This is a genomic window from Caminibacter pacificus (assembly GCF_003752135.1).
Taxonomy (GTDB): Bacteria; Campylobacterota; Campylobacteria; order Campylobacterales; family Nautiliaceae; genus Caminibacter; species Caminibacter pacificus.
The window spans coordinates 1-57,155 of sequence record NZ_RJVK01000003.1 but is presented as its reverse complement, the minus strand read 5'-3'; the positions used below and the strand labels follow the sequence as shown (position 1 = coordinate 57,155).

The following is a 57,155-nucleotide window of genomic DNA, read 5'->3' as shown; positions in this document are numbered from 1 at the left end:
TCGATAATTTTAATAAAACCTATAAACTTCACTCTCGGAATTTTTTCGTATTCTTTGTTTTTGATAAATCTTAAAGAGATAGGCGATATTTTCGTTCTCTTCGAAATTTCCTCAATCGAATACTGTTCGAATATATTAGCACTCATTTGTAATCCTATCTATTAAAATTCCAGCCGCAACCGATACGTTTAGCGAATCGAACTCTCTTTTCATTTCGATCGTTAGAATTTCATCAAGTTTTTCTTTTACTCTTTTGCTCAAACCTTCACCTTCATTTCCCATAATAAGCGCTATCTTTTCTTTTTTCGAAGGTTTGCACTTTCCTCCCAAATCCGCACCTATTAAATGGTATTTTTTTGTTTTTAGGATATTTAAAAGTTCCAAAATGTTTTTAAAAGGTAAAATTTTCATATCCAAAGCCGCACCCGAACTTGTTCGGATTACTCTGTCCCATTTTAGTTCTTTTATTCCGGTTATAATCAATAAATCGATTCCAAGGGCATAGGCGGTTCTTGTGATTGCGCCTATATTACCCATATCGGTTACGTTTTCGAGTACTAATATTTTATCACCGGTTATATCCCATTCTTGAGGGGTAAAATCTATTTTTGCAAAAAAGCCTTGATGATTTCCGTTTTTGCTAAGTTTTTGAGCCGTTTTGTTATCTATAAATTTTACTTTGAATTTATTAAATTTTTTCAGTTCGTTTTTGCTTAGCTTTTTTGCAATTAAAATTTCTTTAACAATATCAGGGTGTTTTTGAATAATATATTCGACTATTCTTTTTCCGTAAACTATCATATCAGTATTTTATCAAAAAAGTGTTATTGATTGATTAATTCTTTGTAGATTTCTTTTGCACTTTTTTCGGAAATTTTTGCAAGGAGTTTGCTTTTTTCTTTCGGAGGTATAGGCAAAGCCGAAATTTCATCATACGAGAGCTCTAAAGTTTTCTTATTTTCGCCTTTATCTATCACTACGACCCATTCGCCTTTGGTGTTTTTAAGTTCAATATCTTTGGCTTTTCCTTTGATGTAGGTTTCGTGGATTTTTGTCAGTTCTTTTGCGAGGAAAATTTCTCTATCAGGGATTAATTCTTTTAATTCGTTTAAGAGTTTTTCGATTCTATGAGGAGATTCGTAAAGAATCGCTATTTTATTTGAATTTATAATTTCTTTTAGTTTTTCATTTCTTTCGTTACCTTTGTGCGGCAAAAAAGCATGAAAACAAAACTCTCCTTCAAATCCGCTTGCGACAAACGCGGTCAGTGCCGCATTCGCTCCAGGGATTACCGTATATGGAATATCGTGTTTTTGGCAAAATTTTACGAGCTTGCTTCCCGGGTCGCTTATTGCAGGCATTCCGGCATCGCTAACATAAACGACTTCTTTTGATTTTAACGTTTGAGGGTCTATTTTTGATAAAACTTTATCTTCATTATGAGAGTGCATTGATATAAATTCTTTGTTTAGGGGAATATTTAGTAAGTTTAGGAGTTTTTTTGTGACTCTTGTATCTTCGCAGAAGATAATTTCAGCATTTTGCAGGGCTAAAAGAGCCCTTTTTGATATGTCGTCTAAATTGCCAATTGGTGTGGGTGTGAATGTAACCAATTACGCAAGACCGTATTTTTTCTTAAATTTATCTACTTTTCCGCCTCTATCGATAGTTCTTTCTTTTCCTGTGTAGAATGGATGACATTGGTCGCATACTTCAATTCTTAATTCAGGTTTAGTTGATAAAATAGTAAAAGTATGACCGCAAGTACAACTTACTTTGCATTCAACATATTCAGGATGGATACCTTTTTTCATATTAATCCTTTTTGTGATTTGGTGTGGAATTTTACAAGTCTAAGCTTAAAGTTTGCTTAAATTAAGTAACTTTTAAGAAAAAAGCGAGAGTATAAAGTGGCAGACACTAAAATATCTATTATAAAAAGCAAGAGATTAAGACTCTCTCGGAGCTCTTGGTCTTGCTTCGTTAACTCTTAATCTTCTACCTAAAAATTCTTTACCGTCAAGTTCTTCAATAGCAGTTTCTGCACCGCTTTCCATTTCAACAAATCCGAAACCTTTGCTTCTTCCTGTTTCTCTGTCATTGATGATTTTTACCGATAGAACTTCTCCGTATTCAGCGAAGATTGGTTTTAAGTCTTCCGCAGTAGCGTCGTAGTTGATGTTTCCTACATAAATTGTTTTCATTGTGATTCCTAAAAAATTAAATTTGCATTGACATTATAGCCGTATATTTTATAAAAAGCAAATAAAATGTTAAAATTTCCGAAAAAAAGGATTGGTATGAGCGTAAAAGAGCACTATTATGAGTTTAGAAACGCCTTAACAAAGGGAGATACTCAAAAAGCGGAAGAAGAATTCGAAAAAGCGTTTAACGAAGCTTTTATAATGTATCAACATAAACTAACGAATAACGAAAAATTCGATTTGAAAAACGACGAAGAGCTTTTTGCAGTTGTGACGTTATTTGATAATATGGTCGGAATGTGGAGAGAAGGGATGTTTGAAGAGGCTATTCCTTTTGCCGAAAGTATGGTCGATTTGGTCGATTCTCCAAAAATCAAAGAGATGTTTAAAGGTTTTTCTTTAGGTATGCAATCCGGAATAGATTTGGATACTTTTATGAGAGAATATGTCGATTTAAGCAAAATTGATGAGGAATATCCTCAGTTTTTATGTAATTTCAAAGAAAAGATAAAAGAGCTGATTAAATAGAGGTTCTTAGATTGGTTTCTACTTTTAAGGTAAACCCAAAAGGCGTTTTTATTTGTAAAATCGCTCTTTTATTTCCCGGATTTTTTGAGATTTCGTTATAGATTTTCATCAAATCCTCTTCGTAATTTTCTGAAATTTCTCTTTGTATTATCGTAATTTCGTCTTTTACCGCGGCTTTTTCGTTTGCCGCTTCTTCCAAACTCATAACTTTTCTACACGTTACTCTTAAAAACTCTCCGACTTTATCTACCGCAGCTTTTATCGCCAAAGGCTCGTCAAGGTTGTATTCTTGGAGTTTGTTTAAGTCTCTTTCGAAAATCATAATATCTATTTTGCCGTGATAATCCATAAGATTCGCTATTGCGAATTTGTTTCCTTTTTTGGAGATTCTTACTTTCATTCCCTCTATTTTTCCGACAAAAAGAGCTTCTTGTCCGATAATTTCTTCAACTTCGCTTGAGAGGTTGTAGTTTAGTTTTTCTATTTTTTCTTTGTAAGGGTCAAGAGGATGAGCGGAGACGTAAAATCCTAACGTTTCGTATTCGCCCTCAAGCAATGTTTTCGTATCGAATTCAGGCATATCGTGAATTTCTAATTTTTCTCGATAATCATCACTTTCATCCGCCATATCAGCAAATAAAGAGTGCTCGTGGTTGATTGCGTTTTTTTTGTCTTCTACGCGTTTTTTGAATTCTAATATATTTTCCACGTTTTGAAGCATCGCTTTTCTCGATAATCCGAAACAATCCATAGCTCCGGATTTTATGAGTTGTTCTAATACTTTTTTGTTTACTTTTGAAGTATCTACTCTTAAAATAAAATCTTCCAAATCTTTAAAAGGTCTGTTTGCTACGATACTCTCTATTGCTTTGCTACCGACTCCTTTAATCGCGCTAAGTCCGAAAAGTATCTTTTCACCCATAGGAGTGAATTCAGCGTTTGATTTATTAACGTCAGGCGGAAGTACTTCTATTCCCAAGGATTTGGCTTCGTCTATATATTTTGCGATTTTGTCGGTATTGTCGGCCTCGTATGTAAGCAAGGCGCTTAAAAATTCGGTAGGGTAGTATTTTTTTAGCCATGCCGTTTGATATGTAATCATTGCATAAGCCGCCGAGTGGGATTTATTGAATCCGTATCCGGCGAATTTCTCGATTAAGTTAAAGAGTGCTTTTGCGTTTTCATACGAAAAGCCTTGTTTTTGGGCTCTTTGAGCGAATTCTTCTGCGTATTTCGCCATCAAATCGGCTTTTTTCTTACCCATAGCCCGTCTTATGATATCCGCTTCACCAAGAGAGAATCCCCCGATTGCCTGAACTATCTGCATTACCTGTTCTTGATAAACGATAACCCCGTAAGTCGGCTCCAAAATAGGTTTTAGCACTTCTTCGAATTCGTCGTAGAAATAACTGATAGGTTTTCTTCCGTGTTTTCTTTCGATGTAGTCATCAAGCATTCCGGCATCCATAGGTCCCGGGCGGTAGAGTGCGAGCATCGCAATTACGTCTTCGAAGGTTGATGGTTTTAATCTTTTTGCCAAATCCTGCATTCCGTCCGATTCTATTTGGAATAGACCTAATGTTTTTCCGCTTTGGATAAGCTCGAAAACTTTAGGGTCGCTGAGTGATAAGTCGTCGATATTAACGTCTTCGTTTTTATTTAGTTTTATGTTTTTTACGGCTTTGTCTATAACCGTTAGCGTTTTTAATCCCAAAAAGTCGAATTTAATCAAATCGACCGGTTCAAGGTAGTTTAGAGAATATTGAGTTGTGTGGAATTCGTCGTGCTCGTCTTGTTTGTATAGAGGGGATTTGTTCCAGAGTTTTTCATCGCTTATTACGACTCCGGCTGCGTGTTTTCCTGTGTTTCTTTTTAGTCCTTCAAGCGATTCGCCGAATGAATAGAGTCTGTTATAAAGAGGGTCTTCTTGTGTGATTTCTACGATTTTCGGTTCCAATTCTTTTGCTTTTTGTAGAGTAATTCCGAGTTGGTCGGGGATAAGTTTTACGAATCTGTCGGCTTCTGAGTAGTCGATACCGAATATTCTCGCTACGTCTCTTAAAACACCTTTTGCAAGCAAAGAACCGAATGTCACCACTTGCGCTACGTTTTCGCTTCCGTATTTTTCTTTTACGTATTCTATCACCTCATCACGTCTGTCCTGACAAAAATCGACGTCGATATCGGGCATACTCACCCTCTCGGGATTCAAAAATCTCTCAAAAAGTAGTCCGTATTTTATAGGGTCGATATTAGTAATTTCTAAAGCATACGCCACCAAACTCCCGGCAGCACTTCCCCGTCCCGGACCTACCGGGATTTTGTTTCCGTCTCCTCTTAGGTGGCGGCTCGGGTCTTTTGCGTAGTTGATAAAATCCCAAACTATAAGCATATATCCCGGGAATTTCATTTTTTTAATGATATTTATTTCGTGCTCGAGTCTTTTTTTGTAAGTTTCGTGTTCGGATTTCGGGATTTTTTGGAGTCTTTTGTTTAATCCTTCCCAGCATTTGTATTCGAAATATTCTACGTCGCTTTCTATATCAAGACCCTCTTTTTGCGCGTACTCTTTTGTAAATTTAAATGTCGGAGGAGTAGGATTTCCAAGAGGAATTTCAAGGTCTATACTTTCAAAAAGCTTTTTGTTGTTTTCAAGTGCCTTAGGAATGTCGCTAAAAAGGTTTTCGTATTCTTCGGGAGATTTTAGATAATATTCTCCTATGTCGAAATCTCTGTGAACGTCGTCGAATTGTTTGTTGCTCTCAATACATTCAAGGGCGTCTTTGTAGATATAATCGAGTTTTTCGAGATAATAGATATTACTCGAAGCGATTAGGGGAATGTCGCACTCTTCGCTTATTTCTATCAGGTCTTTTTCGATGAGGGATTCTTTAAAACTGTCGCGTCTTATTTCGAGATATAAGTCGTTGATTTTTTCTTTTAAAAATAGTGCCGAATATTTGGCTTGGGCTTTTCCTTTGGCTCCTTTTAGAATGTTTTCTTCGTTTAGAATATTAAGATGAAACCCGACTAAACTCTCCGTCATAGGAAGCACTACCGCCACGCCTTCTTGGTGATTGACAAGCTCTTCAAAAGGTACTATAGCTTGGTGGCCTTTTTGGTGATAAAGATAACTTATAGAGCTTAGATACATAAGGTTTTTATAGCCTTGGTAGTTTTTGGCAATTAATACCATTCTATGAAGATTACCCTCGATATCTACCAAAACGTCCGTGCCTATAATAGGTTTTATTTCGTTTTTTTTGCACGTTTCATAAAATTCGATGGCGCTGAACATATTGTCAAGTTCGCTGATTCCAAGCGTCTTGTAGCCGAGCTCTTTTGCTTTATTGACTAAATCTTTTATTTTTAAAGAAGAGTGAAGCAGTGAATAGTCGCTATGAATATGAAAAGGAACCAAATCCAACCCTTTTTGTTGAAATTTTACTATAATTTCATAATTAAAAGAGAAAGTTTTTTAAATTAACGGAGGTATTAATGAAATTTATCGGAACTCGCGGAACGGATGAGAAGAAGAGTTTTAGTGAGGTGATTTTAAACCCGGCAGCCCCGAACGGAGGGCTTTTCGTACCTGAAAAATTGCCTAAAATTGATGAAAGATTTATTATCAGATATTATGACGACAGAGATGAGACGACATATAGACATATTGCAAGAGGTATTTTAAAGCTTTTTAAAATCGATATCGATAAAGATCTTATAGAAGAGGCTTTGTATACTTATCTTAGAAATTTTGACGATCCTGAAGTGGTACCGGTTGTAAAAGTTAAAAGAGATTTAAGCGTTGCGGAGCTTTGGCACGGACCTACGAGGGCTTTTAAAGATATGGCGCTGCAACCTTTCGGGGTTATTTTATCTGACCTTGCTAAAAAAAGAGATGAAAATTATTTGATTATGGCGGCAACTTCGGGAGATACCGGTCCGGCTACCCTAAAAACGTTTGAAAATAGAGAAAATATAAAAGTAGTATGTATTTATCCTCATGAAGGGACAAGTGAAGTACAAAAACTTCAAATGGTAACTACTGATGCTAAAAACGAAAAAGTTTTAGGTATTTTAGGAGACTTTGACGATGCTCAAACCACTCTGAAAGCTCTTTTGAAAGATGAAGATTTTAGAAAAACTCTTGATGAAGAGGGTATTAAGCTCTCAGCTGCAAACAGCGTGAACTTCGGAAGAATTATTTTCCAAATCATATATCATTTTTGGAGTTATCTAAAGCTTCTTGAAAACGGCGAAGTGTTGTTGGGACAAAAATTCGACGTTATTATTCCAAGTGGAAATTTCGGAAACGCTCTTGGAGCTTATTATGCTAAAAGAATGGGGCTTCCTATAGATAAAATCGTTATCGCCTCAAATAAAAATAACGTACTTTACGAACTTATCAAATTCGGAAGATATGATTTGAGAGATAAAAAACTGATAAAAACCATTTCACCGGCTATGGATATTTTAAAATCAAGTAACGTAGAGAGAATGATTTTTGATAAATTCGGTGAAGAGAGAACAAAAGAGCTTATGACTTCACTTGAAGAAAACGGATATTTCGAACTTACAAAAGAGGAATTGGCGAAAATCCAAGAAGATTTCGACGCTGATTTTGCAACTGACGGAGAATGTGAAGAAATTATCAGAAGATATGCAAATAAGGAAAACTATTTAATGGACCCTCATACTGCTACGGCGATAAAAGCTTATGAATATCTAAAAGAAAAAGGAAAACTTAATAATTACGTAGTGGCATATTCTACGGCCGAGTGGACTAAATTCGCACCGAGTATCTATTATGCTCTCACAGGTGAAGACGTAAATAGAGAAATTGCCGAACTTGAAGAGCAAACGATATCCGATAAAGACGCAATCGCTTATATCGAAACACATTATGACGTAAAAGCTCCGGATATGATAAGAGAGCTTTTTGAAAAAGATATCGTAAACGAAAATATTATTAACAAAAACGCAATTAAAGACGAAATAATCAAATTTATTAAAAGCTAAGTTTTGATAACCGTTATCGGAATTTATATTTTTATCGTAATAGGATTTTTTGCAAAAAAAATTTTTAAAGAAGAGATTGAGGGAAAAACATTAGTTATTCTCTCCACCTATTTTCTTCAACCTTTCTTGACCCTTTGGGGTATTATGCTTGTGCCTTTGAATTTCGATTTGATAATTTCTCCCGTTGTTTATTTGGGTGCTGTTTTTATTTCCTTGATATTTACCGCACTTTTAGCCTTTTTGTTTTTGAAAGATAAAAAAGAAAAAATTATAGCTTCTTTAACTCCTCTTATCGGAAATACCGGAAATTTGGGAATTCCTTTGTCATATGCTCTTTTTGGAGATATAGGAGCGAGTATCGCTACTATGGTAAATTTGGCAAATATCTTTTTTATCTATTCTTTCGGGATTTTTTTCTTTGCAAAAGGTGAATACTCTTTTAAAGACGCTTTTAAAAAAATAGTCAAAATTCCTGTTATGTGGTTTGGGATTTTGGCGTTAATTTTAAATATCGGCGGGGTTAGATTTCCTGCGGATATTATGAAAATATTGCAAATGGGAGCTTTTGCTTCTATTGTGGTTCAACTTTTGATTTTCGGTATTTACGTGGCTGAGATTAAAGCTAAAGAAGTTAGCTTTAAATTAAGTTTAGTGACTACTATTAATAAATTTTTAGTTTTTCCTTTAATTTCATTTATTCTGTTAAAGTTCTGTCATTTAAAGCCGATATTTCACCAGGCCGTTTTGCTTGAAGTGCTGACGCCTTTGGCGGTGACGAATGTAAATTTAGCGGCGTTATTTAACTTATATCCGCAAAAAGTTGCGTATTTGGTTATTTTGACGTCAATTTTATTTATAGGGGTGATTATGATATTTTTATAAGGAGGGATTATGAAAAAAGGTATGCTTGTCTCTTTGGTTTTGTTCTTGATTTTTACGGGATGTGAAAAAACTAAAGAGATAAGTATAGCCGCTAACGAGTGGATAGGGTATGCTCCTATTTTTTATGCAAACGAAAAAGGGTGGCTAAAAAAAGACAAAATCAGGGTAATAAGAACAGTTTCTCTTGCGGAGAGCGTAAAACTTTACGAGAGCGGTCTTGTAAACGGTCTTGCCGCTACGCAATATGAATATTTTCAAATAAAAAAAGAAGTAAAACCTATTATTTTGCTTGATAAATCATACGGCGGCGATATGATTTTATCCAATAGAAGCATTGAAGAGCTTAAAAAAGCTAAAAAAATAGACGTATATCTTGAAATGGGGTCCGTTAATTATCTGCTTTTACAATATTTCGCAAAAAAATATAACATTCCTCTAACTAAAATGAATTTTCATAGTAACGATCAAGAACAATTATCTCAGCAATCTTTCGATATGAAAAAAAATATTTTGATAGTTACATACTCTCCTTATGACAAGCTTTTTATTAAAAAAGGTTTTAAAGTTATAGATTCTACACGTAACGACAAAGATTTATTGGTTATTGATGCGATATTTATTCATAAACATTGCGAGAATAGGCAAAGATTTAAAAACTTTAAAAAACAAATAGACATGGCTGTGGAGGTTATTAAAAAAAATCCGAAATCGGCTTATGAAGTTATAAAAAATTATTTTCCGGATTATTCGTACGAAGATTTTAAAAAGGCTCTTGGGAAAATAAAATGGATTAATAATCCCGATAAAGATTTACTTTTGAGGCTTAAAAAAATAGGTTTTGATACCAAGGATTTGATTGATGAGAATTAAGACGTTTATTTTTTTACTTAATTTAGGTATTGTAGGTATTTTGAGCCTTTTTATATATTTTATTTATACCGAACAACAAAGTAAAACCGTTGCGGTTATAATCGAAAATATAAAAAAAGACCTTCAAGATAGCAGTTATATAGCTTCAAAAATATTAAATAAAAATAATGACGTATATTTTTTAAGGCCGGTACTTGATAGAAAAGTTGCGAAAAACGATCTTATTAGAGGATTCGTATTAGCTGATGGAAATAAAAAACTTTTCGTTTCGGGTGATGTCGATTTGAAAGTACCTGAAAATAATGTCAAAAAAAATATTAACGATATAACATTAAAAGATTTACTTGAAAAAAAAGCGTTTGTAATACCGATAAAGTTTTATAAACAAAACAAGCAAAAGGTTTATGACCTTTACGTATTTTTAAATAAAGACAAATTAAAAAGTATGTTTGTTGATTTGAAAGTAAAATATTTGGTTTTTTATTTTATGATTATAAGTGCAATATTTTTTATTTTGAACTATATGGTTCAATATTATTTGATAAATCCTCTTTTGAGATTGAAACTTTATGCTGAAAAAAAAGATTTCGAGCCGAAATTTATTCCTATAAAAGAGATAAACGATATAAAAAACGCATTAACTCAAAGTTTTAAAGAGCTTGATACTATTATCAACAATCTTTACAAAAGCTCTATTACGGATTTTTTAACGGGACTTGGGAATAAAAAATTATTACTTAAAGAGGTTGAAAAGAGAATAAAAAAAGGTCAAAAATTTTGTTTGTTGTTTTTGGATTTGGATAACTTCAAAGAAATTAACGATTTTTACGGACATAGTGTCGGAGATGCGTTAATTATAGAAGTCGCAAACGAATTGAAGAATTTTGTAAAGTCGGATGAAGTTATAACGAGAATAGGCGGGGATGAGTTTATTTTGCTTTTGAATGACTGCGATACTATCGAGTTAAATAAAAGATTAAACGAGCTTTTAAAAAGGCTTGATAAAAAATGGATTATAAGAAACTACGAACTTTCCACTTCCGCAAGTGTGGGTGTGGCTATTTATCCTCATGACGGAAAAAGCTTTGATGAGTTACTTAAAAACGCGGATATTGCCATGTATGAAGCAAAACATAGAGGTAGAAATAAATATGTAATTTTTAATACTGACGTTAAAGAGAAAATAAGTAAAGAATATACGATAAAAACAATGCTTCAAAAAGCTATAGAAAATGAAGAATTCGAGCTTTTTTATCAGCCCAAACTCGATAGAAATAAAAGAGTGGTGGGTTGTGAGGCTCTTATTAGGTGGATTAAAGACGGAAAAGTAGTGCCTCCGGGAGAGTTTATACCGGTAGCGGAGAAAAGCGGTCTTATTTATGAAATAGGTAAATGGGTTATAGAAGAATCTGCAAAAAGAGTGCAAGAGTGGGAGAGTGATGAGATTTTAAAAGAGATATCTTTGGCTTTTAACGTCTCGGTTGTGCAGATGAGAAGAGAAGGTTTTTTGAATGATGTAAGAAATATTATTTCAAAAATAAAACCTAACGTTTCTAATTTGGAAATAGAAATTACCGAATCCGTATTTATCGAAAACAAACAAAGAGCGCTTCATCTTTTAGAGCTTTTGAAAAGAATGGGCTTTAAAATAAATCTTGACGATTTCGGTACGGGGTATTCTTCTATTTCCGTTTTAAAAGAGTTTAAAATAGATATTTTAAAAATAGATAAATCGTTTGTTGATGAGGTGTTGAGTAAAGAAGGAAGAGTTTATGTAAAAACGATAATCGATATGTCTAAAAATCTAAATCTTTTAACCGTTGCGGAGGGAGTTGAATATCAAGAGCAGTTTGAAGTTTTAAAAGAGCTGGGAGTCGATTATTTTCAAGGGTATCTTTTTGCTAAGCCTTTAAAAAAAGAGGAATTTGAAGAGTTCGTAAAAAAACTAAATACCTCTAAGTTTTAAACTTAAAATTCCGAAATATTCGTGAATTGCCGCATAGCTTTTAAGAAAACTTCCGGCATTCGGCAGAAAATCCCAATAATCGTAATTATAATCTCTTAAAAAATCTACAGGTTTCGGTACTACTTCGAATCCGAAATGTTTATAGAGCATTATCGCTCTTTTCATATGATAAGCGCTGGTGATGAGATATATTTTTTTCTTCCATCCTTTTTCTTCAAAAAGCTCGCTTGCAGTTTCGGCGTTTTGGTAAGTGTTTAGGGAAGGTTTTGGAAAATAATAAGTGATTTTAAAATTAAATCGTTTTTCAAAAAGTCTTAAATCATCTAAGAATGCTTTCATCTCTTTTTTCGCTCCGCAAAAGATTAAAGGGGTGTTTGTCTCTTTTGAAATCATAAAAGCGTAAACTTCTCTTTTAAAAGCGTGAGGTGAAAATTTGAAAATATCTTTGAAATTAAATCCTCCGCCGAGTAGAATTGTATATTTCGCGTCATTTTCGTGTTGTATTATTGTAATATCATTTTCAAGAGGCGTTAGAAGTAAATTTGCGATAGGTTTTGTCGATATTAAATATAATAAAACGGCACTAAAAATTGCTATTTTTCTAACTTTTTTACTAAGTACGGCAATAATTATAAAAATTGTGATGAAGAGTCCCGGCGGTAATAAAAACCCTGTAAAAAGTTTTGAAACCAAATTAAACATAAAAAACCTTTTTTATGAAATTATATCAAGGAGAGAGGATGAAAAAATTATTTTTGATTTTGTTGGCTAAGATAGTTTTTGCTCAAACACTTATCATATATAGCGGTATTACGATGAAATATCCGATTAAAGAGATGGCGGCTAAGTTTGAGAAGATGTATCCGGGACTTAAAGTTAAAACGCTTTTTGGTAAAAGCGGTGCTCTTTATAAAAAAATGACGGCAATGAAAAAATGCGATATCTATTTTCCGGGGAGTGTTAAATTTATAAACAAAAATCCGAAAATATTTTTAGAAACCGCAAAAATAGGTGAAAACACACTTGTTATTATTGTAAAAAAAGGAAATCCTAAAAAGATTAAAAGTTTAGATTCTTTAATAAATCCGGAAATAAGTGTCGTAATAGGTTCTCCTAATTCTTCGGTCGGAGTTAAAACTAAAGAGGTTTTAAGCAAAAAAGGTAAAAGATTTTATGAAATTTTATCGAATAAGGCAATTGTGGCGTATACTTCCAATGAAATCGTTGCTAATGTAATAAGCAATGCCGATAGCGGGCTTAATTGGAAAGGTGTCGTTTTTTGGAAAAATTATAAACAATATGTTGATATAATTCCGATAGATAAAAAATACTCTCCTTCAAGCGACCTTGTAATGGGAGTGACTCAATTTGCGCCGAATATGATTATGGCGAAAAGATTTTTGAAATTTGCAAAATCGTATGAAGGACAAAAAATAATGAGGAAATGGGGATTTTAGGTGAATGTAGTTATAACGGGTGCAAGTAGAGGTATAGGATATGAGCTTCTTCAAAGATACCTTAAGAAAGGCTATAAAGTTTATGCAATAGCAAGAAATGTTCAAAATCTAAAAAATATACCAAATGTCGAGGCGATTTCTCTTGACCTTGCCGATTTGGATGAAGTTTTGAGAGTTTCTAAGTATCTAAGCGATAAAAAAATTGATGTCGTTATTTGTAATGCCGCAATTTCTTTGCCTCATTCTCCCTCATTTACTCCGTTTGAAGATTTTAAAAAGACTATCGATATCAATTTTTTAAGCATTCACGCACTTTTGAGTGAAATAGTACCTAATATGAAAAGCGGAAAAATCGTTTTAATTTCTTCTCTTGCTTCACTTGTTGGAGCGCCGACTTCCATGCCTTATAGTGCAAGCAAAAGAGCTCTTAATTCTTACGCCGAATCTCTAAGAAACCTCTTAGCTCCGAATATCAAGGTAATAAATATACTTCCCGGGTTTATAAAAACGGATATGACGGCAAAAAACGATTTTTATATGCCATTTTTAATGGATTTGAAAAGCGGTGTGGATAGAATTGAGTATGCGATAGAAAAAAACAAAAAAGAGTACGCCTTTCCTAAACGTTTTTATTACTTTATTAAACTTTTTAATCTCTTACCTTTAAGTTTAAAAGACAAACTATTGCAAAAAGTGGCAAAATAAGATATATTTAGTCAAAAAAGGGCATTAATGACGTCTGTTTGCACTTATTGCGGGGTGGGGTGTGAAATAGAGGCTATTGTTGAGAATAACCGAGTTACGAAAATAAAGCCGGTAAAAAACGGAATTTCAAGCGGCGGTGAGTTGTGCATAAAAGGCAGATACGGATTTGAGTTTTTAAATAACAGATTAAAAGAGCATTTGATAAGTTATGAATTTATCAAAAAAAACGCAGAAAAAATGCCTTTTGAATTGCAAGTGAGACTTGCGAATTTATATGAGTGGGACGAAAGATTTTATAAAGCTCCTTTAAATTTGGCTTTGGATATTGCGGCATGGAAATTAAAATATATTATTGAAAAACACTCCCCTAAATCTATAGCCGCAATAGGAGGTGCGAGAACCAATATCGAGAGTGCTTGGCTTTTTCAGCATTTTGCAAGAAATATTTTAAAAACTCCTCATGTCGATAACTGCGCAAGAGTTTGCCACTCTCCAAGTCTCTCAGGGCTTAAGATGAGTATAGGTGAGGGGGCGAGCAGTGTAGATTTCGATTCGATTTTCGATGCCGAGACGATTTTTGTAATAGGCTCCAATACCACCGAAGCTCACCCGATGGTTGCAAGCAGAATCATAAAAGCAAAAAAAAGAGGCGCAAAACTGATTGTCGTTGACGTTAGAGAAATTCCTCTTATGAAATTTGCCGATATTTCGGTAATTTTGCCGTTTGAATCCAATCTTTTGTTTTTAAACGCTATTGCAAAAGAGATGATTGAGAGGGATTTGATAGATAAAGATTTTATCAACAAAAGATGTGTGAAATTTGACGAATATAAAGAGTTGATGTTAAATGACAAATACGATAAACGTTTTTTTGAAAAATTAAAAGGTTTTGAGAAGATAAAAGAGCAAATCGAAGAAATTGCAAAACTAATAACAAAAAAAACGATATTTGCCTGGGGGCTTGGAGTTACGGAACATATAGACGGAACCGAAGCTGTAAATGCGATAAGCAATCTTGCCATGATGAGCGGAAATTTTGCAAAAGGTGCGGGGGTATTGCCTCTTAGAGGTCAAAACAACGTTCAGGGTGCTTGTGATGTGGGGTGTTTGCCATACTTTTTACCGGATTATATACGACCTGATGAAGAGCATATCGGGCTTATGACACCTGATGTGATAGATGAGATTTTAAATGGCAATATAAAAGCGATTATTAATATGGGCGAGGATATTTTACATATACATCCGAATCAAAACAAAATTCATAAAGCTTTTGAGGAGCTTGAGTTTTTAATGGTTATGGAAGTGATGCCAAATGAGATAACGAAAAGAGCCGATATCGTTTTTGCGGTAAAAAGCGCTTATGAAAAAAGCGGTGTTTATGTAAATGCCGAAAGAAGACTTCATTTAAGTACTCCTCTTGTAAAAAGCTCTCTTCCGGATGATTGGGAGGTTGTTAAAGAACTTGCAAATAGATTCGGAAGCACTTTAAAATACGAAAAAAGTGAAGATGTATTTGAGGATTGTAAAAAAGAAGTGGGGCGTTTTAGGGGTGCGAGTTATGAGAGATTGAAACAAAAGCCTCTTCAATGGCCAATAAAAGAAGACGGAAGCGATTCGCCCGTACTTCATCTTGAGAAATTCTCAACAAGTGACGGAAAAGGACATTTTCATTACCACAAATATCATTTAAGAGGCGAAGTAGAGGATATATTGAAAGGAAAAAAACGCTGGTGGTTAAATACCGGAAGGGCACTTCCTCAATATAACAACTCCGCTCAAACAAAACCGAGTGAAAAACTAACTTCAAAATATGACGACGATATACTTCTTGTAAACGAGATTCATAAAAACGAAATTTCCCAAAAAGTGAAATTAAGGTCAAAATACGGGGAAAGTGCCGAGCTTAAGGTAAAATTTACAGACAAAGTAAGACCATACACACTTTATACTACTTTTCATTTTGCAAAAAACAAAATCAACTATCTATTCGGAGACGAAGCGGACCACAAAGTAAAAACAGCAAGGTTTAAAGCTGTGGAAGTGGAGATTATAAACCTTTAACTTCTTTGGTTTCATTTTTTTTCCGGTAGTAATTTCATAAACCTACCATTTCACTAATTCATCATATAAAAAAATTAACCACCCTCAACAAGAGAGCAAATTTCGACCATTACAAAAAATCTAAAAAGCCCAGACCTTTTCAAGCTTGAGTGCTTTTTTTTAACGCTTTTTTTCCATTGAAATTCGCAATTGTTTCGGGTTGTTTAATTTTACAAATCTTTAATTTTACTGATTCACAAACTCAAAATTTCACTATTTCATCATAGTTATCATATCTTTTCCCCATCTCTTCCTCTTCTTTACCTATTTCATCACTTTAGCGTTTATGAATAAGAAAATATTACTTTACATAATCAATTATCTTGACAATAACCGTATAAAGTTGTATAATTTCATCGTAACTAAAACAAAAGGAGGGGAAAATGGCAGATAAAAAAAGAATGGAAGAAAACAAAGAAGTTACAAAAAAAGTTGAAAACGCTCAAGACAATTATGTAGATGAAAGAGTGAAAAAAGTAACTCAAGAAGCTGTAGATGCAATCAATATGGTTGCAAAAGTAATCGAGCTTTTAGACAAAAAAGAAAAAGACAAAGCGCTTGAAGAAATCGCAAACGTTCTTGGAAAACTTGAAGTATTAATCGCAAGAGACCCGAATTTACAAGTGGTACCTGTTGATGTTAAACAAAGTATCGTAGATTTTCCTGGCACAGTTGATGACGTTGAAGCTGCAAAAGCGGAAGTTGTAGCGCTTATTAAAGCGAGCGAAGTACAAGCGGCAAGAGATATTATGCTAAATCTTGCAAGCGAGCTTGATATTTACGTAACTGCATTACCGATAGGTACGTATCCTGTAGTTATGAAAGCTATTATTCCGTTAATCGAACAAGAAAAATTCGAAGAAGCGAAAAAACTTTTGGTAGAAGCGCTTGAAACGTTAGTAATTGAAAAAATAGTAATTCCGTTACCTATTCTAAGAGCTGAGCAAGCTATTATTAGAGCAAATGAGCTTGCAAACAAAGAAAATCCGAATAAAGATGAATTAAAAGAGCTTTTAGCTTATGCAAAAGAGCAATTGGAACTTGGTGAAGCTTTAGGATACGGAAAAGTTGAAATCGATTACAAAGACTTGTATGTTGAAATTTCTAAACTTGAAAAAATTCTTGAAGGTGAAGAATCTACAAAAGATATTTTCGAAACACTTAAAGAAAAACTTTCAGGAATTATGGCTAAATTCAATAAACCTAAAGCACCTACTCAAATGCCAAAAGCGGAAGATAAAAAAGAGGAGTCTAAATAAGGCTCCTATTTTACTCCGTGAGTATGTAAAAAATCTTTTCTGCTTATCAGATTCTCCAAAATAGCAAATAAAATCATAAAGTTAATAAAACTCGTACCTCCGTGACTAAGCAAAGGCAAAGGTACTCCCACAACCGGGCCTAAATTCATTGTCATTGCTATATTTATGTATGAATAGACAAAAATCATAAGAGCGACTCCGGCAAACATTACTTTTGCAAAATAGTCGTCTTTTAGTTTTTCCGCGACGTTTAGCAAATGAAGTATCAAAACGAAATACAAAAATATTATTCCAATAGCCCCTAAAAATCCGAATCTTTCCACCAAATATGCAAAAATAAAATCACTACTTGCGATAGGCAGGAATTTTAGTTGGGTTTGGGTGGCTTCGTTTTTGCTTTTTCCGCTAAAACCTCCGCTTCCGATGGCAATCATCGATTGTTTTACGTGATAGCTCGGATGAGTTAGGAAATTTTCGATTCTCTTTTTTTGATAGTCTTTTAGTAGATATTTGTATGCCACGGGAGCAAAAAGTACGCCTCCTATAATCAACGTAATCCATATTTTTTTATCCACTCCAACAATAAATAAAACCCCGAATCCGATAATTAATAAAATTAAAGCGGTACCTAAATCAGGCTCTTTTGCGATTAATAAAAACGGGATTATAATATAAATACTTAGTCTTAAAAATTCTTTAAGCGTATATGTGGGTCGCGGAGGATAGCGATATATGAGGTATCCGAGCATTAAAAGCAGGGTAGTTTTCATAAATTCCGAAGGTTGAATGGTAAGGTTGATAATAGGTATTTTAAGCCACCGCTGTGCTCCTAAAATTTTAATTCCGACCAAATCCACCAATAATAAAAGAATGATATTAATCCAATAAACTATCGGAATTACCCAAAGAAGTTTCCGAATAGGTATGAAATACACCGCAATAAATACCACAATACCTATTGAGATATAAATCAGCTCTTTTATAAAAAGTTTATGAGAAATTTCATTAACAAGATATAAACTTACAAAAATAAAAGGAAGGAGAAGGAGAATTAATAAAAAATCGAATTTCCTCAACTACACGGCTCCTTTGTATAATGCTCAAACATCTCGTCAAGTTTGTGAGATAGTTTTTTAGAATTATCTTCAACTTTTTTGAATATGTCAATAATTTCGTCTTTTCTTTTAATGCAACTTTTATCTTTTGTACATTCAAGAGCCGCATTTGTAAAGTTGTGAATATTTTTGTGGATAACGTCTTTGATTTCTTTGTATTCTTTAAGACAACCGATTCTGTGTATTGTTTCTTCGCTTCTGAGCCATTTTCCGAATTCACATTCGTTGTCTTTTGTTTGAGGAATCTCTTTTTCTTCCACAACCGCTTCGAATGCGTTGAGTTTATAAACAAGATGAGATAGTTTTGCAAGGTCGATAAGCATTCTTGTAAGAGCAAAATCGACATTCTTTTTGTTTTCTAATGATTTGTCTCTAAATCCGATAATCATTTCGTTTACGCTATCAACATCTTCTCTGCTTGTAGTTGCCATTGAAGTGATTTTTTCGGAGTTGGCTTGAATGTCGCTTGTTTCTTGTTGTAATGTTTTAATGGTAATTGAAATTTCGCTTGTAGCTTTTTGGGTTCTTTCGGCAAGTTTTCTAATTTCATCCGCAACTACCGCAAATCCTCTTCCGTGTTCTCCCGCTCTTGCCGCTTCGATAGCCGCATTTAAAGCAAGTAGGTTTGTTTGGTCCGCGATATCTGTGATTAGCTCAACGATTTTACCGATTTCTTCGGCTCTTTGTGAGAGCATATTAATCGCTTCGTTTGTATGAGCGATAAAGTCGATAAGCTCGTTAAGTACGATAGATAGGTTTTCGATTTTTTGAGCCGATTCATCCGCACCTTCGAAAATTTCGGTAGAAAGTTCGTCGATTTTCATCATAAATTCTCTAAGTTTTTCGTCAAAAGATTTTTTAATTTCTTGAATTTCGGTTTTTGTTCCGCCGCCGAGGTCGTTAAGTGTAATAAATAGTTCGCTTCTTGCTTGTTCTTTCAAAGCCGTTGAAATTGCTTGAATCGCTTCGTTTACGATTTCTACCGTAGCTCTGAATCTACCTTTGTATCCTTGAGGAGATATATCTCTATAATCGATTCCTTGTTTTGCGGCGCTGATTGATTCTTTTATGTCTCTTTCAAACGCTTCAAGTTGGTCAAGCAGGTTATTAACATCCCACGCTAAAGAGTTTAAAGGGTCGTTCGGGTCGATATTTGTAATTCTTTTGTTAAAATCCCCCTCACTCGCTCTTTCGATCGTTTTTGAGATTTTTTTAATTAAAGAGCTTTTTGTAGAAGATGTGGTTTGGCTCTTTTGAAAAAATAGAGCAGCAGAGGCTAAAATACCTAAAACTCCGAGTCCTAAGGTTACGAAATCTCCTTTAAATCCGCCGTATCCCGCTACTATCAAAAAGAGCAGGGCCGTGATTGTTCCTATGATTTTAGAGTTCATTGATAATTCCTTTTTGAATTTTTATCATGAGTTCGTTGAATGTTAAGCCTTTTGAGTTTAGTAAATCTTCTACGGCTTTAAGTGAAGCTTGCATTCCTCCGCTCTCTTCGATTCTTTTGAGTTCTTGATAAAGAGGCTCTATTATGTTTTTGAATCCTTCTCTTGGTTTACGTCTGACGGAATAGTATCCCACCTTTTGACCGGAAGCGTCAAAAGTAGGAGAGATGTTTGCAAATACCCAATAATAACCGCCGTCTTTTCTTAGATTTTTAACAAATCCGAACCACTCTTTGTTTTCTTGTTGGATATGGTCGTAAAGTACTTTAAAAGCGCATTTAGGCATATCCGGATGTCGTAGGATATTGTGAGGTTTTCCTAAGAGTTCGGCTTCCGTGTAGCCGCTCATTTGGATGAATATTTCGTTTCCGTAGAGGATTTTACTTTTTAAATCCGTTTTGGAGACGATAAAATCCTCTTCTTTTAGGATAATCTCCTTTTGGGTTGGTGTGACCTTAACTCTTGCCATCGTTTCTCCTTAACTTTTATGCCGTCGATTCCAAGAGGAGCTATTTTTTCAATTTCGTCAAGCGAATCGGCCAAGTAGATAATTTTCGTATCCAATAAATATTCTTCAGCTACCTCTTGAAACTTTTTGGCATTTTCTACTATATCGGTAAAAACGTATTTAGCATTAAGGCTTGAGACGAAAATTAACTCTTTAATCGAAGAAATTATTACTCCGTAAGGTAAGTCGTTACGATGGCAAAAGCTATAAACCTCTAAAGACGAATCACAATATTCGAAGATTAAAGTAGCGTTACTTGGGGAGTTTTTGATGTCTTCTATCGTTTTTGCAAAATAAAACGTTTCGTTATGAAAAGGAGCTTCAAGAATTAGCATAGCAATCCTTGCAGATGTTTTTTCCGTCAACTTTTTTTATTTCGTTTTTAGGATAAAAGGTTTTGCATTTATCGCACATTACCAAATCTTCACTCTCTTCTTTTTGTTTTTCTTCAACCGCAGGTTTTTTTATAAAAAAGAAATAAATCGCACCCGCAATAATCAAAAAAAGTATTAATTTTCCCATATCAGTCCTTTATGAAGATGTAGTTTCTTTTGTCTTTGCTTATGATTGATGCTTTTATGCCGTTTAGTTCGTCTAAGACGTTCGAGCCTTTATAAAGAAGTAACGTTGAGTTTTCTTTTAGATAAGGTTTTGCTATTTTTAAAATTTCAGGGGTTGGCATAACGGCTCTGCTCGTTATCAAATCCACAGGTTCTATATCGGCGTTTTCGAGTCTTTTTGGTACGACGGTTACGTTTTTTAAGCCCAAAATCGTTTTTAGGTAGTTTAGGAAGCTGTATCTTTTTTTTAGAGGTTCTACCAAATACCATTTGGTATCGGGCATGGCAATTGCCAAAATAAGTCCCGGAAATCCTGCGCCGGTGCCTATATCTATCGCTGTTTTGGCATCTTTTATTTTCTCAAGCGGATAAAGGCTGTCTTGAATCTGAGCTTCAATCTCTTCTTTTGTCGTGTAGTTGGTTAGTTTGTGGGTTTTGTTCCATTTTAAAAGTTCGTTTGTGAATTTTTCAAGTTTTTCTTGCATTTTCAGCCTTTACAGATATTGTCTTCTATCATTAAATATTCGTCTTTGCTCATTATACCCGCAACCGATAAAAAAGGTAGCATAATTCTAAAAAATGCTTTTGGCATTTCTAAAATTATAGGATTTTTTCCGTATCTTTGAAAAACTGCTAAGAAGAGTTTTTTCATACTTATCACTTCTTCGCCGCAAAGTTCGAATTCTCCTTTTAAATCGTCTTTGATTACTCTATCGATAAAAGCTGTCAGTTTTTCGATAGTAATAGGTTGAACTTTCATTTTCGGAGCGAAGATTAGAGGCATATTTTTGAATTTTTCGAGTTCTTCGTATAATTTTTGCCCCTCTCCTAAAATTATCGAAGGTTTAATTATTGCGTAGTTTTTTACGTTTTGTTTTATTAGCTCTTCTGCGAGGGCTTTTGTGTGTTTATAGCCGGAAGGGTGATTTTTTTTGCTACCTAAAGCCGAAATGTGGATTAGTTTTTTATCTTTTACTTTAGGGATGAGATTTTTTACGAACTCTACGTGAGATTCTTCATAAGTGTGTTTGTTTTCTTTTAGGATTCCTACGGTATTTATTACGATATCTGCGTTTTCTATATTATTTGTTAAGTTGTTTTTGAAATGATTTTTTAAATACGACCCTAAAAAACCATCCGATGTAATATATATTTTTTTCATTTTTTTTCCTATTTTATAATTTGTGACCCAATTTCTCTTTTTTCGTTTTTAGGTAGTTTTCGTTGAATTTATTCGGTGTCACTTTTATAGGTATTCTCTCAACAACTTCGATATTTTTTAATGAAAAAAGTTTTCTCGGGTTGTTTGTTAGGAGTTTTATTTTTTTAATACCGAAATGATTCAGGATTTTTTCCACAATCGAAAAATCTCTCAAATCGGCTTCGAATCCCAACTGATGATTGGCTTCTACGGTATCTAAGCCTTTGTCTTGAAGAGCGTATGCGTTTACTTTGTTAAAAAGTCCGATGCCTCTTCCTTCTTGTCTTAGATATATTACCATACCACCCTTTTCGTTTATGGCTTTTAAGGCGAAATCGAGCTGCTCTCCGCAGTCGCATTTTAAGCTTCCAAGAGCATCACCCGTTAGACATTCGCTGTGGATTCTCACAAGCGGGATTTCGGGCATATTTTCGGTGAAAATCACCAAGTGCTCTTTATCTCCTTCTTTAAAAGATTGAATTTTAAAAATTCCGTGTTTCGTAGGAAGAGTCGCAATTTCGGATATTTTCAAAAATTCTCCTTTTTTTGCTAAAATTATACCTTAATTATAAATAAAGGATTTAAAGTGAGACATTTTTTATGGCTTATTGATTATACCAAAGAAGAGATAAAAGAGATTATCGATCTTGGTTTTGAGATAAAAAAAGAGACGAAACTCGGTATTTTCAAGCCATATATGAAATATAAACAGCTTGCTATGATTTTCGAAAAGAGCTCTACAAGAACGAGAGTTTCTTTTGAAGTGGGAATTAATCAATTAGGCGGTAACGGAATATTTTTAAGTAGTCGCGATATACAATTAGGACGCGGTGAACCTCTTAAGGATACCGCAAGAGTGATTAGTAGAATGGTAGATATGGTTATGATAAGAACTTTCGGGCAAGATAGACTCGAAGAGTTTGCAAAATATAGTAAAGTCCCTGTTATTAACGGCCTGACAGACCTTTGTCATCCCGTACAATTGTTAGCCGATTTGATGACTATGATAGAGTTTGGTAAATTCGATTTTGAAAATCCTTCAAATACTACCGTGGCATATGTGGGCGATGGTAATAATATGGCGAATTCTTGGGCGATTCTTGCAAGTAAGCTCGGGTTTAATCTAAGAATCGCCACTCCAAAAGGCTATGAAATAGACGAAAACATAAAACAGAAAGCTTTGGAGTTTGCTAAAAAAAGCGGTGCTAAATTAGAATTTTTATACGACCCTAAAGCCGCTGTAAAAGATGCGGATGTGGTAACGACCGATACTTGGGTTAGTATGGGGCAAGAAGAAGAAAAAGAAAAAAGAATCAAAGATTTTAGAGGTTTTGAGGTTGATAGCGAACTTATGAAATTGGCAAAAAGCGATGCTATTTTCTTACATTGTCTGCCGGCTTACAGAGGATATGAGGTGAGTGAAGAAGTTTTCGAATCACATGCGGATGAGATTTTCCAAGAAGCGGAAAACAGACTTCATGCACAAAAAGGTTTAATGGTATGGCTAAACAAATAGCTGAAAAAATCAAATCCAATACTATCGTTCAATGTAAAGATATGGAGATAATCCAAGGAGATATCGACTCTCCTCTTTGGGTTATGATAACTCCCGATGAAAAACTAAAAGTCGTTTTGGATGTAGATGAATATATCGACTTAATGGATAGTATGAAACAGATTATGAAAGAAAATTTCGAATTAAAACTTGAAAAAGCGATTTTAAGCGAATTTCCTATAGATTATGACGACGTAAAAGCGGTAGTTTTGGAAGAGATGAAAAACGACGATGAAAAATCGATTTATGAAATAGTTCAAAAAGTAAAGACCGAACATCCTAACCTTTTTTACAATCTAAACTTGGATAAATTATTCTAAACGAAAAAATTTTTCCTTTTTTTACTTTTTTCTATTGACAATAATGAAGAGTTTTAATATAATTTTGTTGTATAAAAAATTAGGAGGTGCCATATGGCATGCGAAAAAGACACAAAAGAATTAGCACAAGCTGAAAACAAAACACAAGAAACTAAGGAGGTAAATATGGAAGAAATCAAAACTCAAGAAGGTGTATTAGTATTAAAACAAATGCCTGAATTCAAAATGGAAGCATATGACGCGGCAACAGGACACTATACTGAAGTTAGCAGCGATGATTATAAAGGAAAATGGACTGTAGTATGTTTCTATCCGGCGGACTTTACATTCGTATGTCCTACTGAAATTGCGGCAATGAACGCAGCGTTACCATTATTAAAAGAACTTGGTGTGGAAGTACTTGCAGTATCAACTGACACAAAATTCTCACACAAAAGATTCGTTGAAACTGAGCCTTTACTAAAAGATTTAAAACTTACAATCGCAGCTGACCCGACTGGTGAAGTTACAAGAAAATTCGGTGTAATGATCGAAGGTGCGGGACTTGCTCTAAGAGGTAGATTCTTAATCAACCCTGACGGACAAGTTGTAGCGCAAGAAGTACAAGCTCCACCTGTAGGTAGAAGCGTAAAAGAATTCGTAAGACAAATTATCGCGCATCAACATGCATACAAAACTGGTGAAGTTTGTCCTGCAAACTGGAAACCTGGTAAAAAAACATTACCTGTTAATACAGATATCGAACCTATGACAGGAAACGTTGGTGCTTACGTAACACTTAACGACCTTATCGACGAAAACGACGTTAAAGAAATGGAAGAAATGGTTAAGGCTTTCAAAAACTCTTAATCTTTCTTCTTTTTTTTCTTTACAATGTCTAAATTTTTGGATATTGTAAAGAAAAAAACTGAAAGGCCGACATGAAAAATTATAAAATCCTCCTTGAAAATAGTGACTTAAAAACGACACCTCAAAGACTCGCTATTTTAAAAGAGCTCGATTCAAAAGGTCACGCAAGTATAGAAGAGATATATGAAGATATTAAAGAGATGTTTCCAAGTATTTCTCTTGCTACGATTTATAAAAATATCAATGCTTTAAAAGAAGAAAAAATTATCAGTGAAATTTGTCTTCATCAAAAGCCTAAATTCGAAATTACAAAAGATCCTCACGCTCATTTTATTTGTAAAAAATGCGGTAAAGTAGTAGATATCCCTATGGATGAGTTATTAAGACCGGAAATGAACGAAAAATATTCCGATAGCGAAAAAGAATTATATATCTACGGAATTTGTGAAGAATGCAAGGATGGTAATAGTTAATCTTATCGTCGATTTCGAGCTTCCTTTTGTCTTCTCTTTAAAAGAACGTCGTAAAATTGTCAATTCTATAAAAGATAAATTAAAAAAATTCAATGTTAGCGTACTTGATATTTCCGGAGAATATCCCAAAGAAGCAAGTATTGCAATAGCCTTTTTGGCTCACAACGAAAAGCAAGCCGCAGAAATACAAAGAACTATCGAGGAGTTTTTGTATAAAAACTTCCCCGAAATAGAGTTTTTCTTTGATAGCGAAATAATCTAAACTTCAACGACCCTTATCATATTTGTAGTACCTTCTTTTCCGACGATACTACCCATTGTGATAATCACTTTGTCTTTTTCTTTTAAGATATTTAATTTTTTTGCGATTTCTATAAATTTATGAATAAGTTTTTCAGGGTCTTTGATTTTCGGCATTTCAAAAATCTCTTCAACTCCCCATACTACTTTTAATTTTCTGCTTGTGTCTCTGCTGTGAGTTACCGCAAAAATCGGAGATTTAGGTCTGTATTTTGCGATTGATTTGACTGTAGTACCGCTACTTGTGAATGAAATAATCGCTTTTGGCTCGATTCCTTTACAAAGGTCGGCGACACTTGCAGCGATTGCGTCTTTGTCTTCTATTTCGTATTTTTTATAATAAGGATAAATGCTTTGAATTTCTTGAATGATTTTTACTAAAACTTCTACCGCTTTAATAGGATATTTACCTACGGTAGTTTCGTCACTAAGCATAACGGCATCCGTTCCGTCCATAACGGCATTTGCTACGTCGCTAACTTCCGCACGCGTCGGAAACGGAGAATTTACCATAGATAGTAGCATTTGAGTCGCCGTAATTACCGGTTTTTTGAGCTTATTGGCACGGCGTATTATTTTTTTCTGAATTACGGGTACTTTTTCTATTCCTACTTCAATACCCAAATCGCCTCTTGCCACCATTACCCCGTCAGCAGCTTCTAAAATTTCGTCAAGATTTTCAACCGCTTGTTTCGTTTCGATTTTTGCTATTACCCACGGCATATGTTTAGGGTGTGCGTTTTTAAGAATCTCTTTTGCTTTTAAGATATCCTCTTTTCTATTAACAAACGAAATAGCTACGATATCGACTTCGTTTTTAGCACCGAATGCCAAATCTTTTTCGTCTTTTGGTGTAATTGCCGATATTTTTAGGTTCGAGTGAGGAAAATTTACTCCTTTCCTGCTTGATAACACTCCGTCGTTTTTAACTTCCAAAACAAGATAATCGGGAGTTTTTTCAATTACTTTGGTTCTTATTGAGCCGTCGGCGAAAAATACGTATTCCCCTTCGTTTACGTGGTCAATGATTTCAGGGTAGCTGATAGTAAGGTCATATGCGCTTTTAGGGTTTTTTTTGACAAGTCTTATTTTATCGCCTCTTTTTAATTCCAAAATTCCGTTTATTTCACCGATTCTGATTTTCGGACCGCTTATATCTTGAAGAATAGCCGTTTTTGAGTTTAGTTTTTTAGCCGCTTCTCTTATTTTTTTGATAGAAGCTTTGTGCGTTTTATGGTCTGCGTGAGAGAAATTGAGCCTAAAAACGTCCACTCCGGCTTTTATCATATCTTCAATCTTATCGATACTGCTCGGTCCTAAAGTTGCTACGATTTTTGCCTTTTTCATTCAATTCCTTTCATTTGAAGTTGTTCTTTTATCTCTTTTAAAAGCATTGCAGGGTTTTTGATAGGGTAATGTATGTTTTTGATGATGTCTTGAGCTTTTACGCCTTTTATTTCTATGTTTTTTAATCTCTCAATCAATTCGTCTGCGTCGGTAATAGGGTAGTGCATTCCTTTTATGTTTTTAAGTACCAAATAAGCCCATGGTGCGTCGCATTGGGATACGGCTTCTTGAGAAATCATACGGCAGTACTCCATAACCGTTTGAGAATCTTCTCCTTCTTTTACCAATTTATATGCAAGTTTTGCTATTCCGCCTGCCGTATGGACTTTTAGTTGTTTTTTTTCTTCGCTTGTCAGCTCGTCGATATGTTCTATTTTATAAAGTGCTGCGTTCGGGTCGGCTCTTAGGATTTGTCTGATTGTATTTCTTGTAAGGCCTACAAACTGAGCTATCTCATCTTCCGTTTTTAAATACTCTTCTCTTAACACTATTACAAAAGCGGCTCTTGCGATACTCGGAAGCCATGTTAGCGTTCTATATTCGGCGAGTTTATTTAAACCGCCTAAAAGGTCTATCGATTTAAAAAAGACTCTTTCGGCTAAATATTTGATTTCGTTATCGTTTGTTTTTATCTCAAGTATCATGATTCACCTCCTATAGGGTTTCCTATTTTTACGATTCCCGTGTCAGTTATTTCTAAAGTTCTCACTTTTGTATCATGACCGCTCATTCTACACCCGTCTATTCTAAAAAGCCTGATTATTTCACCTATCGGTTTTTTGTACATTTTGGCTTTGTAGCTTGAATCTATCACTTCTTTGCTAAGTACTATCGTTCCGTCTACTATATGCCCGACGGCATAACCTCCGGCCGCTTCGCTGCTTAGTAAATCGTGACCGCTTCTTTTTTGCGATACCAAAATAGAAGTTTGGTACCATTTTTTTAAGAAATTATAAATCATTCTAACAATCGTTCTTGCCATCATTTCTTTATTTTCGAAAAATCCGGTAATGGAGTCAATTACTACGTCTTTTATGTCGTATTCTTTGATGGCGTAAGCTAAGGTATTTAAGAATGTCGGTATTTCGTCTCTTAGTTTATAGTGACTTGTGGCGTCTATAAAGATGATGTTTTCATCGATTACCTTTGCATCGACTCCCATAGCCGCAGCTCTTAGTTTCATACTTGCTACGACGTAATTTGCCGGAGTTTCGACCGTTACGAAACACACTTTTTCGTACTGAGCCCTATGGATTGCGAATTGTTCGGCCATTAAGCTTTTTCCGGTATCGTTGATTCCCGTTATGTTACATACGCTGTATTTTGGCATTCCGCCAAGAGGTTTTTTTTGGGGTTTGTTGTTTTCAATTACGGCTGTGAAAAAGAGATTGTCAAGGCCTTCGATTCCGGTAGTTATACCTTCAAGTTTAGGAGCTTTTTTTAGTGCTTCTTTTGCAGTTATTATAGAATCGGTAATAATTTCTTTTTCCATTTTTAAGCCCCTTTTTAGATTTATCTATATTTTAACTAAAAAGGGGCTAAATTGACAAGGGTTTTATCAAGTTTTTTTATTTAACTTTTATACAATCCGTTTCTTTTTGTTTGTCAAATTCCCACCACTCTTTTTGGCTCCAAGGTTTAAGTTCTTTAAGTTTGTTCATTAAATATTCGAAATCTCTTGGAAGCAATGCTTGGTCGCCGTCACTTAGTGCTTCTTTAGGACAATTATGCATTTCGATAATAAGTCCGTCAGCACCTACTGCCATTCCCGCATATGCAAGAGCGCTTACGAATTCTCTTTTTCCTGCCGCGTGGCTCGGGTCTACGATAATAGGTAAGTGGGTCATTTTTTGCATAATAGGCACAAGTGTCACATCAAGTGTATTTCTTACACTCGGCTCGTAAGTTCTCGTACCTCTAAGACATAAAATAACTTTATCGTTTCCTTCACTCATAATATATTCCGCACTCATTAAGTGCTCTTTTACAGTCGAAGCGATTCCGTTTTTAAGAATTACCGGTTTATCAAGTTTTCCGATTTCTTTAAGTAGAGGAAAGTTTTGCATATTTCTCGCACCGATTTGGATTACGTCCGCGTATTTATATACTACATCGATATCGCTTATACTCATAAGCTCTGTAACAATCGGAAGTCCCGTTTCTTTTTTAGCTTCCATAAGCATTTTCAGACCCTCTTCTCCGTGTCCTTGGAAAGTGTACGGAGAAGTTCTTGGCTTATAAGCTCCTCCTCTTAGCATATGCGCGCCGTTCGCTTTTGCCACTTTTGCAAGATATACTACGTTTTCAACATTATCAACACTACAAGGTCCGGCAATAATTACTTTGTGTCCTCCCCCGATTTTTACGCCTTCTACGTCAATTACGCTATCTTCGGGGTGAAATTCTCTACTTGCTCTTTTGTACGGAGCCGAAACTTCAAGTACTTTTGCAACACCGGGAAGCGTACTTAAAGGTCTTCCCATCAAATCGGTTTTATCTCCGATAATACCTATTACAACTTGTTTTTCACCAGGTGCAATGCTTACATCATGACCCCAGGCTTTGATTTGTTCTATGGTTTTGTTAATCTCGTCCTGAGTCGCCCCCACTTTCATAACTAATACCATTTTTGTCCTTTTTTAAATTTTTGACATATTATATCAAGTTTGGTAGAGTATTGCAATAAAAATATATATTAATTGATAAAAATTTTCCATAATTATACTTTTGATAATTTTTCGTTATAATTCTTTAAAAAAGAATAGGGATGTTTGAGAAACTGATTAAGAAGTTAAAAGAGGGCATAAGCAAGGATGAATTTTATAATCTGACAAAAGAACATTACGAAGGGTTTGATTTTAACGCAATATACGATTTGATGAAATTTCAAGGTCTTCCTCTTACTGAAATAAACGGCAAAATCTACTTAAAAACCGCACTGATACCTTATGATGAAGCCGAGTATACGGTGGTCGATTTGGAAGTAAACAATTCAAAACCGAAAGAAGGTCAGGCTATCGAAATAGGGGCGGTAAAAATAAAAAATTTAAAACCCGTAGATGAGTTTTCGTTTTTGATAAAAGCTACCGATATTCCGAAATATGTAACAAAAGTAACGGGGATAGACGAAGAGATGTTAAAAAACGAAGCTTCTCAAAAAGAGATACTCAAAAAATTTAGACTTTTTTTGGGTGATTCTATTTTTGTAGCCCACGCGGCCGATTTTGATTATAATTTTTTAGCCAAGCAGTTTGAAAAAGAGAATTTAGGAGAGCTTTTAAATAGGCATTTATGTACTATTACGCTTGCCGAAAAAACAATAGAAGCCCAAAGATACGGTCTTAAATATCTAAAAGAGTCTTTGAATCTGCCAAACGAAGTTGACCATAGAGCTCTTGGAGATGCAAGAACCACTACAAGAGTATTTTTAAAAGCGCTTGAGAATTTGCCGGAGGATATTATTACGGCTGAAGATTTGATTGAGTTTGCACAACCTAAAAAAAATAAATGTAAAAAAAAGAAAAAAAACACTAAATCTAATTAATTACTATTTTATCTCTTCCTTGGTTTTTGGCTTCATACAGAGCTTTGTCGGCAAGTTTTATACATTCGTTTCCGTCTTCACAATCATCAGGAAATAGAGCGGCACCGATACTGATTGTTTTGTTAATATATAAACCGCTGCTTAAATAAAACGGTTGAGATTTGACCGCTAATCTTATTTTATCCGCAATTTTTCTTAAATCTTCTTTAGTTTTTATGTTTGTAGCTATAATTAAAAACTCTTCTCCTCCTAATCTTACCGGAATATCGCTTTTTCTAATGTTTTCTAAAATTATTTCCGATAATTTTTCAAGTACTCTATCTCCCGCATCATGACCGTATGTGTCGTTTACTTGTTTGAAATGGTCCATATCGAGCATAATAAATCCGATTTTTCCGTTTCTTCTTTTTGCTCCTTCGATTAAAGTCGGGAGCATATTTTCTAGATATCTTCTGTTATAAAGTCTTGTTAGAGGGTCTTTTATGTTTTGGTTGTGTAAAAGCTCAAGAGTATATTTAGATTCGATAATAGTCGATATTTCGTTTAGGTAGGCTTTTATATAAGGTAAAACTTTAAGTACGTGTTTTTTTTCTTCGTCGGTAAAAATTATTTTTAAGATACCGGTGAAATTACCGGTAGAGCTAAACGGAAGACATATGTGATTGGTATTGCAATAGTGTGATAAACACTCTTTTTTCATTTTTAGAGAATTTATCTCTTTTTTTAATCTATAGGCTCTGCAATCTTTATAGTTTTCTAAAACGTTACAGCAAATATCACCTTGAGAGTGTATTATTTTTGCAATATTTTCGTTGTTTTCTATGCCTATAATTATGAAATGTTTAATTTCGAACTCTTTTATAATATCTACGAGCCTCTCAAGTATCGTTTCGTATGAGTTGTCTTCTTCGATTATTCTTTTGAATTTGAAGATATTCGCAAGTTGTTCGATTGTCTCTTTTGCGTCGTTTAGAGGGTCGTTTGATTTTTCTTTTTCGATAAGTGCGGTATATTTTTCTTCTATAACTCCGAAGCTTTCTTTTAGTTTTTGAAGGAAATAGTTATAAGAATTTACGAAATCTTTCGCTTCGCCTTTTAGTTTTAATTCGATTTTATTATTGAAGTTTCCTTTTAGGATATTATTTGTGGATTCTTCTATCTTTTCAAGAATTTCGAGATAAGGTTTTAGGAAGTGATTAACGAGTAAAATAATTATAATCAATGAAATTAGAGCTATTAATATAAGCTGCGCAATAGCCATAAGAAGTTTATCGAAATAGTTTTTTGCCGAAAAGACTATTTTTAATGATTCGAGTTCGTTAAAAGGTACGATAGAGATGATGGTTTTGTCTTTAAACGAATATATAAGTTCGTTTTTTTGACCTTTTATAAATTCTATTTTTTTTATCGGATGAGAGTTTTGGATGATATGTAAGAATTTATCTTTATCTATTACTTCTCTTAGAATATCTACTATTAAATTCGTTTGATTTTTTATAAGTGAATTTGAATAATTAAGAAAAGAAGCCCCCACAATAAATGTTCTTATTATTGTGGAGATTATCATAATAAAGGCGATTATGATTAAAATCTTTTTTTTCACTCACAAAGCTCCTTAAGAATTTCATCTTTCTTTTCGCAAAATCGGCTCTCTTTAGGAATAATAAAGAGGTCTCTTGCGATGTTTTTTTGAGTGGAAATTTTGACGTCTTCTACGCTTACGCCGTATCTGTCAAAGGTATCCATTATTGTCGATACTATACCTTTTTTATCGGCAGTTTTGAGTTTTACTAAAGCGTAGTTTTGAGAGTGGTTGCAGTCGATTTCGAACTCTTCATTTTTAAATTTGATTTTATTTTTAATTTTTTGAGGAGAAAACGCTTTTTTTATATACTCTTCGATTATAGGCAAATCGTATTCGTCTACTTTGGTATCGAATTCGATTTTGAAATATTTATATTCGCCTATTTTGTAGATTGATAGATGGTTTAGATTTAGTTTTTGCAGTTTTTCCAAAAACCATCCGATTGCAAAATTTAGTGAGTCGTGTTTGATTAAATGGATAATTAGATGTTTGTCGTTTTCGAATTTTACTTTGTAATCTTCTACGTCGTTAATCCATTTTAGTATTTCTATTATTTCATTTGTTGAGTTTTGCAAGAAAAATTGAGTTGAAGGCGAATTTAGAGCCGCTTTTTTTATTTTTAGAGGTAGATTTTTGAACTCTTCTTTGTTTTGTAAAATTTTTTCTTTTCTTTTTCTGGCTGCCGTTTCAGTGATTAATTCTTTATTTTCAAGGGCTCTTAAGGTGTTTTCGTAAAGAGTTTTTAAAAGATTGGCTTTAAAGTCATTAAACACTCCCGGACCTACCGCTTTAATATCTGCGATTGTTAAAATATACAGATAATCCAAAAACTCTTTGTTTTCTACAATGGACGCAAATGAAAGTATTACTTTGTCGTTGAATATATCTTCTCTTTGAGCGACGTTTGACATTAAAGTGTGGTGTTTGATGAGCTTGGCTATTATCTCTTCGTTTCCGAAATTAATCTGTTCGGCAAACTCTTTTGCTATTTTCGCTCCGACAATAGAGTGGTCTTCGATTCTGCCTTTTCCTAAATCATGGAAGAAAGCCGTAAATCTTAAAAGCGCTTTTTGTTTTTCTTTTAGATTTTGAAACATTTCAACGTTTTCTATCTCTTTTAGAGTATATAAAGAGTGAATATCTACCGGATATTGATGATATCCGTCAAATTGAGCTAAATATTTGATTTTTTCAAACGGAGGAATAAGCTCTTCTATCTTATCCGCTCGATATAAAGCGAACATTATCGCATAAGCGTTTTGAGAGTAAAAAAGTTTTTTAATATCCGTTTTTTTTGCGTTTGTTTTTTTTGATTTGAAGTTTGCGGTTACTGAGATATCGCATTTTGAAAATTTCGGAAGTGATAAAATTTTATTGAGATATGTTTTGAAATCTTCTTTTGTGTAAAATGTCGAATATAATATATCATCGCAAATATATAAATTCTTATCTACTCTTTTTTCTTTTGCCGTTTTATAAGGCATAGAGTATAAATACGGCTTGATTAATTTTTTGATAGTTATTTCACAAAACGTATTGACTTTCCATAACGCTTTTAATAAATCTTTTATGAATCTTCTCTCGGCCGATAATCTACTTGTGTCTTCATATCCCATATTAAGAGCTATTTCTCTTTGGTATTGAAGTCTTACGGTGTCTATTTTTTTCTTTGCTACGAGGTGTAGATAGACTCTGACTTTGAATAAAAACTCAAGAGCGCTTCTATATTCTTTAAAGCTCTCTTCATCCGCAAATTTTGGTACCAAATAAGAGTTGTTAGGGTAGTTGAAAATTACTTTGTTTATCCAAAAAAGAGTATTGGCATCTCTAATTCCGCCGAATCCGTCTTTGATATTCGGCTCCATGGAAATAGGATATTTTTTGTGTCTTTGTTTCATCTCTTCGTATTTTGCTAAAATGTACTCTTTTTTATTGTGATTTCTTATTTTATTTAAGACGTTTTCGGTTTCGTACCATAAGTATTTGCTACCCGTGATAAATCTACTCTCAAGCATAGCCGTTTTGATTGTTATATCTTCGTTACTTGCGGGGAAAAGGTCGTTTAGTTCATGAACTCTGTGACCGATTTTTAATCCCAAGTCCCAAAGCATCGTTATGAAGTTTTCTATAATGTTTTTAATATTGTATCCCGGCAGGTCTTTATAGACTATCATAATATCGATATCCGAATAAATCGATAACTGCTCTCGTCCGTAGCTTCCCAAAGCTACCAATGAAATGGGAATATTATTCATAGGAGGTCTGAACTCTTCAAAATTCTTTTTTAGAATGTATTTATAAATAATCGTTAAAAAATAGTCCATTTTTTTTGTATGTTTTACAAAAAAATCTTTTCCGCCTTCGACTTTTATCTGTTCTAAATAGTTTTTTATCTCTTGTTTTATCGTTTTTGCTATAAGCAAGTCGTCATTACTTGAGTAAATAAGCTCGTTTAGTTGCATTTTTCCTCCTTTTGTGGTATTTTATCACATAATTTTTGAAGGGACGGATATGCAAAGAGTCGATTTTGATAAATTTACAATTGAAGATGGTCTTAAGCTTTATGAAAAAGATCTTTTTACTATAGGAAAAATAGCAAACGAAATAAGAGAAAAATATCACGGAAGAAAAACTTTTTTTAATATCAACCGTCATATAAATCCTTCTAATATCTGCAAAGACGTATGTAAATTTTGTGCTTTTTCGGCGCATAGAAAAAATCCGAATCCTTATACCCTTTCGATTGAAGAGTGTGTGGAGATTGCAAAAGAAGCGCATAAAAAAGGCGCTAAAGAAGTTCATGTAGTATCTGCTCATAATCCGGAAGTGGGGTATGATTATTATATGAATATCGTAAAAGAGATAAAAAAAGAGCTTCCCGATATTCATGTAAAGGCATTTACTGCGGCCGAGATAAATTTTTTTAGCGAGCTTAGCGGTAAAAGTTATGATGAGGTGCTTGATGATATGATTGAAGCCGGTGTGGATTCTATGCCGGGTGGTGGAGCTGAAATATTTGATGAAGAAGTTAGAAATAGAATTTGCAAAGGTAAAGTAAGTAGTGAAAATTGGTTGAAAATCCATGAGCTTTGGCATAAAAGAGGCAAAAAGAGTAACGCCACAATGCTTTTTGGACATATAGAAAATAGAGCACATAGAATCGACCATATGCTTAGATTAAGACGTCTTCAGGAAAAAACGGGAGGTTTTAATGCCTTTATTCCTCTTGTATATCAAACTAAAAACAATTATCTAAACGTTAGAGAGTTTTTAACAGGTGTGGAAATATTAAAAACAGTAGCGATTAGCAGGATTATTTTGGATAATATCCCGCATATTAAGGCTTATTGGCCGACTTTTACTCTTAATCTTGCACTTGTCGCTCAAGAATACGGTGCTGATGATATCGACGGAACTATACAAAAAGAATCAATACAATCATCTGCAGGTGCCGCTTCTAAAAACGGGCTTGATATGGAAGAGTTGATTTTTCAGATTAAAGATGCCGGATTTATACCGGTTGAGAGAGATAGTTTGTATAACGAATTGAAAGTGTATAAATAGCAAGCTTATTTAATATAGCTTGCTATTTTATCGGGAAGTTCTATAGGACTGATAGGTTTTATTAGTACTTCTTGAGCTCCTGCCAGTCTTGCGTCTTCTTTTTTTTCATCATCAGTTGTTAATACAATAATAGGAATATTTACACACTCAGGTTTTTCGTTTTTTAGAGCTTGCATAAATTGAATTCCGTCCATTACCGGCATTTTTAAATCAAGAAGTACCAAAGAAACTTCCGGAGTGATTTTAGATAAAGCTTCCACTCCGTTTTCCGCTTCTATTACTTCGTAACCGATTTTTTTAAGCGTTACGCTTAAAAGTTTACGATTAATAGCGTCATCATCAACTATTAATATTTTCTTATTCTGCATTGCTTAACCTTTTTATAGTTGATTTAATATTTTCTGGATTTAAGTCCGAAATTATATCATCTGCAAACTCATTTTCAGTCTCTCCGATGATAATTATTTTAACATTAGGAACTTCCGCTTTTACGATTTTTAATAGATTGTTTAAATCGGCATTGTTAAAATCTTCTTCAATTAAAAGAATATTTTTAGCATTAGGGTCTAATTTTGTCGTTAATTGTTTAACGTTTGAAGCAGTTTCAAAGTCAAAATCTAGTACGTTTTTAAAATAACTTGCTAAAAACGGACTTTCCGTTGCTACGATAATTTTTTCTTTTGTCGGTGCTGTAGTTTGAAGATTAACTGTTGGTTCAACTTTAATTTCTTCAATTTCTTCTTGAGTTTCTACCGTTTGTTCGTTTTCAGGTGATTCGAACGAATAGTTATGTTGTTGGATTTTTTCAAGTACTCTTTGAAGTTCTTTTTTCTCAATAGGTTTTGAAATGTAATCGTCCATTCCGGCACCTAGGAATCTTTCTCTATCACCTTTTAACACGTTAGCTGTTACTGCGATAATAGGAGTGTGAGGGATTCCTTCTTCTTTTTCAAATTCCAAAATTTCTTGAGTGGCTTCAACTCCGTCCATTACAGGCATTTGGACGTCCATGAAAATAACGTCATATTTTTCAGGATTCATTGAGTATTTATTAAACGCAATAAGTCCGTTTTCAGCCGTATCAGTTTGTATACCCATTGATTTTAGAGTTGTTTGTAGTAATTTTAAGTTAATAGGGTTATCTTCTGCGATTAAAGCTCTTAATTTATATAGAGGTTTTTCTGTCGCTTTTGTTGTTGTTTTAGTTGTTTTAACAAATTTTTCTTCCGCGACGTCTCTTAGGAATTTGAATGTTTTTGAAGGTACGTTCGGATCGTAAACGTCAAATTGAGGTTTAATAGTGTTGATAAATTCTTTTTGCGAATATGAAGAAATAGTAATTATAGGTAAACCGATATTTATTAATTTTTCAATTTCTTCTTTATCAGATTCTTCTACGAAAACGATAATACCGTTTATTTTTTCGTTATCCATGATTTTTCTAAGTTCTGGTGCATTATTAAATCCGATTTTAGCGGCACCGAAGTAATTTAGATATTCGAGTGAATAATCTTTTCTTAGTGTGTCTTTATATGTATTTAAAATAGCGAAAGTAAGATTGCTAAATGTATTTCTTTTGTATCTAGGGTCTTTATCTACTATAGGTAACTCTAAAGTAAAGAAGAATTTACTTCCTTTATTTATTTCACTCTCAACATCGATTTTTCCACCCATCATTTCAATATAATTTTTTACGATTGTAAGTCCAAGACCCGTACCGCCGTATTTTCTTGTAACGGATTCGTCTGCTTGAGCAAATGCTTCGAATATTTTTTCTTTTTGTTCTTCACTTAGTCCTATACCGCTGTCTTTTACTTCGAAATAGATTTTCGCTTTATCGTTTACAATATCTTGAAGTTTAATTTTTACACTAATTAATCCTTCCGGATGTGTAAATTTAACCGCGTTACTAATTAAGTTTTGTAATATTTCTTTTATTTTTAAAATGTCGCCTTTTAAAGTTTTAGGAATATTAGGTGATATTTCTGCGACATATTGAATATTTTTTTGTGCACAAGGAGTTGAGAAAAGCTCAAGTGTGTTTTCAAATTCGTCGATAGCTTTAAAATCGATTTCTTCAAGAGTAACTTTGTTACTTTCGATTTTTGAAACGTCAAGAATATTATTAACGATTTGAAGTAGGTTTTTCGCACTTTGTTCGATTGTGTTTACGTAATCTTCTTGTTCTGGACTTAAAGAAGTAGTTCTTAACATTTCAAGGAAACCTAAAATTCCGTTAAGAGGTGTTCTGATTTCGTGTGACATATTTGCAAGGAATAGGGATTTCGCTTTTGTCGCTTCTTCGGCTTTTTTAATCGATTCTTGCGTAATTTTGATTGCATTTTCAACCGTTTCGACCGCTTTGTGAAGACCTTGGGCGGAACCGACGTCGATTTTTGTAGTTTCACCTGTGATAGGCGATAATGAAGTAAGTAGTTCTGAAAGTTCTTGAATGTGAGCTTTGATAAGTTTTTGAATATAAAGACCAATGATAAAAATCAATACGCCAAGTAAGAAAATAGCAAGGTTTATAATCAAGTTTTTAGTTGCGTTTGTTGTAATTTGATTAAGTTGTTGGTTTACTAATGTATTCAAGTCGGCAATAGTTTTTTGGAAATAGTTAATTCTTTTTGTAAATAAGTTAAAGTAGTCTATAGAGTCTATCGGATAACCGTTAAAGTTATCTGTTAAATAATATTCGTTATTTGCTTGTTGTAAATAGAAAATAATTGTTTGAATATCTTTTTCAGTCTTTTTGAAATTTTTAGAGTTATACATTGCCTGGTCTTTTTCGCTTAAAAGCTTAATAGGCAATATATTTTTTGAATGATAATAATTTAAAAATACTTTTTTATAAATATCTTCCGACATCGGAATATCGGCGGTAATGTAGTATGAACCTACACCCCTTACAATACCGGAATATGCAATAATTTTTTCAAACGGGAATTTGATTTCATAAGTTTTTTTAATTTCTTCAGGGAAGTGTTTAAAAATTTTAGCTTGCGTATCAAGAATTAATTTTTCAAGTACCGTATAATAATTAAAGAAATATTTTTTAATATAGTTTTCTTTAAAAGAATCTATTTTTTTTCTAACAATTGGTAATCTGTTTGTCATATTCAAAATAGGTTGAACGATATTATAAAAATCAGGATTTTCATTAATAAATTTTTTCATCTCTTCAATTGATTGAGAGAAAAGCATTCTTTTTTGTTTAATTAATTTTTTAGAATTAGGATATTGTCCTTTTGATACGGAATAAATAGAACTAACACCCCTCTCTTGTCCTAAGTAAACGAGCATTTTTTCTAATCTTTCAGCTAATTGCAAATATTTAATCGATTCTTGAACTTTTTGATACTTAGTGAAGTTTTGATACAAAAAGTACCCACTAATAAGCATCAGAATTAATGTCGGTACGAAAATGGCAAGGCTAATTAGCCTTAGTAATGAACCTTTCATTTTATCTCCTTAAGTGTTTGTTGGTCTATATCACTACAATAGTTTGCTATTTCACTATGAGAAAGAGCATATTTTAGATGCTCTTTTGCAAGTTCGGGCTTTCCTTCTCTAATATAAAGTCTTGCAATACAACAATGAACTCTTTTATTTCCGAGTTTTAAAGCACGTAAAAAATATTTTTCTGCTAATTTGTAATTTTTTTTGACTCCCCATCCGTTACAATACATTCTTCCGAGTAAATAATAAACTTGAGAAGAGTCTTTGTTTTTTAATTGTTTAATTAGTTCAAAAGCTTTTTTAAAATGTCTTTGAGCCGCTTTAGGATTGGTTTTTTCGAGTTTTACTCCTTTGTTGAACTCCATAAATGCTTGAGTAAAAGTAAAATCAAACGCATTTAACATTATGAGTATCGATAAAAACAAAACGATTTTTTTCATTCATTAACCTTTTAAGATGTTTTTTAAATCATCAATAGAGTCAATTTTTTGATTGAGTAATTTTTCAATGTATTTTTTGTCTTTTTTGAATTTTTTTTCATTTTGTGTTTCTAAATAATCTTGAACCGTTTTCATAATAATTTCTCTTATCTCCGGAGAAATATTAACTTTTGGTCTATCGTTGATTTTGTCAAAAAATTCGTAAAATTTATTAACTAATTCTTTTAACGTATCAATTGCCGCTTTTTGTTTTGATTTTTCGTCTATTACTTTTAAAATATAAGCGAGTTTTGAAAGTCTTAGATTTAAAGCGGCACCTTTTAGTTTGTGTGCGACTTTATGTAATTCTTCATAATTTTTCTCGTTTAGAGCTTTTTGGAAATTTTCTTTTTCGTTTTCAATTTGTTTATATAAATCTACTAAAAGCTCTTTTGTCATATTTTCATCTATTCCGAGTTCTTTGGCTGCTTGTTTAACTTCTTCTTCTATTAATTTTTTAGCCTCTTCTTTAGGTAGGTTTAAGATTTCTTGAACTTCTGAAAGTTCGTCTTCAAAAGAAATAGAGATAGTTACGGGTTCTTGAATTTCTTCTTTTGGTGGTAATATTTCAGAAGATTCTGGTACCGGAATCGTTTCTTTTGTTTGAGAAACAATACTTTCAAGTTCGGAAATTGTTTCTTCTTGCGGTTTAATATCAGGTTTAATGTTGAATAATTCTTCTTCAAGTTCAATTTTTGGAGAAGTTTCTTGATTTTGGTCTATTTCTTCAATAATCGGTATTTCTTCTTTTTGTAAATCAGGTGTAATAGGTACGTATTCGTCTAAATTTATTTGAGGGGTTTCTATTTCTATAGGTTTGATTGTTTCTAATTCTTCAGAAGTCTGAATAAGAGGTTCTTCAGAAGTTTTTTCTACTTCAGCTTCATTTGATGGGATTATCTCGTATAATGATAAATCCTCAAGTGTAATCAAGTCCACTTTTATTACTTTTATATTTTTATTGTTTATTGAAATTTGTTTATTTTGTAAAGCTGCTATTTCTAGCTCAATTTTATTAATTGTTTCGGAAAGGTTGTGTAAGTCGATATTCAGAAAGTTTAATAAAGATTTGTCGATACCGACAATTTGATTATTTTGCATTACCAAAATCATGATGTTTCCTTCTCTTTTAATTCTTTATAAATTTGAGAATATTTCTTTTTGTCTTCATCCGATACCGATTTGTTCATACTTATATAGCCGATTTTTTTGCCGTTTTCATCGTAAATCGGCTCTATAAATACTTCCACCCAATAGTATCTACCGTCTTTTCTGAGATTTTTTATAAAACCTCTGTAATGTTGATTTTTCTCTATCGTATCCCATAATTCTTTGAAAATTGTTTTTGGCATGTCAGGGTGCCTGAGAATATTGTGGGGTTTATTGATTAGCTCCTCTTTTGAGTAGCCAGAGAGTTTGCAAAATGCCGAATTTACAAAAGTTATATTACCTTTTAAATCGGTTTTTGAAATTACGGGACGATTCGAAATACCAACATCGTCAAATTTTACTTCTTGGTCGATTATTTTCATAATTACCCCTTTCCCTCTTTTGCAATTTTAACCAATTTTGAGTAAAATTCAATAATGATTAATAAAAAATTAAATATAAATTAAAAAGGGTGAGTATGAAAGTAATACTTTTAAGCGACGTTAAAGGCTTAGGAAAAGCAGGAGACATTAAAGAAGTTAAAGACGGATATGCAAGAAATTTTCTTTTACCAAGAAAATTAGCTGTACTTGCAACTCCTGAAGCAATTAAAGAGTTCGAAGCTAAAAAAGCTGAAGAAGAAGCGAAATTAAAAGCCGAAATTGACAAAATTAATGCAATTAAAGAAAAACTTGAAAGTACGAAAGTAATTATCAAACACAGACTCGGTGCAAACGGGCAACTTATAGGTGCCGTAACAAATAAAGAAATTGCTGAAAAACTTAAAGAATTAGGTTTTGAAATCGAGAAAAAACAAGTTGAACATACATCTATTAAAGCACCTGGTGAATACGAAGTGGATATTAAATTCCCTCACGGAATTCATGCAAAACTTCCTGTGGTAGTTGAAGGCGAATAATGAGTAATATTCATTTGGAAGCCACCACGATACTCGGATATAAAAAAGACGGCGTTGCCGTTATCGGAGGAGACGGACAGGTAACTTTCGGTCATGCGGTTTTAAAAGGCAACGCGAAAAAAGTCAGAACTCTTTATAATGGAAAAGTTTTGGCTGGATTTGCCGGAAGTACGGCCGATGCTTTTATACTTTTCGATATGTTTGAAAACCACCTTCAAAACAGAAAAGGAGACCTTTTAAAAGCGGTAATCGATTTTGCGAAAGAGTGGAGAAAAGATAAATATTTAAGACGTCTTGAAGCTATGATGATCGTACTTAACACAAAACATATTTTTATATTATCCGGAAACGGGGATGTAGTGGAACCGGAAGACGGAAAACTTGCGGCAATAGGTAGCGGTGGGAATTTTGCAATTTCTGCGGCTCGCGCTCTTGATAGACATGCTAACCTTGATCCTGAAAAGCTTGTAAGAGAATCACTTCAAATTGCGGGTGAATTATGTATATACACAAATACCAATATTACTATTTTAAAATTAGAGGAGGATAAATAGTATGGAAATGACTCCAAAAGAGATTGTAAAGTATCTTGACGAATATGTCGTAGGCCAAAAAGACGCGAAAAAAACAATAGCCATCGCTCTTAGAAACAGATATAGAAGAATGCAACTTCCAAAAGAGTGGCAAGATGATATTTTGCCAAAAAATATATTAATGATAGGTCCGACAGGGGTTGGTAAAACGGAAATTGCCAGAAGAATGGCGAAAATGATGAAAGTACCGTTTGTAAAAGTGGAAGCAAGTAAATATACGGAAGTCGGATTTGTCGGACGTGATGTCGAAAGTATGATTAGAGACCTTGTAAATAACTCAATGAATTTAGTAAGAGCCGAACTTGAAGAAGCAAGTAAAGAAAAGATAGAAGAAAACGTTATTGACGAAATTACAAGAAAACTTCTACCGCCACTTCCAAAAAACGCTCCTGAAGAAAAACAGCAAGAATATAAAATCGCTTTTGAGAGAATGAAAGAAAAAGTAAAATCGGGAGCTATGGATAACGCTAAAATCGAAATAGAAATTGACGAAGATATGGATATGGGCGATGATTTGCCTCCTGAAATGGTAAAAGCTCAAGAAAGTATCGTAAAAATTATCGGAATTTTTAATAAAAGCAGCAAGAAAAAAGAAGTTACCGTTAAAGAAGCAAAAGAGCTTTTAAGAAAGCAGGCCGCTGAAAAGGTTATTAATAAAGACGAACTTAAAAAAGAGGCTCTAAAAAGAGCGGAAAACGGAATTATCTTTATAGATGAAATCGATAAAATCGCAGCAACGGGAAATACTCGCCAAGACCCGAGCAAAGAGGGTGTTCAAAGAGACTTGCTTCCGATAGTGGAAGGTTCTACCGTTAATACTAAATACGGATATGTAAATACAGACCATATTTTATTTATTGCAGCGGGTGCTTTTCACGTAAGTAAGCCGAGCGATTTGATTCCGGAACTTCAAGGTAGATTCCCTTTAAGAGTGGAACTTCAAAGTCTTGATGAAGAAGCGCTATATCAAATATTAACTCGCCCTAAACATTCATTAATTAAACAATATCAAAAGCTTCTTGAGGTTGAAGGAGTCGAGCTTGTATTTGATGAAGAGGCGTTAAGAGAGATAGCGAAATATGCTTATCTTGCAAACGAAAAAACGGAAGATATAGGAGCAAGACGTCTTCATACCGTTGTGGAAAAAGTGCTTGAAGATATTAACTTTAATGCTGATGAGTATAAAGGACAAACGTTTAAAATAACAAAAGATTACGTTCAAGAGAGACTTGAAGACATCGTAGAAAACGAAGAAATAGCGAAATATATTTTATAAAAGAGGAAAATTATGCAAGAGAATGGGAGAGAAGGAATAAAAATGGAAGAAAAAGAAGAAAGTAGGGGAATAAAAAGTGGATTTGTCGGGATTTTAGGAAAACCAAATGCCGGAAAATCCACACTTTTAAATTGGCTTTTGGGAGAAAAAATAGCACTTGTTTCTCCAAAAGCTAATGCAAGCAGAAAAAGGGTCAATGCAATTGTAATGCATGGAGACGATCAAATTATTTTACTTGATACTCCGGGACTTCACGAAAAAGAAAAACTTTTAAATAAGTTTATGTTAAAAGAAGCTTTAAAAGCTCTTGGGGATAGTGATTTAGTACTTTTCTTAGCCGATGTAAGAGATGATTTGGACGGATATAAGTGGTTTTTGGAACTTAATAAAAAAAAGATTCCGCATATCGTAGTATTAACTAAAACCGATCTTGTTAACCAAGAAGAAATAGAAAATAAAAAAAGAGCTTATGAAAAGTTGGGAGAAGCATTAGCCGTAGTACCGATTAGCGCGGTTGAAGGTAAAGGAAAAGACGAACTTCTTGATGAAATAGTAAAACATTTGCCGGAACACCCATATTATTATGATCCTGAAATAATCTCAACAGAACATATTAGGAATATTTACAAAGAGCTTATTAGGGAAGCTTTGTTTGAAAAGTTAGGTGACGAGTTACCATATGAAACAGACGTATTAATAGATAAAATCGAGGAATTTGACAATTTAGACAAAGTTTATGCTACAATTATAGTTGAACGACCTAGCCAAAAGGGAATGATAATAGGTAAAAAAGGTCGAAAGATAAAAGAAATCGGTATGTATGCCAGAAAACTTTTAGAACAATTTAGCGGTAAAAAGATTTATCTTGAACTTTATGTAAAAGTTGTCCCGGGTTGGAGCAAAAACAAAAAAATGCTCGAAGAATTAGGATATGAGGTAGAATAAATGAAAAAAAATGCACTTGACACTAAAAGAAAAAATTCAGGTTTTGGTTTATTTAAAAAGTATAATTACAATATCGATGAAGTTATCGGCGTAAAAGGTAATGAAAAATATATTTTGTATGTTGATAAAAAGCTTATAAGAATATATAGAGGTAATCTTGCTTCATCTCCTTTGCTTTGTTCATATGTTCCTGTAGAAAGTGCGATTTTTTTTAGTTTTTTACTTGAAAAAAGCGTACTTGAAAAAATTGATCTTGAAAGTTATATCGAGACCAAAGTTTATGAAGAAGCCGGGGTAGAAGAGACCGAAGAGTATATCATTAAATACAAACTTGTAGATAAATATCAAGATCCAAAATATGTTGTTGTCGAGACGGTTATTGTTCCTACTAGTTTAATCAATTCCCATTATAAAGATATTTTGGAACAAACGGGTTATATCGACTATCTTTCATTTCCTGCATTTGCGTATAAGGCGTTATATGCTGAAGAAATCTTAAAAAAAGCGAATGACGTTTTTGTTGTTTTATTGTATGATAAAATCTTTTTAACTTTTTATAGTGAAGGCGAACTTGTTTATATTGCTACTCTTAGTAGTGGTCTTGATAAGGTATATGAAGCTCTTCAATCACTTCAAATTAAAAACTTTGATATTGAATTATTTAAAAAATTATTACTAAAAAAAGGGCTCAATTTAGATAAATATGCCTCAAATGAACTTGCAGTATTGGAAATCATTAAAAAAGAATTTTCAAATATTAATAAACTAATTCACGAGCAATTGACAAAAATTTCGAGTGAATATGAAATTAGAGGTTTTGATAGGCTTTTTATTACGTCCGAATACGGAGAAATATTAGGTGCTAACGAGTATTTTAAAGAACATTCTGACTTGGAAGTTTATAACTTTGAATTTTATGAAAAATACAACCTTGACAGACTTCCTATTGATCCGTTTTTATTCTTAGGAATGCTTGAAACACATTATGCCTATAAATACGAAGACCAAACATATAACTTTTCTCCGTTTTTAAGAGAACCGACGTTTTTCTATAGACCTTCTGGTAAACTTTTCTTAATTACAGCAGGATTGATTTTGGTAATGGGTGCTTGGCCTATGTATGAATTTTTAAAAGGCTGGAATTTCGAGAGAAAAAACAATATCTTACAAACTGAAATAAATAAGCTTCAAGCAAATGTAAATTCATTACAAGTACAAGTAGCCAATCTGACTAAAAAAGAGAAAAAAATAAAAACCGAAATTAATAATTATCAAAAAGACATTGCGACTCTTAAAAAATTTATTGATGAAGTTTATAAATTTAAGTTTTCTTATATGCCTAAATCTCAAGAAATTGTAGATTTGACATATTATCTCGATAAATATCACGTATATCTAAAAAATATGAGTTATTCTAATGGAGAATATGTTTTAAGCGTATATGCATATAATAATTCAAATATACCTGACTTGATAAATGCATTAACACAAAACGGATACGATGTTTATGCAAAAGAGGTAGTTTTAAAAGACGGTAAATACAAATCTGAAATTAGGATTAAAGAATGAAAGCGTTAAAAAGTATTGATAATTATTTTTATACAAGAACTAAAAGAGAAGCTGTTTATGTTTATTTATTAATTGCAATTTTAATCGGTTTTGTAATTTTTTATTTTATTTATCCTAAAACACAAATGTATGCAAAAAAACAACATGATTTGTATAATGAGTTATTGACAAAAAAATCTTCACTCGAAACGACTCAAAGAGTTTTACTAGCAAGAGTTACTTTGTTAAATAAAAAGATAAAAGAACTAACAAGTCAATTGGAAGTTTTGAAAAAACAAAAAACTTTTTATACTGAACTCACTTCTCTTTTAAATTTTGCAAACTTTGATCAATATAAATGGGCTCAACTTGTAAAAGAGTCGGTGGATGCGGCCAAAAATGAAGGTATGAAAGTTGTAAAAATCAGTAATAACTTGTATGACGATCAAAACGCTACTAAAAAAACGGATTTTCTTGTAAAGAGGATGGATATGGATATCTATTTAAGAGGAGATTATAAAAACTTTATTTTCTATGTGTATAATTTTGAAAACCGAAAAGATTTAATTAAGGTTAGTGAAATCAACGTAACTTCACCGACAAAATATTATCTCAAAATCTCAATATATGGATTTGTAAAATGAAAAAGTTAGTATTATTTGCAACGGCAGTCCTATTATTCGCTCAAGTAAACGATCAATATTTGAATTATACGAATAAGTTAGTTAATTATCAAATAAAATTGAAAAATATCGAAAAGATAACGCCTCCTTTTGAGATTTATAGGAATGAAGTGGTTTATAAAAATAATAAAACCAAAAAAATCATCAGAAGAGTTATCAAAGTAGATTTAGTTTCTATATTTGATAATAAAGCTTATGTAGTTTTAAAAGAGTATTTAGGTTCTCAACTTGTTAGTGTAAAGAAAAAATGGGTTAAAGTCGGTGATAAAATTGATAAATGTGTAGTAAGTAATATTACAATCGATAAATTGGTTATCAGATGCAAAGATAGAAAAATTGTTAAAAGCTTAAATAAAAAAATCCCATTCTTTAAGGAATCAAAATGAAAAAGTTAGTGTTAGTTTTGTTTTTTGCAATCTCGTTGTTTGCAAATGATTGTAATAACAAACTGTTTAATTATGCGAACAGTATTAATCCAAGCGACAGATTAACAGTGAAAGAATTTTTAAATTTATTGGTGACGCAACAGTGCGGAATCAATATAGTTTATAAAGACAGAAAAGCTAAAATTGAATTAAGTAAAAAAATGCCTTTTGTAAGAATCAAAAACTATACTTTACCTCAAATTTTAGATTTAGTTCTTGCAAAAAGAGGGCTTTTTTACACTTTGAAAAATAATGAACTTGATATTAGTTATTATAAAACAAAAACATACAAACTTGATTTTATTTCGACTACGAGAGAAGGTGAAGCGCAATTAAATGCTACGGACAATACGGTAAAAAATACTTATAAGTTTGATTTTTGGGATAATCTTAAAGAAAAAATCACTTTAATTTTGAAAAATAATTCTGATACTTCGATTACATTAGCATCCGTAATAGGTAAAGGGGCTAAAAACACTAAAGCTAACGAAGGTTACTTTGAACCGATTGTAGATAAAGATAGCGGTATTATCGTAGTAACAGGTACAATGAAACAAATTAAAGCGGTTGATAACTTTATGAAAAACTTATACAAAGCTTTAACTAAAGAAGTGTTGATTGATGTTAGAATTTATAGTGTTGAGCTAAGTTCTTCTCATAAGACAGGTATTGATTGGAGTAAATTACAAATCGCACTTCCTGATAGTACGGTTCCTTTAAGAAGTAGATATATAGCAGGTAGTGCTTCATTGTTTAATAATGCAACTTTTAGTGCGAGTGCATTACTTAACTTTTTAGCGCAAAACGGAAACGTTAATTCTATTTCTAATCCTAAAATCGTAACGTTAAATAATCAAAAAGCTATTATTAGCGTTGGTGATACGATTTATTATAAATATGCTTCAAAAGTTGTTACGGATCAAAATGGAAACCCTTCAACAGAATATACTATTGATTCAAAATTCGTAGGTGTAGTATTAGATATTACTCCTCAAATTAGTGATAACGGTGAAATAATTTTAAGTATCGCACCAAGAATAAGTGCTTTTAGAGATGCAACTCAATTAACAAATACTGATAGAGGTATGCCGCCTGATACTAAAGACTCTACAATGCTTAGCATCGTAAAAATGAAAGACAATCAAACATTGGTACTTGGTGGGTTAATTACTAATGATAAAACTTTAAAAGTAAACGGAGTACCTATTTTGAAAGAAATTCCATTACTAAAATACTTTTTCTCATCAAGAGAACAAATTACATCAAAAAAAGAATTGGTATTTGTTATTACTCCACATATTATAGATTTAAAAAAGAAAAAAACATTAAGGGATTTGGGATTTGAGCAAGTTCGCGGACGCTAGGGAGCTGTTTAGAGATGTAGTTGATTTGAGGAATTATATTCCTCTTAAAACTTCTGAAAAAACGAAACAAGATTTAATAAATGCGATTAAACAAAAAGAGAAGATGATTCTTCTCACCGGTGCTGCCGGTAGTGGTAAAAGTTTGATTTTAAAAAGCGTATATGAAGAATTAAAACAAAATACAGATGTCTTTTATATTAATAATCCTTATTTGGAAATTGACTCGGTGCTTGAACTTATAAAAACTCTAGGCCTTGAAACTCATCATATTTTATTACTTGACGAAGCTCAACTTCTTACTCCTGAAACATGGGAAAATCTTAGAATTTACGCTGATAAGGGTAATATTACTATAGTGTTTGCCACTCATGATACGGATGTTAATAAGCTTCTTCAAAAAAAACACTTCAAAACGAGAATTAACTATATTATTCCTGTGAAAAATGTTTCTTTTTCTGAAATGGAAAACTTTATTTATTCTAAACTTTTGAAAAATAACTTCAACGATACAGCTGAAATGTTAACTAAAAAAAATTTTAAAAAAATTTATAAATATACAAGAGGTTCATTAAGAGCAACGAATCAGTTGATGTTTAAACTTTTTGACGTTGTGGATTATTTTTATGAAAAAGAGCCTAGTAGGTTTTCAAAAAACAAAATAGATAATAAATATATAGAAATTGCTATAATGGACTTAAAGGCTATCGATGCATAGATATGAAGAATTAGAAAAGCTTTATTATAAAAAAAAACGAAATCAAATTATTGTAATAATTTTATTAGCTCTATTTTTTGTTTTAGTTTATAAATTAATAGAATATGCAAATATTCAGACTGGTTTAAAAACTCAAAAAATAGTAGAAAATAATATAACTAAAGAAAAACTTGCGAAAACTTCACCAAAAAATAATGATAATACAACACACAATAATTCTATAAAAGTTTCTAACCAAGAAAATAGTTCTAAAACAGAGAAAAAAGAAAAAAAAGTAGCTAAACTTGAATTTATATTGCCAAATATTGCCGAAGTAAAAACTCCGGTAGAATCAAAAAAAATCACTAAAAATCCAGAACCAAAAACTGTAACAAAACCGACACCTAAACCTAAAAAAGTTGAAAAAGAAATAACTAAGCAAACTCTTCCATCAAAACTTAATTTACAAGTAGAAAAAGTAGATTTACAACAACTTATCGCTTCTTTTAATCAAAATCCGAATTATGATTTGGCTATAACAATTTCTAAAGAGTTTTTTAAAAGAGGTAATTTAAAAGAAGCTCAAAAATGGGCTTTAAAAGCAAATACAATGGAACCTGAAAGGGTTGAAAGTTGGCTCCAATTTGCCGATATACTTTTGAAACAAGGGAAAAAAGATAAAGCCATTCAAATCTTAAGAGTTTATATTGACTCTTATGGTGAGAATGATGAAATCAACCGAAAGTTAAGGAGCCTAAATGAATGAAAAAATTTTAACCCAAATCAAATCACTTCCACCTCTTCCTGATAGCGTAGTTAAAATTCAAGAAATTACCAGTAATCCTGATGCCGGAGTTAAAGATTTAGTTCCGATAATTGAAAAAGACCCTATGTTAAAAGCAGATTTGTTAAAGGCTGCCAATTCTCCACTTTATGGATTTGCAAGACAAATCAAAACGGTAGATAGAGCCGTAGCGCTTTTTGGGATGACTACAGTAAAAGGTTTCGTAATTTCTTTTGCGATAAGAAATACTCTTAAATTCGATTTGAGTGCTTATGGGATAAGTGAAGACCAATTTCAAGATGTTGCGTTAAAAAGAAACGCACTTGCATTTAATTGGTATAGATTAAATAAGCAAAAACTTGATATAATTGCAACCGATGCTTTTTTGATTGATATCGGGGCGGTGATCATTTCCTTGATACTTATTACTGAAAACAGACACAATGAATTCAGAAACAAACTAACTCCTCAAAACAGATATGCACTCGAAAAAGAATACGTAGGTGCGACTACACCGGAAATTACCGCGGAACTATTCAAACGCTGGCATTTCGGACAAGATTTAATTATACCAATACAATATATCGATAATCCGGAAAATGCGCCTGAATATAACGAGTGTGCGGCAAGTTTGGATGTTTTAAGAACGACATACGACTTGTTAGACCCTAATAACGAGGAGAATTTAAATAAAGCTTTTGAAAAAATTGAAAAATATAACTTAGATATAAATCAATTCAAAGAGGCATTGGAAAAAATTAGTAACTAAGGGTATTTTATGAAAGAATTTGCTTATAAGCTTGTTAAAGGGATAGATAGAAAAGATATCCCAAGAGACAAGCGTGATATTATAAACGATTTGATTGCGCTTGGAATTGTTACAAGCGGGAAAATCATTCAACTTAAATCGAAATATAGAATCGGAAAAGTTGATGTAACAAAAAAGGGATTCGGATTTTTAATTCCTATTGGTGTTAAAGAAAAAGACTACCTAATCGAAGCTCATCATCTAAACGGAGCGAGCAAAGGGGATTTGGTAGTAGCCGAGAGATTATTTAACAAAAAAGGAAGACCAAAAGCGAAAGTCGTATATATTTTAGAAAAGGCTTTTGCTTATACGGTGGCGTATTTGACGTATGAATTCAAAAACGGCAAAAAACAGCCGGTATTAAAAAATATTAAAACGGATATGCCGATTTTCGTTAGCGAAAAGAAAAAAACATTAAAAAAACTTCCTGACGGAGCTGTATTTAAGGTCAATAATTATACGGCGAAAATCGAGGAAGTTTTGGGTGTATTGCAAGACCCATGGGTAGATGAAAAAATTTCTCTTGCTTTGTATAACAAAAAAGAGGAATTTAGTAAAAAAGCTATTAAAGAGGCAAGAGCATACGGCGATTATGTAGATAAGTCGATGTATCCGGATAGAATGGATTTGACCGATTTGCCGTTTTGTACAATCGACCCTCCGACTGCAAAAGACCATGACGACGCAATTTATTTCGATAAAGAAAAAAACGAGCTTTATGTAGCTATAGCGGATGTTAGCGAATATGTTTATCTAAACGGAAACATCGATAGAGAAGCGAAAGAGAGAGGGTTTAGTATCTACTTTCCTCACAAAGCCATACCGATGCTTCCAAGAGAGCTTAGCGAAAACATTTGTTCTTTAAAAGAGCACGAAGACAGACTTGCGTTTGTTTTTAAAATTACTCTTAATGAAAAAAACGAAGTGGTAAAAGAGGAGCTTTTCGAAGCTATTATAAACTCTCATAGAAAATATTCGTATGACAGAGTGGATGAGTTTTTGGACGGAAAGTTTGAAAATATCGACGATACCGATAAAGAGATACTTGAATGGTTGATGCCGCTATGGGATAGAGTTAAAAATATAAGAGCTCAAAGGCTAAAAACAGGTCTTGAATTTGAGAGTGACGAAATTAAAATGACTCTTGATGAAAACGGGATGATTAAAGACGTTACTCTTGAAAAAGAGACGCCGTCTCATAAGCTGATAGAAGATTGTATGCTTCTTGCAAATAAAGCGGCGGCTAAGATGATTGATTTCGGTATTTTCAGAGTACATGACAAACCGTCACAAACATCGCTTGACGAACTATATAGTGAGCTTGGGGCACTCGGAATTGATGTTGATGTCGATGAAAAAGATTTTACGAAAGTTGTTGAGGGTATTCAATCTCAAGCAAAAGAGATGGGTATAAAAAAATTCGTCGATAAACTTATTATCCGTTCTCAACAACAAGCAAGATACGATGCAACAAATACGGGGCATTTCGCTTTGGGATTTGAGAGATATACACATTTCACTTCACCTATTAGAAGATATTCGGATCTTACGCTTCATAGAATTTTAAAAGCGACTATTAAAGGTGAGAAGAAGATTCTTGATTATATTTTAAGAAATGTCGAAGCTCTTGTGGTGAAATTAAGCGAGCTTGAGAGAGAAGCTATGAAAGTCGAGTGGGATTTTTATGACAGAAAATATGCAAGATATGCAGATTTACACATCGGAGATGTTTATAAAGGTATAATCGAAGACACCGAAATTCCGCCTATTGCTAAAATTCTTGAAGATAAATTATTAGGAGCGAGAGTATTTCTTAAAGATAAACAAAAATTTAATCTTTTTGAAAAGGTGGATATTGAAATCGTAAAAGCAAATATTGCAACTGCAAAAATAAAAGGTAAAGTAAAAAAAGAGGAATCAGAAAGTATAATCGAATCCGGCGGCGAATAATACCGCTCCTCCCTCTTTAAATTCCCCGTTTGTATATGTTTTCGTAATCGGGTCGTATACGCTTGCTCTTCTTGTTTTTTGTTTTGTATAAAGAGCTGAAATTCCTACACTCATTCTATCGTCAAGTTTATATTTTATACCTCCTGAAAAGATATGTTTATCGCTATCCGGCAGACTGAAATCTATTGTAGAGTTAGGCACTGGAGATTCGTCATAAGCATATCCTAACATTGCTGTTAGTTTTTCGCTGCATTGGTGTGTTATACCGAATCTGTAAGTATTGGAATCTTTCCAGTCTTTCGGTTTTGGAGTACCGAATATTGCATTAACGGCAGGGTCTTTAAAATCGAAGTCTAATTTTTTATAACTATGCCAATATGTTCTGTCAAATACGAATTCAAGTGTTGTTTTTCCGAATTTTTTAGCTATAGCTAAATTTAAAACAGCCGGTAAAGGTACCGTTACTTTCCCCGGAGTGTTAAAAGCTACTACTTTTGCAGCATCCGCCGGATTTCCCGTGATTAGATACAGATTATAAAATCCGCTTGCATCACCGCTAAGTGAAAGATTTATTTTCGAGCGGTAAGTCGCCGCAAGTCTTAATGTTTGGTCGTCGCTTCTAAAAGCAACTGCCGCGTTCCATCCTTTATCGAAACTGTCTCCGTTTAGATATTCCGAATATAAAGGTGTGTATGTTCCGTCTCCGTTTGATTTAAGCCCCAAAACATTTGCGATACCTTCGCTTTTTACGAATCTGATACCGAATGCAACACCAATGTTTTCATTTACTTTTTTTGCAATTACGGGGTTTAGTTCGATAGTTTTAAGAGTAAATTCTTTTGCTCCTGCTTCAGGTATCGTATCGTCCCATCTTTTTGAAAGACCTGCCGGGTATGTTACCGAAAATCCGAATCTCCAACCGTTATGGTCTTTTGAAGTGAAATGAAACTGAGGTACGATGAAATCTTCTTTTCTTGAATAATATACTTCTCCGTTATCGTTTTGAAATTTGACCTTATTAAGATGAATCATTGTAGTTAATAATTCAAAACTATTTTTGTCTTCATTAAACACCATATTCGCAGGGTTATAATAAGCGCTATCGGCTCCGCTTGCATTCGCTACGTTTGCGGCACTAAGAGCTATACCTTTTAGAGATTGCTCTGGTATTCTATATCCGCTTGCAAAAAGAGTTGCAACTAAAACAGATGAAAGTAGTAAAGTTTTTTTCATATATCCTCCTTTTTCCTAATATTGTATAATTTTACAAAAAGTTTGCTATGTATAAAAAAGATTTTGATAAATTGGCACAATATCCGCACTTTTTGTTGTTTTACGGTAACGAGTTTTATCTGCAAGAGTACGAAAAAATAATTCAAGAAAAATTCAAAAACGCAAATATTTTGAAGATGTATTATGACGAGTATGATTTTGAGATAGCAAAAACTCACCTAAACGAAACCTCTTTATTCGGAGGAGAGAGCGTTTTGATAATAAAACACAATAAAATTCCTCCGAATATAGATAAATTAAAAAAATATACGAAAAACTCTTATCTTTTCTTTTTTTATTACGGCAATAAAAGACCGGAAGTTTTCGGCAAAAATTTCGTTAGATTTTTCGAGCCTAATTTAAGAGATAAAGTCGAATTAATAAATAAAATCGCAAATGAAAAAAAAGTAAATATAACCCAAGAAGCAAAACTTTTTTTAGCAAAATCGATAGAGCCGTCTTTTTTGAGAAGCGAGATAGAAAAATTATCGTTATATAGTGATAATATTGACGTTGACGTAGTAAAAGAGCTTGTTTTTATTTATAAAGAGGAGTCTTTTGAGGATTTGATAGTATCGATTTTAAGAGGTGAAGATTTTTTTGAAAAACTAAACACCATGCTCGAAATTGTGGATTTTAAAAGAATAATTCCTGCGACTATCAGATATGTCAGAGATTTGTATTCGTATAATTTATATATCAAAAAAACCGGTCTTTCGTCTCTTGAAGGTTTTTTGGGGTATAAGCTTCCTTTTGATATTGAAAAACAAAGAGTGGATTTGGCTGTAAGACTTAAAGAAAAAGATTATTACGAACTTTTAAAACATCTGTTAAATTTCGAACTTCAAATGAGAAATAGTGAAAAAAACAAAGAAGCCATATTTTGGGAAGCGATGAGTTATCTCAAAACTTTTAAGAGCTTTTAAAAATTTTTTTTATTCTTTTTGCGGCTTTGGTAAGTCCTAATTTCATCCCCGAATATCTCATCATTTTAGCCATTTGTTTGTATTTTGATTTTTCATAACACGGCTCGTCGCAATTTCTACATCTCGGTTTCGGGTCGTGAGGGCATTCTTGAAGTCTTAAAATCGAATATTTAAGCATCTCATGACAATCTTCACAAAGTGATATCGTTTTTGTAATTTTTATATCTTTATAGGGAATGATATACTCTTTTTCGTATTGATTTTGATGTTTATCGTGGCAGTATATTTGGAAAAATTTAGTTAGAGTTTCTATTTCGCTTTTGAATTTATCAGTCGTCATTTTTTTCCTTTAAGAGAATAGGAGAGGGGACGAAAAAATTATAGCTTTAAAAAATTTCTCTTTCATTGACTAAAATCAATAAATTCATCAAAATTTTGTCTTATCGCTTCATAAAGCACAATTCCCACGCTTACGGCTAAATTTAAACTTCTTCCCTCTCGTGTCATAGGTATTGTAATACAATTTTCTTTATGTTCGTTTAAGACTTTTTCGTCGATTCCCTTTGTTTCGCTTCCGAATATCAGATAATCTCCGGGTTTAAATTTTTTTTGAAAATAGGGAGTTTTCGTTTTTGTAGTGGCAAAAAAACATCTACTCGTATCTACGTTTTTCAAAAACTCATCAACACTCTCCCATACTTTCAAATCAAGCTTATCCCAATAATCAAGCCCCGCTCTTTTTACAGCTTTTTCACTAATATCAAAGCCTATGGGCTTTACGATATGAAGTTTTGCTCCGGCATTTACGCAAAGTCTTCCGATATTTCCGGTATTTGGTGGAATTTGAGGATTAAATAGTACGACATTAAACACTTTTTTGCCTTTTTATCAGATGTTCGAAAATTTTAGCTACCGCCTTTGGTTTTTTAAAAAAAATCTCTCTTAATCTTTCTTTGATTATTTGAGATTTTATCTCCTCTTTTTTCATTTCGTCCTCTTTTTAATTTATTTTTTTACAAATTCACTATTTCACTAATCCACTATATAAAAAATTAACCACCCTCAACAAGAGAGCAAATTTCGACCATTACAAAAAAGCTAAAAAGCCCGGACCGCTGCGCGCTTGTGTGCTTTTTTTAACGCTTTTTTCCATTAAAATTTGCAATTATTTCGGGTTGTTTAATTTTTAAAATAACTCCTACAATTTTACAAACTCATAATTTCACTACTTATAATATTATCGTCTTATTTGCATAGACAAATATCCTATCTTCAATAGCAAGCTTAATCGCGCGGCTGAGCACTATTTTTTCGATATCACGTCCTTGAAGTCTCATCTCTTCCCAGCTCATTTCGTGGTCGACTCTGATTACGTCTTGTTCGATTATCGGTCCGTCGTCGAGGTTGTTGTTTACGAAGTGGGCCGTTGCTCCTATGATTTTTACGCCTCTATCATACGCCTGTTTGTAAGGGTTTGCTCCGATGAATGCCGGAAGAAACGAATGGTGTATGTTTATTATTTTATTCGGGAACTCTTCTACGAAATTAGGTGTCAATATTCTCATAAATTTTGCCAAAATTATAAAATCGGGATTTGTAGGTTTTATGATTTCAAGCATTTCGTTTTCGTGTTCTACGCGGCTTTTGCCCTCAGCCGGAATGTAATAAAAAGGAATATCGAATTTTTCCACTAAATCTCTTAGATTTTCTCTATTTGCGATAACTCCTATAATCTCTACGTCCAAATCGCCACTATATTGTTTAATAAGAATATCTCCAAGAGCGTGAGCTTCTTTTGTAGCCATTAAAAAGAGTCTTTTTTTGCGCTTTTTGAAAATTCTAATATTCGCACAAGGCACTTCTTTTAAAATCTGCTCTTTTAATTTTTCTTTATCAACCTCTCCGGCAATTACGGCGCGGAAAAAGAATTTGTTGTTTTCTTTATCAACGAATTCCTGTTGAGTTTCTATATTGAAGTCGTTTTCGTATAAAACCTTGCTGATTTTATATACAAGCCCTTTTTTGTCATCACAATCGATTAAAAGAGTATATTTCATTTTAGGCCTTTTTATGAGAATTTTATCAAAAACGAAGGAAAAGAAGAAAAAAACTTTGAAGAGGAACAAATAAGATATGAAAAGTTGAAGAAGGAATTGGTGCAATACTTGGTCATCCCGGTGGGTTTCTAATTTATCTCCTACCAAGTAAGGTAGGAAATTGTAACAAGGTATCTCTACGAGAACGTGGAAATGGATTACTTGTCGTTTCCAATTAACCTTCTACCTAAAAAGGTAGAAAATTAGAAAATATTATGAGTATATCGATGACTACAGAGATGGAAGAGATGTCTCTAATTAACCTTCTACCCAAGAAGGTAGAAAATTTGAAAAATTAACAAAACAAGCAAAATATCGTTAAGTTTCCAATTAACCTTCTACCCAAGAAGGTAGAAAATTCTTGATAATTCTATAACGATAAACCTGTCTATATTTTATTTAGTCTCCAATTAACCTTCT

Annotated in this window: 59 protein-coding genes (1 of these 59 running past the window's edge); 29 read left to right on the top strand and 30 right to left on the bottom strand. The window is 33.1% G+C overall.

The genetic code is table 11. The annotated features are described in order from the left end of the window. The 5 genes from EDC58_RS06615 to EDC58_RS06595 form a co-directional block, all read right to left on the bottom strand. Nucleotides 1-146 carry the start of a helix-turn-helix domain-containing protein gene (locus EDC58_RS06615; RefSeq protein WP_123352731.1) on the bottom strand. 775 nt of this gene lie to the left of the window's left edge, so 146 of the gene's 921 nt are visible here — the first part of the coding sequence; its start codon is at nucleotides 144-146; its stop codon lies beyond the left edge, outside the window. Further along, nucleotides 136-801: a TrmH family RNA methyltransferase gene (locus EDC58_RS06610; protein WP_123352730.1), complete on the bottom strand. Its 666-nt coding sequence runs from the start codon at nucleotides 799-801 to the stop codon at nucleotides 136-138. Before EDC58_RS06610 ends, EDC58_RS06615 begins: the two co-directional genes overlap by 11 nt. A gap of 23 nt (nucleotides 802-824) precedes the next feature. Further along, nucleotides 825-1,613, bottom strand: coding sequence for a 16S rRNA (cytidine(1402)-2'-O)-methyltransferase (gene rsmI / locus EDC58_RS06605; protein WP_123352729.1), 789 nt, complete (start codon nucleotides 1,611-1,613; stop codon nucleotides 825-827). After that, the gene (gene rpmE, locus EDC58_RS06600) at nucleotides 1,614-1,814 is read right to left on the bottom strand and encodes a 50S ribosomal protein L31 (protein ID WP_123352728.1); all 201 of its coding nucleotides are present in this window, start codon (nucleotides 1,812-1,814) and stop codon (nucleotides 1,614-1,616) included. Between the two features lie 135 nt (nucleotides 1,815-1,949). Next, nucleotides 1,950-2,204, bottom strand: a complete 255-nt coding sequence (locus EDC58_RS06595; protein ID WP_123352727.1) for an RNA recognition motif domain-containing protein — start codon at nucleotides 2,202-2,204, stop codon at nucleotides 1,950-1,952. Nucleotides 2,205-2,300: 96 nt separating this feature from the next. Between EDC58_RS06595 and EDC58_RS06590 the strand changes: the two genes are divergently transcribed. Then, a complete protein-coding gene (locus EDC58_RS06590) occupies nucleotides 2,301-2,732 on the top strand; it encodes a DNA polymerase III subunit alpha (RefSeq protein ID WP_123352726.1) in 432 nt (143 codons plus the stop codon). Here the strand turns inward: EDC58_RS06590 and dnaE are convergent. Beyond that, nucleotides 2,725-6,153 carry a DNA polymerase III subunit alpha gene (dnaE, locus tag EDC58_RS06585; protein ID WP_123352725.1) on the bottom strand — a complete coding sequence of 1,143 codons (3,429 nt, stop codon included), beginning with the start codon at nucleotides 6,151-6,153 and terminating at the stop codon, nucleotides 2,725-2,727. The two genes, EDC58_RS06590 and dnaE, sit on opposite strands and share 8 nt — an antisense overlap. 77 nt (nucleotides 6,154-6,230) lie before the next feature. Here dnaE and thrC point away from each other — a divergent pair, with 77 nt between their 5' ends. Genes thrC through EDC58_RS06565 form a run of 4 tightly spaced genes read left to right on the top strand, consistent with a single transcriptional unit; the run spans nucleotide 6,231 to nucleotide 11,469 of the window. After that, the gene (thrC, locus tag EDC58_RS06580; RefSeq protein ID WP_123352724.1) at nucleotides 6,231-7,751 is read left to right on the top strand and encodes a threonine synthase; all 1,521 of its coding nucleotides are present in this window, start codon (nucleotides 6,231-6,233) and stop codon (nucleotides 7,749-7,751) included. A 3-nt stretch (nucleotides 7,752-7,754) separates the two neighbouring features. Beyond that, complete coding sequence (locus EDC58_RS06575; protein WP_123352723.1) at nucleotides 7,755-8,633, top strand: AEC family transporter; 879 nt, start codon at nucleotides 7,755-7,757, stop codon at nucleotides 8,631-8,633. Nucleotides 8,634-8,642: 9 nt separating this feature from the next. Beyond that, complete coding sequence (locus EDC58_RS06570) at nucleotides 8,643-9,503, top strand: type 2 periplasmic-binding domain-containing protein (protein WP_123352722.1); 861 nt, start codon at nucleotides 8,643-8,645, stop codon at nucleotides 9,501-9,503. Further along, nucleotides 9,493-11,469 carry a putative bifunctional diguanylate cyclase/phosphodiesterase gene (locus EDC58_RS06565; RefSeq protein ID WP_123352721.1) on the top strand — a complete coding sequence of 659 codons (1,977 nt, stop codon included), beginning with the start codon at nucleotides 9,493-9,495 and terminating at the stop codon, nucleotides 11,467-11,469. Before EDC58_RS06570 ends, EDC58_RS06565 begins: the two co-directional genes overlap by 11 nt. On the opposite strand, the gene EDC58_RS06560 is transcribed toward EDC58_RS06565, so the two are convergent. Continuing rightward, nucleotides 11,449-12,171: a YdcF family protein gene (locus EDC58_RS06560; RefSeq protein ID WP_123352720.1), complete on the bottom strand. Its 723-nt coding sequence runs from the start codon at nucleotides 12,169-12,171 to the stop codon at nucleotides 11,449-11,451. The two genes, EDC58_RS06565 and EDC58_RS06560, sit on opposite strands and share 21 nt — an antisense overlap. Before the next feature lie 38 nt (nucleotides 12,172-12,209). Between EDC58_RS06560 and EDC58_RS06555 the strand changes: the two genes are divergently transcribed. The 4 genes from EDC58_RS06555 (at nucleotide 12,210) to EDC58_RS06540 (ending at nucleotide 16,993) form a co-directional block, all read left to right on the top strand. Further along, nucleotides 12,210-12,926 carry a molybdate ABC transporter substrate-binding protein gene (locus EDC58_RS06555; protein ID WP_170151126.1) on the top strand — a complete coding sequence of 239 codons (717 nt, stop codon included), beginning with the start codon at nucleotides 12,210-12,212 and terminating at the stop codon, nucleotides 12,924-12,926. Further along, nucleotides 12,927-13,631 carry an SDR family NAD(P)-dependent oxidoreductase gene (locus EDC58_RS06550; protein WP_123352718.1) on the top strand — a complete coding sequence of 235 codons (705 nt, stop codon included), beginning with the start codon at nucleotides 12,927-12,929 and terminating at the stop codon, nucleotides 13,629-13,631. 27 nt (nucleotides 13,632-13,658) lie between these two features. After that, nucleotides 13,659-15,695: a molybdopterin oxidoreductase family protein gene (locus tag EDC58_RS06545; protein ID WP_123352717.1), complete on the top strand. Its 2,037-nt coding sequence runs from the start codon at nucleotides 13,659-13,661 to the stop codon at nucleotides 15,693-15,695. 422 nt (nucleotides 15,696-16,117) lie between these two features. Beyond that, nucleotides 16,118-16,993 (top strand): YfdX family protein, encoded by an 876-nt coding sequence (locus EDC58_RS06540; RefSeq protein ID WP_123352716.1) that lies wholly within the window; start codon nucleotides 16,118-16,120, stop codon nucleotides 16,991-16,993. A gap of 5 nt (nucleotides 16,994-16,998) precedes the next feature. Here the strand turns inward: EDC58_RS06540 and EDC58_RS06535 are convergent, their stop codons facing one another. From EDC58_RS06535 to ribA, 8 genes are read right to left on the bottom strand one after another with little or no spacing between them, the layout of a single operon-like run. Beyond that, nucleotides 16,999-18,069, bottom strand: coding sequence for an FtsW/RodA/SpoVE family cell cycle protein (locus EDC58_RS06535; protein ID WP_123352715.1), 1,071 nt, complete (start codon nucleotides 18,067-18,069; stop codon nucleotides 16,999-17,001). Further along, nucleotides 18,066-19,499 (bottom strand): methyl-accepting chemotaxis protein, encoded by a 1,434-nt coding sequence (locus EDC58_RS10360; RefSeq protein WP_123352714.1) that lies wholly within the window; start codon nucleotides 19,497-19,499, stop codon nucleotides 18,066-18,068. The genes EDC58_RS06535 and EDC58_RS10360 overlap by 4 nt, the downstream gene beginning before the upstream one ends. After that, the gene (locus EDC58_RS06525; protein ID WP_123352713.1) at nucleotides 19,489-20,025 is read right to left on the bottom strand and encodes a PAS domain-containing protein; all 537 of its coding nucleotides are present in this window, start codon (nucleotides 20,023-20,025) and stop codon (nucleotides 19,489-19,491) included. The genes EDC58_RS10360 and EDC58_RS06525 overlap by 11 nt, the downstream gene beginning before the upstream one ends. Beyond that, complete coding sequence (locus tag EDC58_RS06520) at nucleotides 19,980-20,399, bottom strand: hypothetical protein (RefSeq protein WP_123352712.1); 420 nt, start codon at nucleotides 20,397-20,399, stop codon at nucleotides 19,980-19,982. The genes EDC58_RS06525 and EDC58_RS06520 overlap by 46 nt, the downstream gene beginning before the upstream one ends. After that, a complete protein-coding gene (locus EDC58_RS06515) occupies nucleotides 20,386-20,586 on the bottom strand; it encodes a PP0621 family protein (RefSeq protein WP_123352711.1) in 201 nt (66 codons plus the stop codon). Before EDC58_RS06515 ends, EDC58_RS06520 begins: the two co-directional genes overlap by 14 nt. Nucleotide 20,587: 1 nt before the next feature. Next, nucleotides 20,588-21,109 carry a 16S rRNA (guanine(527)-N(7))-methyltransferase RsmG gene (gene rsmG, locus EDC58_RS06510; protein ID WP_123352710.1) on the bottom strand — a complete coding sequence of 174 codons (522 nt, stop codon included), beginning with the start codon at nucleotides 21,107-21,109 and terminating at the stop codon, nucleotides 20,588-20,590. Between the two features lie 2 nt (nucleotides 21,110-21,111). Further along, a complete protein-coding gene (locus EDC58_RS06505; protein WP_123352709.1) occupies nucleotides 21,112-21,786 on the bottom strand; it encodes an SDR family oxidoreductase in 675 nt (224 codons plus the stop codon). A gap of 13 nt (nucleotides 21,787-21,799) precedes the next feature. Then, nucleotides 21,800-22,357: a GTP cyclohydrolase II gene (gene ribA / locus EDC58_RS06500; protein WP_123352708.1), complete on the bottom strand. Its 558-nt coding sequence runs from the start codon at nucleotides 22,355-22,357 to the stop codon at nucleotides 21,800-21,802. Between the two features lie 54 nt (nucleotides 22,358-22,411). Here ribA and argF point away from each other — a divergent pair, with 54 nt between their 5' ends. The 5 genes from argF (at nucleotide 22,412) to EDC58_RS06475 (ending at nucleotide 25,284) form a co-directional block, all read left to right on the top strand. Beyond that, on the top strand, nucleotides 22,412-23,341 hold the full coding sequence (gene argF, locus EDC58_RS06495) for an ornithine carbamoyltransferase (RefSeq protein WP_123352707.1): 930 nt from the start codon (nucleotides 22,412-22,414) through the stop codon (nucleotides 23,339-23,341). Then, nucleotides 23,326-23,700, top strand: a complete 375-nt coding sequence (locus EDC58_RS06490) for a DUF2603 domain-containing protein (protein WP_123352706.1) — start codon at nucleotides 23,326-23,328, stop codon at nucleotides 23,698-23,700. Before argF ends, EDC58_RS06490 begins: the two co-directional genes overlap by 16 nt. 93 nt (nucleotides 23,701-23,793) lie before the next feature. Beyond that, the gene (locus EDC58_RS06485; protein WP_123352705.1) at nucleotides 23,794-24,549 is read left to right on the top strand and encodes a peroxiredoxin; all 756 of its coding nucleotides are present in this window, start codon (nucleotides 23,794-23,796) and stop codon (nucleotides 24,547-24,549) included. Nucleotides 24,550-24,620: 71 nt separating this feature from the next. Then, entirely contained in the window at nucleotides 24,621-25,022 is a 402-nt protein-coding gene (locus EDC58_RS06480; protein WP_123352704.1) for a Fur family transcriptional regulator, read from the top strand. Next, on the top strand, nucleotides 25,009-25,284 hold the full coding sequence (locus EDC58_RS06475) for a DUF503 domain-containing protein (RefSeq protein ID WP_123352703.1): 276 nt from the start codon (nucleotides 25,009-25,011) through the stop codon (nucleotides 25,282-25,284). Before EDC58_RS06480 ends, EDC58_RS06475 begins: the two co-directional genes overlap by 14 nt. Here the strand turns inward: EDC58_RS06475 and pyk are convergent. From pyk to aroF, 4 genes are all read right to left on the bottom strand, one after another. Next, on the bottom strand, nucleotides 25,281-26,669 hold the full coding sequence (gene pyk / locus EDC58_RS06470) for a pyruvate kinase (protein ID WP_123352702.1): 1,389 nt from the start codon (nucleotides 26,667-26,669) through the stop codon (nucleotides 25,281-25,283). The genes EDC58_RS06475 and pyk overlap by 4 nt on opposite strands. Further along, a complete protein-coding gene (locus tag EDC58_RS06465; RefSeq protein ID WP_123352701.1) occupies nucleotides 26,666-27,313 on the bottom strand; it encodes a bacterio-opsin activator in 648 nt (215 codons plus the stop codon). The genes pyk and EDC58_RS06465 overlap by 4 nt, the downstream gene beginning before the upstream one ends. Beyond that, nucleotides 27,310-28,161, bottom strand: coding sequence for a KaiC domain-containing protein (locus EDC58_RS06460; RefSeq protein WP_123352700.1), 852 nt, complete (start codon nucleotides 28,159-28,161; stop codon nucleotides 27,310-27,312). Before EDC58_RS06460 ends, EDC58_RS06465 begins: the two co-directional genes overlap by 4 nt. 76 nt (nucleotides 28,162-28,237) lie before the next feature. Further along, nucleotides 28,238-29,296, bottom strand: a complete 1,059-nt coding sequence (gene aroF / locus EDC58_RS06455; protein ID WP_123352699.1) for a 3-deoxy-7-phosphoheptulonate synthase — start codon at nucleotides 29,294-29,296, stop codon at nucleotides 28,238-28,240. A 140-nt stretch (nucleotides 29,297-29,436) separates the two neighbouring features. Between aroF and EDC58_RS06450 the strand changes: the two genes are divergently transcribed. Further along, on the top strand, nucleotides 29,437-30,213 hold the full coding sequence (locus tag EDC58_RS06450) for a 3'-5' exonuclease (protein WP_123352698.1): 777 nt from the start codon (nucleotides 29,437-29,439) through the stop codon (nucleotides 30,211-30,213). On the opposite strand, the gene EDC58_RS06445 is transcribed toward EDC58_RS06450, so the two are convergent. Next, nucleotides 30,206-31,816, bottom strand: a complete 1,611-nt coding sequence (locus tag EDC58_RS06445) for a GGDEF domain-containing protein (protein WP_123352697.1) — start codon at nucleotides 31,814-31,816, stop codon at nucleotides 30,206-30,208. The two genes, EDC58_RS06450 and EDC58_RS06445, sit on opposite strands and share 8 nt — an antisense overlap. Beyond that, the gene (locus EDC58_RS06440; protein WP_123352696.1) at nucleotides 31,813-34,260 is read right to left on the bottom strand and encodes a [protein-PII] uridylyltransferase family protein; all 2,448 of its coding nucleotides are present in this window, start codon (nucleotides 34,258-34,260) and stop codon (nucleotides 31,813-31,815) included. The genes EDC58_RS06445 and EDC58_RS06440 overlap by 4 nt, the downstream gene beginning before the upstream one ends. Before the next feature lie 49 nt (nucleotides 34,261-34,309). Here EDC58_RS06440 and mqnE point away from each other — a divergent pair, with 49 nt between their 5' ends. Then, nucleotides 34,310-35,362, top strand: coding sequence for an aminofutalosine synthase MqnE (mqnE, locus tag EDC58_RS06435; RefSeq protein ID WP_123352695.1), 1,053 nt, complete (start codon nucleotides 34,310-34,312; stop codon nucleotides 35,360-35,362). Nucleotides 35,363-35,367: 5 nt separating this feature from the next. Here the strand turns inward: mqnE and EDC58_RS06430 are convergent, their stop codons facing one another. Genes EDC58_RS06430 through EDC58_RS06410 form a run of 5 tightly spaced genes read right to left on the bottom strand, consistent with a single transcriptional unit; the run spans nucleotide 35,368 to nucleotide 40,835 of the window. Continuing rightward, nucleotides 35,368-35,730 carry a response regulator gene (locus EDC58_RS06430; protein WP_123352694.1) on the bottom strand — a complete coding sequence of 121 codons (363 nt, stop codon included), beginning with the start codon at nucleotides 35,728-35,730 and terminating at the stop codon, nucleotides 35,368-35,370. Next, nucleotides 35,720-38,827 (bottom strand): ATP-binding protein, encoded by a 3,108-nt coding sequence (locus EDC58_RS06425; RefSeq protein ID WP_123352693.1) that lies wholly within the window; start codon nucleotides 38,825-38,827, stop codon nucleotides 35,720-35,722. Before EDC58_RS06425 ends, EDC58_RS06430 begins: the two co-directional genes overlap by 11 nt. Then, nucleotides 38,824-39,264, bottom strand: a complete 441-nt coding sequence (locus tag EDC58_RS06420) for an SEL1-like repeat protein (RefSeq protein ID WP_123352692.1) — start codon at nucleotides 39,262-39,264, stop codon at nucleotides 38,824-38,826. The genes EDC58_RS06425 and EDC58_RS06420 overlap by 4 nt, the downstream gene beginning before the upstream one ends. 3 nt (nucleotides 39,265-39,267) lie before the next feature. Then, on the bottom strand, nucleotides 39,268-40,416 hold the full coding sequence (locus tag EDC58_RS06415; RefSeq protein WP_123352691.1) for an Hpt domain-containing protein: 1,149 nt from the start codon (nucleotides 40,414-40,416) through the stop codon (nucleotides 39,268-39,270). Beyond that, on the bottom strand, nucleotides 40,413-40,835 hold the full coding sequence (locus EDC58_RS06410; RefSeq protein ID WP_123352690.1) for a PAS domain-containing protein: 423 nt from the start codon (nucleotides 40,833-40,835) through the stop codon (nucleotides 40,413-40,415). Before EDC58_RS06410 ends, EDC58_RS06415 begins: the two co-directional genes overlap by 4 nt. A gap of 95 nt (nucleotides 40,836-40,930) precedes the next feature. Here EDC58_RS06410 and rplI point away from each other — a divergent pair, with 95 nt between their 5' ends. The 12 genes from rplI to EDC58_RS06350 are packed head-to-tail and all read left to right on the top strand — an operon-like array spanning nucleotide 40,931 to nucleotide 52,441. Beyond that, nucleotides 40,931-41,371, top strand: coding sequence for a 50S ribosomal protein L9 (gene rplI, locus EDC58_RS06405; protein ID WP_123352689.1), 441 nt, complete (start codon nucleotides 40,931-40,933; stop codon nucleotides 41,369-41,371). Continuing rightward, entirely contained in the window at nucleotides 41,371-41,925 is a 555-nt protein-coding gene (gene hslV / locus EDC58_RS06400; RefSeq protein ID WP_123352688.1) for an ATP-dependent protease subunit HslV, read from the top strand. Before rplI ends, hslV begins: the two co-directional genes overlap by 1 nt. A gap of 1 nt (nucleotide 41,926) precedes the next feature. Next, complete coding sequence (hslU, locus tag EDC58_RS06395) at nucleotides 41,927-43,240, top strand: HslU--HslV peptidase ATPase subunit (protein ID WP_123352687.1); 1,314 nt, start codon at nucleotides 41,927-41,929, stop codon at nucleotides 43,238-43,240. Nucleotides 43,241-43,252: 12 nt separating this feature from the next. After that, entirely contained in the window at nucleotides 43,253-44,185 is a 933-nt protein-coding gene (gene era / locus EDC58_RS06390; protein ID WP_235823190.1) for a GTPase Era, read from the top strand. After that, entirely contained in the window at nucleotides 44,186-45,754 is a 1,569-nt protein-coding gene (locus tag EDC58_RS06385) for a hypothetical protein (protein WP_123352686.1), read from the top strand. Continuing rightward, nucleotides 45,751-46,377, top strand: a complete 627-nt coding sequence (locus EDC58_RS06380) for a hypothetical protein (RefSeq protein WP_123352685.1) — start codon at nucleotides 45,751-45,753, stop codon at nucleotides 46,375-46,377. The genes EDC58_RS06385 and EDC58_RS06380 overlap by 4 nt, the downstream gene beginning before the upstream one ends. Then, nucleotides 46,374-46,802 (top strand): hypothetical protein, encoded by a 429-nt coding sequence (locus EDC58_RS06375; protein WP_123352684.1) that lies wholly within the window; start codon nucleotides 46,374-46,376, stop codon nucleotides 46,800-46,802. The genes EDC58_RS06380 and EDC58_RS06375 overlap by 4 nt, the downstream gene beginning before the upstream one ends. After that, nucleotides 46,799-48,205: a type II secretion system protein GspD gene (locus EDC58_RS06370; protein WP_123352683.1), complete on the top strand. Its 1,407-nt coding sequence runs from the start codon at nucleotides 46,799-46,801 to the stop codon at nucleotides 48,203-48,205. Before EDC58_RS06375 ends, EDC58_RS06370 begins: the two co-directional genes overlap by 4 nt. Further along, the gene (locus EDC58_RS06365; protein WP_123352682.1) at nucleotides 48,183-48,920 is read left to right on the top strand and encodes an ATP-binding protein; all 738 of its coding nucleotides are present in this window, start codon (nucleotides 48,183-48,185) and stop codon (nucleotides 48,918-48,920) included. The genes EDC58_RS06370 and EDC58_RS06365 overlap by 23 nt, the downstream gene beginning before the upstream one ends. Next, the gene (locus tag EDC58_RS06360) at nucleotides 48,913-49,665 is read left to right on the top strand and encodes a tetratricopeptide repeat protein (RefSeq protein ID WP_123352681.1); all 753 of its coding nucleotides are present in this window, start codon (nucleotides 48,913-48,915) and stop codon (nucleotides 49,663-49,665) included. The genes EDC58_RS06365 and EDC58_RS06360 overlap by 8 nt, the downstream gene beginning before the upstream one ends. Then, on the top strand, nucleotides 49,658-50,452 hold the full coding sequence (locus EDC58_RS06355; RefSeq protein ID WP_123352680.1) for an HDOD domain-containing protein: 795 nt from the start codon (nucleotides 49,658-49,660) through the stop codon (nucleotides 50,450-50,452). Before EDC58_RS06360 ends, EDC58_RS06355 begins: the two co-directional genes overlap by 8 nt. Before the next feature lie 9 nt (nucleotides 50,453-50,461). After that, nucleotides 50,462-52,441 carry a ribonuclease R family protein gene (locus tag EDC58_RS06350; protein WP_123352679.1) on the top strand — a complete coding sequence of 660 codons (1,980 nt, stop codon included), beginning with the start codon at nucleotides 50,462-50,464 and terminating at the stop codon, nucleotides 52,439-52,441. Here EDC58_RS06350 and EDC58_RS06345 read toward each other — a convergent pair. Beyond that, complete coding sequence (locus EDC58_RS06345; protein ID WP_123352678.1) at nucleotides 52,409-53,674, bottom strand: OmpP1/FadL family transporter; 1,266 nt, start codon at nucleotides 53,672-53,674, stop codon at nucleotides 52,409-52,411. The genes EDC58_RS06350 and EDC58_RS06345 overlap by 33 nt on opposite strands. A 47-nt stretch (nucleotides 53,675-53,721) precedes the next feature. Between EDC58_RS06345 and EDC58_RS06340 the strand changes: the two genes are divergently transcribed. After that, on the top strand, nucleotides 53,722-54,639 hold the full coding sequence (locus EDC58_RS06340) for a hypothetical protein (protein ID WP_123352677.1): 918 nt from the start codon (nucleotides 53,722-53,724) through the stop codon (nucleotides 54,637-54,639). On the opposite strand, the gene EDC58_RS06335 is transcribed toward EDC58_RS06340, so the two are convergent. From EDC58_RS06335 to purU, 3 genes are all read right to left on the bottom strand, one after another. Then, a complete protein-coding gene (locus tag EDC58_RS06335) occupies nucleotides 54,626-54,979 on the bottom strand; it encodes a nitrous oxide-stimulated promoter family protein (RefSeq protein WP_123352676.1) in 354 nt (117 codons plus the stop codon). The two genes, EDC58_RS06340 and EDC58_RS06335, sit on opposite strands and share 14 nt — an antisense overlap. Nucleotides 54,980-55,041: 62 nt before the next feature. After that, nucleotides 55,042-55,512 carry a tRNA (cytidine(34)-2'-O)-methyltransferase gene (locus tag EDC58_RS06330; RefSeq protein WP_123352675.1) on the bottom strand — a complete coding sequence of 157 codons (471 nt, stop codon included), beginning with the start codon at nucleotides 55,510-55,512 and terminating at the stop codon, nucleotides 55,042-55,044. 356 nt (nucleotides 55,513-55,868) lie between these two features. Continuing rightward, nucleotides 55,869-56,696 carry a formyltetrahydrofolate deformylase gene (purU, locus tag EDC58_RS06320; RefSeq protein WP_123352673.1) on the bottom strand — a complete coding sequence of 276 codons (828 nt, stop codon included), beginning with the start codon at nucleotides 56,694-56,696 and terminating at the stop codon, nucleotides 55,869-55,871. Between the last annotated feature and the right edge of the window lie 459 nt (nucleotides 56,697-57,155).

Excerpts from the sequence above, each read along its gene's own strand:
- EDC58_RS06610 (WP_123352730.1), bottom strand. The coding sequence starts at position 801 with ATGATAGTTTACGGAAAAAGAATAGTCGAATATATTATTCAAAAACAC.
- rpmE (WP_123352728.1), bottom strand. The coding sequence starts at position 1,814 with ATGAAAAAAGGTATCCATCCTGAATATGTTGAATGCAAAGTAAGTTGT.
- EDC58_RS06595 (WP_123352727.1), bottom strand. The coding sequence starts at position 2,204 with ATGAAAACAATTTATGTAGGAAACATCAACTACGACGCTACTGCGGAA.
- EDC58_RS06590 (WP_123352726.1), top strand. The coding sequence starts at position 2,301 with ATGAGCGTAAAAGAGCACTATTATGAGTTTAGAAACGCCTTAACAAAG.
- thrC (WP_123352724.1), top strand. The coding sequence starts at position 6,231 with ATGAAATTTATCGGAACTCGCGGAACGGATGAGAAGAAGAGTTTTAGT.
- EDC58_RS06570 (WP_123352722.1), top strand. The coding sequence starts at position 8,643 with ATGAAAAAAGGTATGCTTGTCTCTTTGGTTTTGTTCTTGATTTTTACG.
- EDC58_RS06565 (WP_123352721.1), top strand. The coding sequence starts at position 9,493 with ATGAGAATTAAGACGTTTATTTTTTTACTTAATTTAGGTATTGTAGGT.
- EDC58_RS06560 (WP_123352720.1), bottom strand. The coding sequence starts at position 12,171 with ATGTTTAATTTGGTTTCAAAACTTTTTACAGGGTTTTTATTACCGCCG.
- EDC58_RS06555 (WP_170151126.1), top strand. The coding sequence starts at position 12,210 with ATGAAAAAATTATTTTTGATTTTGTTGGCTAAGATAGTTTTTGCTCAA.
- EDC58_RS06545 (WP_123352717.1), top strand. The coding sequence starts at position 13,659 with ATGACGTCTGTTTGCACTTATTGCGGGGTGGGGTGTGAAATAGAGGCT.
- EDC58_RS06540 (WP_123352716.1), top strand. The coding sequence starts at position 16,118 with ATGGCAGATAAAAAAAGAATGGAAGAAAACAAAGAAGTTACAAAAAAA.
- EDC58_RS10360 (WP_123352714.1), bottom strand. The coding sequence starts at position 19,499 with ATGAACTCTAAAATCATAGGAACAATCACGGCCCTGCTCTTTTTGATA.
- EDC58_RS06525 (WP_123352713.1), bottom strand. The coding sequence starts at position 20,025 with ATGGCAAGAGTTAAGGTCACACCAACCCAAAAGGAGATTATCCTAAAA.
- EDC58_RS06520 (WP_123352712.1), bottom strand. The coding sequence starts at position 20,399 with ATGCTAATTCTTGAAGCTCCTTTTCATAACGAAACGTTTTATTTTGCA.
- EDC58_RS06515 (WP_123352711.1), bottom strand. The coding sequence starts at position 20,586 with ATGGGAAAATTAATACTTTTTTTGATTATTGCGGGTGCGATTTATTTC.
- rsmG (WP_123352710.1), bottom strand. The coding sequence starts at position 21,109 with ATGCAAGAAAAACTTGAAAAATTCACAAACGAACTTTTAAAATGGAAC.
- EDC58_RS06505 (WP_123352709.1), bottom strand. The coding sequence starts at position 21,786 with ATGAAAAAAATATATATTACATCGGATGGTTTTTTAGGGTCGTATTTA.
- EDC58_RS06490 (WP_123352706.1), top strand. The coding sequence starts at position 23,326 with ATGGCTAAACAAATAGCTGAAAAAATCAAATCCAATACTATCGTTCAA.
- EDC58_RS06485 (WP_123352705.1), top strand. The coding sequence starts at position 23,794 with ATGGCATGCGAAAAAGACACAAAAGAATTAGCACAAGCTGAAAACAAA.
- EDC58_RS06480 (WP_123352704.1), top strand. The coding sequence starts at position 24,621 with ATGAAAAATTATAAAATCCTCCTTGAAAATAGTGACTTAAAAACGACA.
- EDC58_RS06475 (WP_123352703.1), top strand. The coding sequence starts at position 25,009 with ATGGTAATAGTTAATCTTATCGTCGATTTCGAGCTTCCTTTTGTCTTC.
- pyk (WP_123352702.1), bottom strand. The coding sequence starts at position 26,669 with ATGAAAAAGGCAAAAATCGTAGCAACTTTAGGACCGAGCAGTATCGAT.
- EDC58_RS06465 (WP_123352701.1), bottom strand. The coding sequence starts at position 27,313 with ATGATACTTGAGATAAAAACAAACGATAACGAAATCAAATATTTAGCC.
- EDC58_RS06460 (WP_123352700.1), bottom strand. The coding sequence starts at position 28,161 with ATGGAAAAAGAAATTATTACCGATTCTATAATAACTGCAAAAGAAGCA.
- aroF (WP_123352699.1), bottom strand. The coding sequence starts at position 29,296 with ATGGTATTAGTTATGAAAGTGGGGGCGACTCAGGACGAGATTAACAAA.
- EDC58_RS06450 (WP_123352698.1), top strand. The coding sequence starts at position 29,437 with ATGTTTGAGAAACTGATTAAGAAGTTAAAAGAGGGCATAAGCAAGGAT.
- EDC58_RS06440 (WP_123352696.1), bottom strand. The coding sequence starts at position 34,260 with ATGCAACTAAACGAGCTTATTTACTCAAGTAATGACGACTTGCTTATA.
- mqnE (WP_123352695.1), top strand. The coding sequence starts at position 34,310 with ATGCAAAGAGTCGATTTTGATAAATTTACAATTGAAGATGGTCTTAAG.
- EDC58_RS06430 (WP_123352694.1), bottom strand. The coding sequence starts at position 35,730 with ATGCAGAATAAGAAAATATTAATAGTTGATGATGACGCTATTAATCGT.
- EDC58_RS06425 (WP_123352693.1), bottom strand. The coding sequence starts at position 38,827 with ATGAAAGGTTCATTACTAAGGCTAATTAGCCTTGCCATTTTCGTACCG.
- EDC58_RS06420 (WP_123352692.1), bottom strand. The coding sequence starts at position 39,264 with ATGAAAAAAATCGTTTTGTTTTTATCGATACTCATAATGTTAAATGCG.
- EDC58_RS06415 (WP_123352691.1), bottom strand. The coding sequence starts at position 40,416 with ATGATTTTGGTAATGCAAAATAATCAAATTGTCGGTATCGACAAATCT.
- EDC58_RS06410 (WP_123352690.1), bottom strand. The coding sequence starts at position 40,835 with ATGAAAATAATCGACCAAGAAGTAAAATTTGACGATGTTGGTATTTCG.
- rplI (WP_123352689.1), top strand. The coding sequence starts at position 40,931 with ATGAAAGTAATACTTTTAAGCGACGTTAAAGGCTTAGGAAAAGCAGGA.
- hslV (WP_123352688.1), top strand. The coding sequence starts at position 41,371 with ATGAGTAATATTCATTTGGAAGCCACCACGATACTCGGATATAAAAAA.
- hslU (WP_123352687.1), top strand. The coding sequence starts at position 41,927 with ATGGAAATGACTCCAAAAGAGATTGTAAAGTATCTTGACGAATATGTC.
- era (WP_235823190.1), top strand. The coding sequence starts at position 43,253 with ATGCAAGAGAATGGGAGAGAAGGAATAAAAATGGAAGAAAAAGAAGAA.
- EDC58_RS06385 (WP_123352686.1), top strand. The coding sequence starts at position 44,186 with ATGAAAAAAAATGCACTTGACACTAAAAGAAAAAATTCAGGTTTTGGT.
- EDC58_RS06380 (WP_123352685.1), top strand. The coding sequence starts at position 45,751 with ATGAAAGCGTTAAAAAGTATTGATAATTATTTTTATACAAGAACTAAA.
- EDC58_RS06375 (WP_123352684.1), top strand. The coding sequence starts at position 46,374 with ATGAAAAAGTTAGTATTATTTGCAACGGCAGTCCTATTATTCGCTCAA.
- EDC58_RS06370 (WP_123352683.1), top strand. The coding sequence starts at position 46,799 with ATGAAAAAGTTAGTGTTAGTTTTGTTTTTTGCAATCTCGTTGTTTGCA.
- EDC58_RS06360 (WP_123352681.1), top strand. The coding sequence starts at position 48,913 with ATGCATAGATATGAAGAATTAGAAAAGCTTTATTATAAAAAAAAACGA.
- EDC58_RS06355 (WP_123352680.1), top strand. The coding sequence starts at position 49,658 with ATGAATGAAAAAATTTTAACCCAAATCAAATCACTTCCACCTCTTCCT.
- EDC58_RS06350 (WP_123352679.1), top strand. The coding sequence starts at position 50,462 with ATGAAAGAATTTGCTTATAAGCTTGTTAAAGGGATAGATAGAAAAGAT.
- EDC58_RS06345 (WP_123352678.1), bottom strand. The coding sequence starts at position 53,674 with ATGAAAAAAACTTTACTACTTTCATCTGTTTTAGTTGCAACTCTTTTT.
- EDC58_RS06340 (WP_123352677.1), top strand. The coding sequence starts at position 53,722 with ATGTATAAAAAAGATTTTGATAAATTGGCACAATATCCGCACTTTTTG.
- EDC58_RS06335 (WP_123352676.1), bottom strand. The coding sequence starts at position 54,979 with ATGACGACTGATAAATTCAAAAGCGAAATAGAAACTCTAACTAAATTT.
- purU (WP_123352673.1), bottom strand. The coding sequence starts at position 56,696 with ATGAAATATACTCTTTTAATCGATTGTGATGACAAAAAAGGGCTTGTA.